The sequence below is a fragment of the Dolichospermum sp. LEGE 00240 genome, from assembly GCF_015207875.1.
Classification (GTDB): domain Bacteria; phylum Cyanobacteriota; class Cyanobacteriia; order Cyanobacteriales; family Nostocaceae; genus Dolichospermum; species Dolichospermum gracile.
Map to the genome: position 1 here is coordinate 1 of NZ_JADEVZ010000033.1, position 52,183 is coordinate 52,183.

Genomic DNA, 52,183 nt, shown 5'->3' on the forward strand with positions numbered 1-52,183 from the left:
CCTCTGCCTCTTTACCCCTGTATCCATCCGTGCATGGGTGCGATCGCTTTCGTGACTGACTCAATTATTTCTGGAGGTGCTTCTGAAAGCATGACACTGGGATAAACAGCAGTTCCCCATTGAGGATGGACAAGGACATGGCATTTATTTTTAATGGCGGGATATTTAAGTAAGGCTTGGGCCACGGCTGTATCATCATGGGGAACTAGACCAGAATGAGATAGTAATGGATAACCTGTACGGGGATCTATCAGGTCTGTTAAATATCCGCGATCGCGCAAATTAAATGCCACATCGCAACCAAAACGCATAAATTTTTCTCGCAGTTTCTCTTTTTCTTGTTCTGTTTCTATAGTCATTTCCTCTAAAGGATATTTTGATTGCTGCAAGACAACCACCACCCACAAAAACTGTTGCTGTTTCCAATCAGGTAATATCTGTTCGCAGTTGGCACAGATATATGGACTGGGAGTATGAATAGAAATCTCTACAGCTTGTCCTGTTTTGCCAACTAAATGAATCGGACAGCTAGGCTCAGAAATACAAACTTGGGGATAATACACCACATTAATTTGGTTTATGAAAGTTATTATTTTATCTGTGTTAAAAATAATAACTCTTAAATCTGCAAATAAATCATCAAATTTTGCAAATAGTTAGGTAATGACAATTATTCACTGAAATATGTTTTTTGTTAAAACCGCACATCTATCAGTATTTTCTGCCATTCTGAACTATTGTGGGGATTTTCTGCATCATCCTCCCAATTTTGAGGATTATTCCTGATATATTCTTTAATATTAATTAAATGTGTTTCGTCCCTAATTATAGATTCATAATAATTACGTTGCCAAAAAGGCAGATCAGAATGATAACGAATTAAATTAACGCGCCGAGTCACAGAGGATTTAAACCCATTAACAAAAGAACCGAGCGAACCAGACTGTAGGGGCTTACGGTTTAACATCACCAAACCAACATTGTTTTTTATAAGTACATATCGTTACAAAATAAGCGCCAGCTTGACCATAATTGTAATGAGGAAGCCGAATTGAACGCCGGTGATGCTTTTCGGGATCAAACTTCATAACCAAACCAATAATTGTTAATTTCGTAGGGGCTTACGGTGTAAGCCCTCTTAATTTAAGATTATATACATATATGAGAAGAGGGCGCGATATGATAAGAGGGCGCAGTCCCTGCGCCCCTACGGGTATTATGGGTTAACCACTGGTTAGTTGTTTAATATAAGCCGGAAATCTGCCATTTTGTAAAGCTTGGACTGCTGTTCCCGAATCTTGTACCCAAAACTGTCTTCCAAAGCGGACAATTTCTCGGTGATCTCCAGCTTGAACAACACCAATGACAGGTATTCTGGATTTATCTTTATCCCCTGCTTGTGCTTTGAGAATTGTATTCAAACGATGTTGTTCTTCAATTGTTCCTGCTTGTTGTGGACTCAGTTCCACTAAAATCATTTTGACAGTTTCGACAGTTTCTGCGTCTTCAAGAATAAATTGCACTTGATCATCACGGCGATCTATCTTACCCCAGATAATCAATCTGGCATCAACTTCGAGGAGAGAACTAATGCGTTCATAGGTTTTGGGAAAAACCACCGCTTCCGAGGCAGCAGATAAATCTTCAACTTGGAGAATTGCCATAGAATCACCTTTTTTGGTGACAACCTTTTTAACATTATTCAACATTACTACCGCACAAAGGATAGCATCATCTTTTTGTTCTGCTAATTGTGCTAAATTAATAGGTGCGAGGACTGAGGATGATTGTCTGATAGATTTAAGAGGATGATCTGAGAGATAAAATCCTAATAATTCCTTTTCCATTCTCAATTTTTCTTGAGGTGGTAAATCATTGACAGGGGGAGCTTTTGGTGCAGATTCATGAGCATTTTTTTGAGGTTGATTATTCCCTGCCAATCCCCCTCCTAATAAATCAAATATATTACCCTGTCCACTAGCTTTGTCTCTAGCGCGGGATTGCGCCCACTCATAAACTAATTCTAAATCATGAATTAATTGGTTGCGATTAGGTTCAATTTTGTCAAAAGCACCGCAATTAATGAGTGATTCTAATGTGCGGCGATTCATGGCCCGTAAATCCACGCGATCGCAAAAATCCGCCAAAGATGTAAATGGGACTAATTCTCCTGATTCTTCCCTAGCTTCTAAAATTGAGGCGATCGCATTTTGTCCCACATTCCGCACCGCTGAAAATCCAAATAAAATTTTCCCATCTACCGGGGTAAAATCTAATCCAGAGCGATTCACATCCGGTGCATCAATCACAATCCCCATATTAGAGCAATTATCAAGATACTTCCGCACCTTGTCTGTATCCCCACTATTAGCGGTTAACAACGCCGCCATATATTCCAATGGGTAATTTGCCTTTAAATATGATGTTTGATAAGTTACATAAGCGTAAGCTGTAGAGTGGGATTTATTGAAACAATTGGCAGCAATAAAACCATTTTTAATCACAAAGTTATGGTCATTTTCGACACCAATATCATAAACATTAGCTTGACCCACATAAGTACGAGAAATTATTTTAACCATATTACTTATTTTTGCAAAACTTGTTTATTTACAGCTTAATAATCATTATCAGCTACACAGATACCCTTACATTTAATACCATTTGTTGCAGTGCGTTGACAATGGGGACAGAGAACCTCTTCCTTTTCTGTTTCTGGACTTATCTCTATATTAGTGCTTGTCTGGATCTGATCTTTGTCTGTTTGGAGTTTGTCATTCATAGTAAAATAACCAAAATGTGTAACGCATTCAACATTTCCGCCTTATAATTAACAATTATGTCCCTAACTGAAGAAATTCTTTCCCAACTTCCAGGCGATGTTTTAGACGGTTTACGAATTGCTGACAGTATATTAGCATCTCTAAGAAGAGATAACACACCCATACCCAACGTAGTTACAGAAAATCCCGAAAATTTAGACTGTGTAGAATTCGATGTCATTATCTGCGGTGGAACTTTGGGAATTTTAATCGCTTCTGCTTTAGCTGTGGGAGGTGTGCGCGTAGCGTTGTTAGAAAGGGGAATTTTACGGGGAAGAGAACAGGAATGGAATATTTCTCGCCAAGAGTTAGAAGTGTTTCGGGAATTGGAATTACTGACAGCAGCCGAATTAACACAAGTTATCGTCACAGAATATAATCCCGCACGAGTTAAATTTCACGGTGGTACAGAAGTATGGGTAGAAGACGTTTTGAATATTGGTGTTAATCCTATTTATCTTCTGGAAACCTTGAAAAACCGCTTTCTTAATATGGGAGGAAAGTTATTTGAAAATACACCATTTAGGGATATTGTAGTTCACCCAAATGGAGTCATCGTCAATAATCAATTGACTGCAAAATTGTTACTAGATGCTATGGGAAATCTTTCTCCAATTAGCCAACAAGCGCGTCAAGGAAAAAAACCAGATGCACTTTGTTTAGTTGTGGGAACTTGTGCGAAAGGATTTGCGGAAAATAATTCCGGTGACTTGTTGTTATCTTTCACAGCTTTGGAAAATCAATGTCAATATTTTTGGGAAGCTTTTCCAGCCAAGGATGGTAGAACCACATATTTATTCACCTATATGGATGCAGATGCACAACGATTGAGTTTGGAGACTTTATTTGACGAATATTTACGCTTGTTACCCGAATATCAAGGTGTGGAAATTAATCGCCTAAATTTTCAACGGGCGTTATTTGGTTTCTTTCCTAGTTATCGTCAAAGTCCCCTGCAAACTCCTTGGAATCGGATTTTACCTGTGGGAGATAGTAGCGGTAATCAATCACCTCTAAGCTTTGGTGGTTTTGGGGCTATGGTACGTCATTTGCAGCGGCTAACTTTAGGAATTGAAGAAGCACTAAAAGTAGATCAATTATCTCTCGAATCTTTAGCAATTCTCCAACCTTATCAACCAAGTTTAAGTGTAACTTGGTTATTTCAAAAAGCCATGAGTGTAGGTGTAAATCAGAAAATTGATCCAAATCAAATTAACGAATTACTCTCCGCTGTATTTTTGCAAATGCAGCAGTTAGGAACACCTGTGTTAAAACCATTTTTACAAGATATTGTCCAATTTAGTGCATTAACAAAAACTTTGTTAAAAACTGGGTTATCCCAACCTTTGTTGGTTGCAAAAATCATTCCCCAAGTTGGTTTATTGAGTTTGTTGGATTGGATGTTACATTATGTTAATTTATGTGTTTATAATGGGTTATTTTTTGTGACTCCAGTGATAAAATTATTAGTTAATAATTTATCTATTCAACAACAATATTACTGGCATCGGTTAATAGATAAATGGCAATTTGGGTCTGGCAATGATTATCATGAATAATATGGGACTCCTATAGGACTCCGGTTTGATTCCTGAATTTTCCTGCTTAGGAAGGCAAGAGGCAAGAGGATTTGAGAATATGAAGGTGTACGGAGTTTTGTTCAAAAATAATATAGGACTCCTATTTGATTTTTGATAGCTTGCGTGGCGTAGCCATACAAAACTCGGTTTTTACTTTTGCACTTTATTTAATTCACATTCCTAAGTTTACTACGCGATGGTTAGCGATCGCCGAAGGCATATTTAAGGACTATTTCGTTATTCCAATAGGGGGAAATACTTATGAACCGTTCTCAGATAGTTGCGATTATTACAGGGGCAATTTCTATTCTACTAGCGATCGCCTACCTAATTGTTGTCCAGATTATTGACTACCGGGATATGAAACCAGCACCCATTAGCCAAGTCAGCCCACCAGTGATAATTGCGGAAACTAATTTCCCTAATTTGCAGCTTGACATAATTGCTAAAGTGTGAATTTAACGGGGGGGGGTGGAAAATGCCGCCCCCATGTTAGGAGTTCGGAGTTTCTCCTTCGGAGACGCTACGCGAACGGAGTTATGATTTTTTCAACGAGATCATCAGGGTTTGAGACTCATATTTGGGGCAGTTTTCCAAAAATTATCTTATGTCGAACTCAGGTTATAGAAAAATACAATCCATAGATTAAAGATAATAGTTACTATTTAATAATTCAATGCTTGGAAATATAAGAATTATTTACAGAAAGTATCGCGGATTTATCTAATTAAATAATTTATTTTTGGCACAGATAACGGTAAGCTATTTTTAACAATATTAAATAAAGATAAATTTCCCTTATCTGTAATCACTAGACTAATAGGGATCAGTGCTAGTTGGTGTGTTTCCTTTAAATTTTGCTGCAAACTATAGAGGTAATTGAATGGCTCAGTATTTGCTAGACACCATTTGGCTAATTCCAGTTTATGCTTTAATAGGTGGACTTTTAGCCATACCCTGGTCTCCGGGGATCATTCGCAAAACAGGTCCTCGACCAGCGGGATATGTCAACGTAGTCATGACCTTTTTCTCCTTTTTCCATGCTGTCTTTGCTTTCTTTGCTATTTGGAATCATCCAGCTAAAGAAGTATTTATTCCTTGGTTATCTACAGCAGGTTTACACCTAACCATTAACTTAGAAATTTCTGCGGTCAACCTAGGGGCGTTAATTGTTATTACCGGCTTGAACTTGCTGGCGCAGATATATGCCATTGGTTATATGGAAATGGACTGGGGTTGGGGACGCTTCTTTTCCCTATTGGGATTATTTGAAGCTGGTCTTTGTTCCTTAGTTTTGTGTAACGATTTATTTTTCAGTTATGTAATTCTGGAAATTCTCACCCTGGGAACTTACCTATTAGTAGGTTTGTGGTTTAGTCAACCCTTGGTAGTCACCGGGGCGCGAGATGCTTTTTTGACCAAACGGGTGGGAGACTTGTTTTTGTTAATGGGTGTCTTGGGACTTTGGACACTTTCGGGAACTTGGAATTATACAGAATTAACGGCATGGGCGGCCACAGCCAATGTTAATCCCACAATTATCACCTTAGTATGTTTGGGGTTAATTGCCGGACCTATGGGTAAATGCGCCCAGTTTCCCTTGCATTTATGGTTAGATGAGGCAATGGAGGGACCTGTTCCCAGTACAATTTTGCGGAGTTCGGTGGTGGTTGCCAGTGGTGCATGGGTATTAATTAAATTGCAACCTGTGTTTAGTTTATCCCCTGTGGCATCTGCGGTGATAGTGGCGATTGGGGCAGTGACAGCCATTGGTGGGGCATTAATTGCGATCGCTCAAATTGATATTAAACGCTGTTTATCCTATTCTGTCAGTGTGTACATGGGCTTAGTATTTATTGCCGTAGGCACACAGCAAAATGAAGCAGCATTACTATTAGTCATCACCCATGCCCTCGCCGCCGCATTATTAGTCATGAGTACCGGGGGAATCGTTTGGAACAGTGTTACCCAAGATGTTACCCAATTAGGTGGATTATGGTCACGTCGTCCCATGTCCGGGATAGCCTTTATTATTGGCACATTGGGTTTAATCGGTTTTCCCCCTTTAGGTAGTTTTTGGGCATTATTCAAATTAGCTGATGGTTTATGGGCAACACACCCAATTTTAGTCGCCATAGTAATTGTTGTTAATGCCCTAACTGCATTTAGTTTAACTAGAGAATTTGGTTTAATTTTTGGTGGTAAACCCAAACAAATGAGTGAACGTTCTCCTGAAGCTATTTGGTTAATGGTTTTACCAATGATGATTTTATGCGGCTTTGTTTTACATCTACCATTAGTTTTACAAAGTTTATCATTACTTCCCGATTGGGCAACTTTAAATAAAGATGTGGCACTGCTATTAATTTGGTCAAGCATTTTTGGTTGTAGTATTAGCAGCATCATCTACTTGGGCAACATTCCTAAACCAATTCGTTTACCCTGGCAAGGTTTACAAGACTTATTTGCTTACGACTTTTACACCCCTAAACTTTACAAAATTACCATTATTTTCGGCGTTGCCCAACTTTCTAAATTTGCCGATATGCTGGACAGATTTGTAGTAGATGGTATCGTCAACTTTGTGGGTTTATTCTCTCTTTTAGGTGGTGAAGGCTTGAAATATAGCAACACTGGACAAACTCAATCCTATGCCTTAACAGTGCTTTTAGGAGTTGGTGTTTTAGGTGCTTGGGTAACATGGCCTTTTTGGGGAATTCAACTCATGGATTTAATTTTCTAAATATCACTGCCAAATCACCATTTAGTCCTTGTAAATCAATTGGTAAAGGGGAATAATTTATTACCGATTACCAATTAAAAATTACAAATTACCAATTAATAAAATATGTTGAGTGTTTTAATTTGGCTACCAATTATAGCCGCTATAATCATCGGTTTTTATCCAGCAAAAGATGTTCCCGCAAGTCAGATTCGGTTAGTATCTTTAATCGTGACAGGTGTAGTTTTGCTGTGGAATATTTCCATTTTGTTAAAATTTGATATCAGCAATCCAGGGATGCAATTTACAGAATATCTACCTTGGAATGAAACATTGGGTTTAAATTATCAACTAGGAGTTGATGGATTATCAATATTAATGTTGATGTTAAATAGCTTCCTCACTTGGATTGCTATTTACAGCAGCGGTAAAGATACAGAACGCCCTCGGTTATTCTATTCCCTGATTTTGTTTATTAGTGGTGGCGTTGCTGGTGCATTCTTATCAGAAAATTTGCTTCTGTTCTTCCTATTCTATGAATTGGAATTAATTCCCTTTTATTTACTAATCTCCATTTGGGGAGGAGAAAAAAGAGCCTATGCGGGCATGAAATTCCTAATTTACACAGCCATTTCCGGGGCTTTAATTTTAGCCACATTTTTAGGAATGGTGTGGTTAACAGGTTCTCATAGTTTTGCCTTTGATGCTGTGGCGACTCAAAACATTTCTGCGGGAATGCAATTAGTATTATTAGCAGGAATAGTTTTAGGTTTTGGTATCAAGATTCCGTTAATTCCTTTCCATACTTGGCTACCAGATGCTTACGTTGAAGCTTCCACACCTATCGCTATTTTGCTAGGGGGAATATTAGCCAAATTGGGAACTTATGGACTATTGCGATTTGGCTTGGGAATGTTTCCTCAGGCTTGGCAGATTATCGCCCCAACTTTAGCCATTTGGGGGGCAATTAGCGCGATTTATGGGGCAGTAGTTGCGATCGCTCAAAAAGACATCAAACGCATGGTAGCATATAGTTCCATCGGTCACATGGGCTATATTTTACTAGCAGCCGCCGCCGCTACACCCTTAGCATTAGTTGGCGCAGTTGCTCAAATGTTTAGTCATGGAATTATTCTTGCTATTCTCTTCCATTTAGTCGGCGTTATTGAAACCAAAGTTGGTACAAGAGAATTAGACAAACTGAATGGTTTAATGAGTCCTATTCGCGGTTTACCATTAATTAGTGCTTTACTGGTTTTAGGTGGCATGGCTAGTGCTGGTATCCCCGGTTTAACAGGTTTCATTGCGGAATTTATTTCCTTTCAAGGCAGTTTTTCCAGCTTTCCAATTTCCACAATTTTATGTGTAGTAGCATCTGGTTTAACCGCAGTTTATTTTGTTATTCTTCTCAACCGTACCTGTTTTGGCAAACTGCAAAATAACCTAGCTTACTATCCCAGAGTATTATGGAATGAAAAAGTCCCCGCCCTAATTTTGGCATCCTTAATCATCTTTTTAGGAGTACAACCAGTTTGGTTAGTGCGTTGGAGTGAAACCACAACTACCGCTATGGTAGCGGCAGTTCCCACCACCGCAAAAACCGTAATTGCCTTGAAGTAGTTATCTCGTTCCCAGTCTCCGACTGGGAATGCTATCACAGAGGTTCTACCTCTAATCCTAATATTGTTGAAGGCAGAGTCTTCTGGAATTCATTCCCACACAGAGAAAAACGGCGGTTAGAAACCGCATCTATACAGGCAAAACCCACCTACGTGGGTTGGAAGCACCGGATTTTTTCTTAGTCCGCGTAGGCGGACTTCGTTTGTGTAGCCGCGAATTATATTCGCCTTTTATAAATAAACCAACCCAAAAATATTATGGTACAAACTCCAGCTAAACCAAATACAAAAATCCCACCTTCAAAACACGAATTTGCAGAAATTATTCATCGTTTAGAAGCTGGCGGTTCAATGTTGCCAGATACTCCAGAAAACCTCATGCAAATTATCGGTATTTATAAAGCTTATGCTGTACCAATGGATTTCTATTGGCGAGACTTACTTTATATTGCCGAAAGAGTATTTTTAGATCCTTTACCAGCTTTTAAATATTTCTTACCCCCAGAATATTTAGACTTACATAATCACTATGCAGGTGATGACGCTGATTTAAGAATTTGGCGAGGTATAGCTACTGCACACCCAGAACTTTTGGCATTTATGGAAAAAGGTGAAACCATGAAAATGCCAAAGATACTCCATCATTTATTCCATGACAGAATCAACATGGAATTTGCGGAAGCTTGTATGCAAGCTATGTTATGGCATCGTAAAATGTATGCACCAGTTAACCAATTTGATGCCTATTTAGATTCCGAAGAATATAAAACTAATGCTGATCAAGCCATTAAAGCTTATTTTCGGAAAAATCCCCTGATGTTAGGACTTTATAAACTGTTTCCCGATATGTTTTTGGAACAGTGCCGGATGATGTCCTATTATTCTAATCTCGGACTTTTCTGGGAAGTCATGGCACCAGTATTTTTTGAAATGTCAGACATTTATGATGAAGGTGGTTTCCAAGGTGTACCCGATGCTATGAATTTCCTTGTTAATGGCATATTTGCGATCGCCGGTCGTCCCATTTATCATCATGTTTATATTGATGGTGAATGTTATGAAATCATCCCCAAATCTAAAGGTTTTACCTGGTTATACGAAGCCGCATTACCTTATGTGGAAGCTGTTTTTTATCGCACAGCCCCATTTAGAGGTACAAAGTCTTATAATGCTCAAGCAGGACAAGTTCCCGAAGATCAAAAAGACTTCCATTATGGCATTCTTTACGCTGATGTCTTTCCCGTTGGTACAGCAGGCATTCCCCCCACATTATTAATGCAAGATATGTTACACTTTTTGCCTCAATATCTTGTTGATTATTATCAAGAATATTGTCGAGGAGAAGAGGATATTTTGATTCAATTGGGGATTACTTTTCAACGTTCCATGTATAATGTCACATCGGCGGTAATTCAAGCTTTAAGAACTGCCCTTTTGTATCCTTTAGATGATGAAAACCCCAAGCATTTACAAGCAAATCGGGAATTTTTTGAAATGCAGCTAAATCGCTTTACTCGCACTGATTATGGTATGCGTGATGCAGCGAGGTTACGGAACATTCAAACACAAGATTATAGATAAATGGCGTTGCTGATAGCCTGCGTGGCGTAGCCATATTGAATGGAGGTATGAAACTCCCAAATTTAACCTTTAAAACTCAAACCTCAGTGCGCCTTTGCGCCTTTGCGTGAGACTAAAATTCATACCCTGAATCAGCAACGCCTTTTTTTAATACCTCATGTCCTTATCAGTGATTTTTGCAACCACCTTTACCATGATCGTGGTCGTGATTATGTCCATGAGAACAGCCTTGGAGGTTCTGCTGCATGAGGTTTTCACTCATTGGTTTTAAAGACTCATCTACGGCTTTTAAGCCTATCCATGCGTCAATTTTCTCAACATCAAAGCCGACTTCTCTTTTATCCCCTACTTGAATCAAGGGACGACGGATTAATAAGGGATCTCTTAGCATCATGACTAAAGCATTTTCAGCGGTGATGTTTTCAGGATTCACCTCTCCTGATTTTACACTAGGTGCGGCTTTATTGAACCATTCACTGACCGGGCGATCGCCAAAAAATGACCGTAATTTTTCCACTGTCCAAGGTTCTGTTAATAGATTATATGTTACTACTTCATGACCTGCGGCTGTGAGCAAAACTTTTTGCTTTATACCACCTTTACAGCCTGGTTTTTCATAGAAAATTACTCTGGCCATTGCTGTTTCTCCTATGAGGTTATGGTTGGATATTTGGATAGTAAATAATTAACCGCAGATAAATTTATATCCCCGACTTCTAAGATTAATTATCCATTTCTCGACAATATCTAAAAAGAAGTCTGGGATCTTAATCTCTATAATATTCATTAGCATAATCTGTTATTTAGTTTTTTGCCACTACTTTTAAAAGTTTTTAGCACTGTGGTTAATTACGTCAAATTCAAATCTCTGTTTTGGGTTGGTTTCTCCATAAATATTAAATGTTACTGTTGGTTCTTCACCAATGGCTTGCACTTGATGTATTGTTTGCGGTGTAAAACTCACAATATCACCAGGAGATAAATTTATTTCGCCTGTTTTTTCAATTTGGTCAGGAAAATCTGGGTGAGAACTACGTCGCCAAAATGTATTTTTTTCTTGACCTTTTAAGATTGCAACTACTCCCCATGTGCCATGATTATGAATATTAGAACTTGTCCCCGGTACAAATGTTACTGTTTGCACAGTTAGGGGAAATCCTAATTCATCATATAATAGTAAAACAGAGACTCCTGTTTTGGCATCAGGTTGTAAAGATTGACTTTGTACCCAATAGGAATTAATAATTAATCGTCTTACCAACTTTCTAATTTCTGGTAGTCGCGTTGATTCATCTTCGACATTTTTAAGAACATCTTCGACTTGCGTTAAAAAGTGATAGAGACGATAATTATCACGCAATAAATCCCATGATCTTGCTGATTGACAAACTTGATATTCTCCGGTTTCAGCAACAAATAAATCCCGACCGTGCATAATTTTTAAAATATTGACTGTGGAGAACTAGGTAAAAAAATTATAGGAGGAGAGGTTTGAGGCATTTTAGTTACAGGAGTTAGGGGAGATGTAGGCATTCCCGGTAGAATCACAGTATCCTGGGTAGACAATGAGGATATTAGATGGGAATTTGAGTTGAAAGATAACCAATTATTCATGATTCGTAATTTGTTGATTGCTTTGTCATTTGTAGAGGTTGTTCCCTATCCCCAGATTTAATCTTCTTCTGGTGGACGAGTTAAAATATCAAGAAGAATACCAGCACCAAAATCATTTTTATCATCAATACCTTTGATTCTGGCACTGATTTCTTTCCCTTGTTCTATCTTTCCTAGTTTAGCTAATACCAAACCAGAAGCAGCATAAGCAGTGAGGTACAATCTGATTTGAGATTCTTCACGACGGTTAACTAGAATGGGTTTAAGTTCTTGCCAATCATCAGGTAGACTTTCCGCTTTTTTTATTTTAGCGGTTATTTTCTCTGCTGTTGTCAGTGCTAAGACATAATTATTTTTGTAGTAAAAATATCTATAGGCTGCAACTAAAACATCTGTGTTATCTCCTGTTTTAGCTAACGCTTGCTGCATATATTTTGTAGATTCTTCGGTATTTTCCCAAGTCTTTGCCGCTAAGATCAATAATTCTTTGACATCATCTGCTACATCAAACCATGAAAAGCCATTTGTATGAATTTGCATAATAGGTAATTAATTCCATTTGTTCTGGAATATCTGGAATTTATCATATCTACTATTTAACAGGTAAAATTATATTTAGTTAGATAAATTTAATTATTTTATCACTTTGGTAAAATCAGAGAAAATGAAGTTTTTCCACAATGTGTAGTATTTGTATGGTGCTTTACGGCTTTGCCTAACGACCATAGAAGCTGAGAATAATTGTTTGACATTAATTTACGAATTAGGCGATGATAGATGGGAGAATTATGTTATACTAAATAAACGTATCAACGGATTCATCTTTTTAGTTGATTGTGTTTATCATAGGTGTAGCTGGAAATATCAAGACAGGAGTTTTAGATATTGTTTTTTGGATAGCGGACACCATTTGAGTGCTATCGCTGCTTTTGCATATCTTCACGAAAACAACATACAACTATGTTTTGATTTTGATAAACTTATTCTCAATGCAGATTTGGGATTTGAGAATAAGGAGTTTATTACTAGTTGTGTGATATCGGCAAAAGGTGCAAAAAAATCAGTTAGATATAGAAATTTACTCAGTGGTTCATGATATCGAGGGAATTTCACCAGGGTTATATAAAAATACACATCTGATTACAGCGGGTAATTTTAGGGGAAAAATAGGTTTTTTGTGCATTAATCAGCCTCTAGCTAGAGATTGTGCTGTAACGGGAGTTTTTCGTGTCCGATTAGTTAGGTTATCAAACCGCTATGCAATTAGCCGGATTTGTCGGACAGAGAGTGTATTTATTGAGAAATTATTGGGGAATAGATTTTAGTGGTATTGGTGCTTTCTATGATGACGAAACCCAAGCCTTTCTAGAAACCAATAAGGACGTATTGTATGCAATGGTAATTGGTAATCAATAGGAAAATAACCGGACATGGCGAGAACAAAAAATGAATTCCATGCTGATGATAAGCACCCTATACAGCCAACATCAGCAGATATTATGCTTAGACAACAGTTAGAGCATTCAATTAGCAAATACTTTTATGAAGGATGCGATCGCATTATTCATAGTTTGTTGTCTAATTGTCGTTGGTATGCCACAACTCATGCCAGTATTTTGACCTTAGTAATTGAATGTCCTGACCAAGTTACTAACTGGCAAATTTTGCAACAAATTGTCCCTATGGCTAATGTTCTCTATGGCATTGTTAGCAGTGCCAAAATCCGGGTGTGTCCTCCAGATAGTCAAACTGTACCTTTTGAAATGAGAGTAGATGAGTTGCCAGTTTATCGTGATTGGATTTGATGCAATTAGGGATCTAAGATATGTTGATTAGGTCATAACATTCTGTTGGATAATTATGATTAGTTCGGCAAAAACTAAATCAGCAGAACGTTGGACAACAGGACTTAATTCCAGCCCCAAATCCAGATTTTTAGCTTCAATTAAATAGACTATCACCTCTTGGGGAAAATCATCGCCAAAGATTTTTTTTCCAGCGGACAGAGCATGATCCCAACGAAAATCATGTAAGTTGTAACTAGGTTCGGGTAGTGCCTCTAATTCCTTCCCTGGGACTTTAAATATAGCACCTGCTTCTGAACCTGTGCAACTAGCATCAAGAATAATTAATTTTTGACTTCCTCTCGCTTGAAACATCACCTCCATTCCCGCAGTTCCACTATCGAAAACGCGGATGTTGGGGTGGGGATTTTGGGCGAGATATTGCTGTAAACGTTGGGCAATAATTACGCCAACAGCATCATCATTCCGATTGAGATTGCCACAACCAATGATAGTTAGCATGGGATATTTATAATAACATGAATATTATCAACTTGGCACAAAAAATTAAAATTTACGGAAATTCTGACTACATCTTTGATCATTAACTTTATAGTAGCTATAGCAGCCGTAAGTCAGTGACAAAAATTTGTCTTTATTCTCTCTGCGTTTATCTGTAGTGGTTAGTCAAAAATCATTCTTACCCATCAGATAGAATTGCTATATGCTAGTATTTCGTGAAACAGAGACTAAAGGTAGAGGGATATTTGCCAGACAAGATTTTGCTAGAGGAGATCTAATTGAAACATCCCCTGTGATTGTAATTCCTAAACAGCAGGTTAAGTTAATTGCTAAAACTGTGTTATTAAATTATTATTTTGGTTGGCATGGAGAAAGCGGGGCAATAGGTTTAGGTTTTGCTTCTCTTTTTAATCATTCTTATCATCCTAATGCGGTTTATATTAAGAACTTTGCGAAAAATATCATTGATATTGTTGCTTATAAATATATTCGGGAAGGGCAGGAAATCACGATTAATTATAATGGGCAGGTTGATGATATTTCTCCTGTGTGGTTTGATGTGGAGGAATAAGGCACAGACAACTTATTCAGCCAACCCTAAGTAATGGTGGGTTACACTGTTGTTAACCCACCCGACAATGAAAACCTATTTATTAGGTTGAGGAGTCATCCGTAAATAAGGTTTAATTTCTGCATAACCTTTAGGAAACTTGGCTTTGAGAACTTCAGGATCTTTCAAAGATGGGACAATCACCACATCTTGACCATCTTTCCAGTCTGCGGGGGTAGCAACACTGTAATTATCAGTTAATTGCAGAGAATCAATGACGCGCAAAATTTCATCAAAGTTGCGGCCAGTGCTAGGAGGATAGGTAAAAGAAAGACGGAGTTTTTTGTTGTTGTCAATGACAAACACAGAACGCACGGTGACAGTAGCCGCTGCGTTGGGGTGAATCATATCATAAAGTTCAGAAACCTGACGATCTGGATCTGCCAAAATTGGGTAATTGAGGGTGGTGTTTTGGGTTTCTTCAATATCCCCTACCCAACCTTTATGAGATTCTACATCATCAACGCTGAGAGCGATCGCTTTGACATTGCGTTTGTCAAATTCTGGTTTAAGTTTGGCAACAGTTCCGAGTTCGGTGGTGCAAACTGGTGTAAAGTCAGCAGGATGAGAAAATAGTACCACCCAGCTATCACCCGCCCAGGCGTAAAAGTCAATTTCCCCGTGAGTAGAGGCTTGAGTAAAGTTAGGTACTGTATCACCAAGACGAAGAGTCATGTCAGATTCCCTGTATTTTAAGAAAACATCTATATTCTACTGTGACAGTATGACACAAAAGACCGATTACCCCATCGGGCTGTCGCGGTTTGCAACAAAATTTTAAGTTTAAGTTAGGTGTTGTTCAACTTTTGCCACTAATTCATTTGTCCAATGGTGGACAAGTTCAGCATTTGCGGCCTCTACCATAACTCTAATTACGGGTTCTGTTCCCGAAGCCCGAACTAAGATTCTACCATGATCACCCATTGCGACTTCAGCTTTAGCGATCGCTTGTTGGACAGGTTGACAACTTTCCCATCCTAACCGTCGTTCCCGATCTAATACTCGCACATTCCGTAAAACTTGCGGATAGGTTTGGAAACTTTGATCTACCATTTCTCCCAAGGAGAGATTAGCCTCTTTCACCACCGCTGCAATATGCAAGGCTGTTAATAACCCATCTCCAGTCATGGCATAATGACTACACAGGATATGTCCTGACTGTTCTCCGCCCAACATTCCCCCAGTTTTTCGCATTTCCGCTTGCACATATTGATCACCGACAGCGGTGCGAATTAATTTACCACCTATTTGTTCCCAAGCCCGTTCAAAGCCTAAATTAGCCATCACAGTAGAAACTATCAGATTATCTGGGAGTTGTTGTTTTTGTTGTAAATGGCGACCCCAAAGGTAAAGAATGTAATCACCATTAACGGTTCTGCCCGTATTATCCACAGCTAAAACCCGATCTGCATCGCCATCAAAAGCAAAACCCATATCGGCTTGATGTTCTATGACTGCGGCTTGGAGAATATCTAAATGTGTAGAACCGCAATTGACATTAATGCGATCGCCATCTGCCTGATTATGTAAACAAATGACCTCCGCACCCATTTCTGTAAATACCGCAGGTGCTAAACCTACAGCCGCACCCCAAGCTAAATCTAAAACAATCTTCATGCCTTGGAGAGTCAGTCCAGATGCCAAAGGTGTTTGGATAGACTGGCTATATGTTTTGATTAACTCAGGGCGGGAATAATGTCTACCACAATGATTTATTCTCACATCTGGGGATAATTGACCTCGTAATCCCGCCTCAATTTCGCTTTGTAGGGCTTTAGATAACTTACCACCCTGGGCATCAAAGATTTTAATTCCGTTGTCTTCTGGAGGATTGTGGCTGGCGGAAATCATGATTCCCCCAATGGCATCGGTGATGCTGGCCAGATAGGCTACACAAGGTGTAGGACATAATCCCAAATACCACACTTCCAAACCAGCCGCAGTTAAACCGGCGCTCAAAGCCATTGCTAACATATCACTGGAATTTCGGGAATCTTGTCCCAGAATAATTGGACCGGGAACAGTGGCATAATTACGGAGGACAACTCCCGCCCAAAAACCCACTTGTAAAGCCAAAGGCGCATTCAGTAAGTCTCCCACCTTGCTACGAATGCCATCTGTACCAAATAAAGTATTAATTGGCAGTGGTATGGAATTAAACACCCCACTATTCTCAATTTCGGAAATACAGCCTTGATTTCGAGCCATTGATGAAACCATAAATTTAAAAACTCCACACAATCACACAGGAGAATAGCACTTTCTTCCATTATTCTTGACGCTAATAAAACGCCAAAGGAACTCATTGCTTAATTATTTTTAATATAAATTCTCATCAAATAGTTCTAATCTTACATTTTAATGGGGTTTTTTCACCATTACGGACAAAAAACTCCCACAGTTAATTTTTTTACAGTTGAGAATTTTAATATGAACAGCAATTTAGCAAACAAACTACGTGTAGGTACAAAAAAAGCACATACTATGGCAGAAAACGTGGGTTTTGTCAAGTGTTTTTTAAAGGGAGTTGTGGAGAAAAACTCTTACCGCAAGTTGGTTGCTAACTTTTACTTCATTTACTCCGCTATGGAAGAGGAAATGGAAAAACACAAGCATCACCCAATTTTAAGCAAAATTTACTTTCCTGAACTGAACCGCAAGCATACCTTAGAGCAAGACCTTCATTACTACTATGGTTACAATTGGCGAGAGCAAATCAAATTATCTGCTGCGGGTGCGGAGTATGTAAACCGGATTCGGGAAATTTCCGCCACTGAACCAGAATTATTAATTGCTCATTCCTATACCCGTTATCTAGGTGATTTATCAGGGGGACAAATCCTCAAAGGTATTGCCCAAACAGCAATGAAGCTGGGTGAAGGTGAAGGAACTGCTTTTTATGAGTTTGCAGATATTACCGATGAAAAGGCATTTAAAGCTAAGTATCGAGCCAATTTAGATGCTATGCCTATTGATGATTCTACAGGCGATCGCATTACTGAAGAAGCAAATGCCGCTTTTGGTGTGAACATGAAAATGTTCCAAGAGTTGGAAGGTAATCTAATTAAAGCGATCGGCATCATGGTTTATAATGCCATGACCCGCAAACGGACAAAAGGTAGCACTGAATTGGTAACTGCGGAATAATGTTAGGAGGAGTCGGGCGTAAAACTAGCTTGGTGTCTGACTTTGAATCTATATTCAATACCTGATTAATCCGCAATTTGCCGTAAGTTGAGAAATATTAACTTTTCTCATAATATTTAGGGGTGATATCCTTGTGATTGTTTTTGTGTAGATGAAAGCAACCAGAAGGAAGTTGCCCCTAAATTTTAAGAAATCCTGACATTCCCAAAACCTATACCGTTACATTATACTATTTAGGCATTGCTGAATAAAGCTAAAACCGTTTATTAATAAGGATTTTACGGATTTTATCACAAAAAAATGCAAGGTTTTGGCTGATGGTGTCTCAAAATAGGTGCATTTTTCTTTGTCGGATTTGGAAAATTAAGGATATCCAGATAGCTGAAACTATTCTCTATTCCCTGTTCCCTGTTCCCTGCTATAGAACAATTATGTTTTTATATTTATCTAAAATCATCCCCCTATTTTTTTACCCGTTAGGATTGGCAAGTGTAAGTTTAATAGCAGCTTTAATCACCTTACGAAAACATCCCCGCATTGCGACTATCGCTATTTCCTTATCCTTAGCGCTGTTGCTAGTTTGTAGCAATACCTGGGTCGCCAAATCCTTAGTCCGCAGTTTAGAATGGCAAAACACCCCCACTGCACAAATCCCCAACGCCGAAGCCATTGTCGTCTTAGGAGGTGCAACTAGATCACCAACTTGGCCCAGGGTAATGGCAGATTTAAACGAAGCAGGCGATCGCGTAATTTATGCAGCCCAACTCTATTTTCAGAAAAAAGCCCCTATAATTATCCTCAGTGGCGGTCGCATTGATTGGCGCGGTAGTGGTTCTCCAGAATCAGCAGATATGGCAACTATTCTCACATCTATTGGTGTTCCGGCTGAAGCAATTATTCAAGAACCCGATTCCCTCAATACCCATGAGAACGCTGTCAATGTTCGGAAAATCCTCGAAGCTCGTCAAATCAAAAAAGTACTATTAATCACTTCAGCCATACATACACCCCGATCCTTGAAAATTTTTCAACGTCAAGGTATTAATGTCATTCCCGCACCCACGGATTTTCTAGTTAGTCAAGGTGAACTTCAAGAACTTACCAACACTCCTAAAGCCGCAATTCTTAATTTATTACCTGATGCCGATAATTTAGATCAATTCACAAGTGCATTAAAAGAATATATTGGTACTTTTATTTATAGCCTGCGAGGTTGGCTATAGGAGTCAGGAGAAAGAAGAAAAAGGTATTTGCAAAGATGAATATCCCTGAATATTAACTCAAAAATCAGAATTAACATAGAATTTTCGGCGTTGGAGAATTGAGGTAAGAAAGTCAAAAATTCCATCTCTCAAACTCTTACTCTCTGCGCCTTTGCGTCTCTGCGTGAAAAAACATCCATCCTTTACACCCAGACCACCATGACACATGACCACCATCATCATCACAGTCACACCCCAGCAACATTTAGTCGGGCTTTTGCTATTGGGACAGCACTGAATATAGGATTTGTTATCGTTGAAGCTACTTATGGCTACCTAGCACATTCCCTGGCTTTGTTTGCTGATGCGGGTCATAACCTGAGTGATGTATTGGGACTTCTCCTGGCGTGGGGTGCAAGTTCCCTTGCCCGTCGTCCTCCCAGTCACCGCTATACCTATGGACTGCGTGCCTCCTCAATTCTAGCAGCTTTAGCCAATGCCGTAGTTTTACTTTTATCTATGGGGGCGATCGCTTGGGAAGCCATTCGTCGTTTTCATGATTCCGCACCAGTATCAGGAGGCACAATTATTGGTGTTGCCCTAGTTGGTATTATCATTAATACTGCTACTGCACTTATGTTTATGTCAGGACGTAAAAGCGACTTAAACATTCGGGGCGCATTTTTACACATGGCTGCTGATGCCCTGGTATCATTGGGAGTTGTGGTAGCCGGAATTGTGATTTTATTCACCCATTGGCTATGGCTTGACCCATTAGTTAGCTTAGTGCTTGTGGGAGTCGTCGTGGTCGGCACGTGGCATTTACTCAGAGACTCTGTAAATTTAGCACTTGATGGCGTACCAGCAGGAATTGAACCCCGTGCCGTGAAAAATTACTTAATTGAATGTCCTGGAGTGGCGAAAATCCACGATCTTCATATCTGGGCTATGAGTACAACCGAAACCGCACTCACAGTTCATTTAGTCATGCCAGGAGGTTATCCTGGTGATGCTTTCTTATGGGAAGTTTCCCAGGAACTCGAACACCATTTCGGGATCAAACACTCTACTATTCAGATAGAAACAGGGGATTCAGCTTATCCCTGCGCCTTAGAACCAGATCACGTTGTGTGACCTGAGTTCGACATAAGATAATTTGTGGAAAACTGCCCCAAGTATGAGTCTCAAACCCTGATGATCTCCTTGAAAAAATCATAACTGCGTTCGCGTAGCGTCTCCGAAGGAGAAACTCCTAACACCGAACTCAGGTTGTGTGACATACTCCACACACTCCCTTATGCCTTGCGCGAACAGATGAGTGTGGGCTTCTCAGTGACTCCTCACAGTTTCAACTATCTGGATATCCTCAATTTTCTCAATCCAACCCAGGAAAATGCACCAATTTTGAGACTCCATTTGCCAAAATCTGGTACTTTCTTGTGATAAAAATCAGCGAAACCTTTATTAATAAACGGTTTTAGCTTTATATGGCTAACGCCACGCTACGCTATCAGCAAGCCCTAAATAAATATTGTTTTTTTTGCAAAAAAATGTTATATTTATTTACATAAGATAACAAAGCTTAGTAAATCCTAATGGGGGTGCTAAACATGACTAATGCAACAAAAACATCTACTGCACCTGTAGCAGTTGATCGTAACGGCTGGCGCTGGGGTTTCACACCCGAAGCAGAAATCTGGAATGGCCGTTTAGCAATGATCGGTTTTTTAGCGGCAGCTTTGATTGAACTATTTTCCGGTCAAGGTTTTCTCCACTTCTGGGGAATTCTGTAATTTTTCCATAACATAATTTTTGATTAATCAAAAGCCTGGTAGTTGATAATAACTGCCAGGTTGTTTACTTTAAAATATACAGCATAGTCTCCTCCTCGCTTGTGAAGAGGGAGTTGGGTGTGGGGTTCTTCTAACTATTATCAAAAAAATTAATCTGATGAATAATCAAATTTTGAAAGAGAAATTACAAGCAACAATCAAGAGAAATCAAGCTAAAAGTGATGGTTCTCCCATTACTAATTTAAAGCTTGATCAAACTTTAGTCGCAGAAATTGAACAATTAACAGCCGAATTAGAAAGTCTCAATCCTCACCCGCAACCTCTCATTTATGCTACAGCTTTATTAGAAGGTGCTTGGCAATTACAATACTCTACAGCCAGAGAAATCCGTTCTTTAGATTCTCTACCATTGGGATTACAAATAGGTAAAGTTTATCAAGTAATTAATATTGCTGATAAACTATTTTTTAATATAGCGCAAGTGCAACATCCGCTGAAAATCATATCAGGATATGTGAAAGTAACAGCTAGTTTTCAACCTGCTTTAGATCCATCAGGGTTAGCAGATAAACGTATCAATGTTGATTTTGATAAACGTTACTTAGCCATTGAAAAAATTTTAGGTATTCACACCCCTAAATTAAATCCATTTAAAGTTGTAGCAGCTAATAATCCTCAAGGGAGAATTGCGACTCTTGATATTACCTACTTAGATGAAACTTTAAGAATTGGTCGTGGAGGAGATGAAAGTTTATTCATTCTCCATAAAGTTAATGATTTAGCTAACTTGGATTTCACAAGGATATAGCTGCGGTTTTTCCCTTACGGGGTATTTCTACCCCATTTAGGTAGGTTTTTTTGGAATTACTTATGGTATTAATTTTCTGATTACTGCGTTGATTATCTACACCTTCAACTTGTTTTTTAGCATTATTGATAATCTCAGCAATATCATTCATGTACGCATCTTGATCACCCGTTGATGATTGACAATAACCACCACATAAAGTTTCTGCTTGTTCGGGATTTATCTCTTCCAGAAGCAACCTGATATCAATCTGATTAATATCGGTATTGATGATTTTATTCATGGTTTTAATGAATTATAAGTACAACTAAACCCCATGCTGACAAAAATCCTCCTAATTCTCATCTACCTATTGGCTAACTTTTTATATACGAATAGACAAACTACTGGATGACTCCGTTCGCATTTTTCTAGTTTCTTCCAATATCTTATCTATATCTTCTTGAGATAGACGTTGAATATAGTTAATTTTAACCTCTTCTAAAAAGTCATTTAGTAAACTTTGAATTTCTACTAAAACTTGTTTTTGCTGGATTTCTGAACTAAATGAAGCTGTGAATTTTTCTATTAGCTGAGTAGAAAGTTTTGCCGCGACAGGATCTTTGATAGTGCTGGATAAAGCAGCATAGATATTATTCGTGATTTGCGTGGCTAGTTGTTCACTAATTTGTGTTTGAGCTTTACCTAATCCTGGTAACAGGAGGATGTTACTATATCCTGGTAATTGTTGACAAGCGATCGCTATGCTGTGGCATAAAATTGCATTTACTTCTGGTTGAATTTTTGGTAATACCTGATTAACCAGAGTTTTAATTAACAATCCAGAAATTGCTTCCACTTCATTGATATTATTAATATCTATATAAGAACGCAGATGATCTGATTCTAATAGCCAACGGGTAATTTCACCTCGTCTAATTGAACCTTGAACCTGGTTAATTACTTGGACTACGACAATTTCTGTAATTTCTTCTGCAAAATTAGCAAGAATACCTTGATGAATTTGCCGTCTAACTACATAAAAATCAATTAACTTTGCTTGATCAAGTCTGATGGTAACTGGGATGATTCGTAAATATCGCCAAATTGGTATTAGTAATAATATATCATACCAACGCCAAAGAATTGCTTCTAACCAACTTAAATGGCTATATCTACGTTTTATTAAGAAAGTACGCCCTAGTAATTCTATGGCAAATAGAACTATAAATGGTAAATCAATTATCCAAAATTTATCTAAAAATTCCCCATTTTCATCAATTTTTCGATAATAGTTTTTGGCAATCCCAGGGCGAATTTTTTGGTTAAAAAAAGCTATTTCCTGATTCCAACCATTTTTAGATAAATATTCCTGACTCCAAAAGGTGTTAAATGCAGATTTAGCAGATTCTTGTCCGATATGTTCTCGCATCCGGGTTTTAATTTTTTCCAGAGTTCCACTTTTTCCTGCACTTGCAAATGGATTCGTTTCAATCATTTCTTTGCTGAGAAGACGAATAGTTTCTAACTTAGCTTTGACTTGCGAGGAAATTAAGCCTGTTTGAGTTACCTGTTCTTCTAATTCAGCTACTATTTCTAGGTATTTTTTCGTATCACGATGGGGTTCAATACCTTTAATAGGATCGTATAGTTGAGTTAGTCCATTAACTTGACGGAAGTAAAAATCCCGCCAAGGTACATAACTTAAATCAAAGAAAACCAATACCAAATTAACAGTGGCTGTAATTGCCATTACTCTTTCAAACCATAGGTTTTTGTGTTGGGAAATTTTTAATTTACTCATGATTTATAGTTATAGTAAATTGCGGGTTTACGAAATACAGTAGCATCAGCTTGAAAACCAGTGTCATGAATGTTATAGCAGAAATCAGGAGTCAGAAGTTAGGAGTCTTCTACTATTAGGCCTTGGTGAACTGGGGTATGAAAGTCGAAAATTCCATTTCTCAAACTCTTACTCTCTGCGCCTGGAGCGCCTCTGCGTGTTCGCGCAGCGTGCCGTGGCATAATAAAATCATACTTTTACTCAGCAACACCCAAAATTATTACCCTTCAGTGCATAATTACTTAGTGATACAATCAATGTCGTCAAGACTCTATTATATCTATATAGATCAGTGTAGTAAGTATTTTTATTCAGTGCGGAGATATTAGGCAGATGGCGAAAACTAATTTTTGTTATATTTAGGGCTGACGCATTGACAAAGTTTTTTAAATATGTTAAGGAAATTTTATCTCCTGTAGGGTGCGTCAGACCCAATAATTTGGTAAAAAACAGATATCCTCTATCTGACGCACCCTACTCAATAAGTTATTACCAAAGCCGAAAACGACACAATTTCCCTTATTTATATGATGGTTGCGTAAGTCCTAATATTCATTAATAATCAATTAGAGTCGAATTAATCAGAATTAATAACTAATTGTTAAGCCATAGGTTAAAAAACTTCAGAATTACCTGCTAGTGTCTTAGTATCAAGGATTTAATCCCAAGGAGTTTTTATGATGTGGTGTAGTTTAAACAAGTCTAGAGTAACTATAGCTTTAACCTGCATTGTAGCAGCAAGTGTTGTGTCCTCAGATATGACTTTTGCCGCTCGTCAACGCAACTATAAGCCCGATGAATTCCGATCCGTATTACGTGGATTGGGTTATAACGTTAAGGTTACAAAAGATCCTCTGACTGATGAGGAAACTAAAAAGGCTATCACTCAATTTCAAACAGGCTACAAGTTAAAGGTGGATGGGAAAGCAGGTCCCCAAACCCAAGATCAAGCTGCTATGATTGTGCAAATTTTGCAAGCTAATTTGAATACTGTACTTAAACCAAAAACTCTACTCCCTCGTGATCAATTCTACAGTCCCCAGTTAGAAGAGTTGGTAAAGGAATACCAGAAAAAACATCAACTCTCAGAAACTGGGATTGCTGATTTACAACTTCGCCAAAAAATAAATGAAGAAGTTAAAACTATCATTACCAAACCAGTAACTAAACCCGAACCAACAGCTAAACCAACAGTTACACCAACAGCTACACCAACAGTTAAACCAACGGCTACAGCTACACCAACGGCTACACCTACACCTACACCGTAAAAGTAAAGTCAAGAATTAGAAATCGGTAGAAAATGACAGGCACAATAGCCTGTCAGATATTTACTCAAAATCAAATAAAACTCACCTTTTCAGCTTTAAAGCTTCCGCTGCTGATATTCCCTCACCTTGAGTACCGAAATACCATAAAGCTGAACTAGCTTCAGCACGAGTTACAGGTTTTTTGGGTTGAAATAAGGTTGTATAGCCAAAAACTCGGCGAATATTTGATTGTTCAGCGTTCTGGAAATCAGCCAAAACTGCTTTTAATGCTTTCGGTTCAATGTTACCTGCATCTTGAAATCCCCAAGTTTGTTTCACGGCTTCTAAATTGGCAGCGGGTAAGGCTTGGCGAGTATCTAAAGGAACTTTCCAGAGGATTAATTGTTCTCGTGTCAAGGGTGCGTCAGGACGAAATAAAACCGCTGTGGCATCTCCAGATAAAGCACTGGGAATTAAACCAGCTTCGGCTAATCCTTGAATGACGGGGAAATCGGGATCTTTGGTTAAGATATCCCTAAAAGCTGGTTGAGTGCTGGAGGATGCTAACCGAATTTGTTTAGCGGGATTGTTAGCATACATGGCATTATTAGCTGCAACTAGCCAGCGAGCATATTCTCGACGGGTAATAATTTTATCAGGGAGAAATTCGTTGGTTTTCGGTTCAATGGATAAAACACCTAATGTAGCTAAGTCTTGAATGTGCGATAGCGAAGCGCTGCTGCCAGCAGTTCGCCATTCTGGAGGTGCTTTTTGAATATCAGTAAATTCCTGAGTTGTTAAGGTTTCCGGTTGGGTGGTTGGCTGTAGGGTTGGCTGGGTGACTACGTTAGTATTATCAGTTTTAGGTAATACTGGACCGATAAATTCTGGATTATCTGAAGGGGTAACTGGGTTAGTAGACGTAATTTGAGAATTAGATGAATATTCAATTAATAATTTAGTGGCTGTTTGCGGTTGATTGGGTTCAGCTTTGGTGACGGTTTGTGGTTTAATTGTCACATTGATGAGTAAATCATTGCGTTTGGCGGAAAAAGTCCCATCTACATCATCTTGAGGCTGTTGGACAATTTGCCAGTTTTTAGCCTGAAATTGCTGGCGGTAAAAGCCGGTGATTATATTACTAGGATCTGCACTTTGCCAACGAATTGATATTTTATTTTCCGAATTAGCTGGTGTAACTTCCTCTAGTTTGGCGTTGGGGTAAATGGGAATATCTGCGGGAAAATCAGCCGGTAATTTAATTGTTGATGTGTTGGGGTTTGGTGTTGTTTGCTGACTCTGAGGTTTGCCAAGGGGAACAGGATTATTTTGCAACTGAGGGTCAGCCGCTAATGATTGTTCTAGGTTTTTGGCAGATGGACTGTTGGTACAGGCTGTTAAGGATAGTAAAACAGCAAAACTCAGGAATACAGCAGGGTAGTTACGGGAAAACACAAAGAAATCACAAATTGATTTTCATCTTCTACATTAGCATTTTTGGGGGTGGGTAGTCAGCCAGGGAATAAATTCCCTGTCTTAAAGTTAAAGTAGTCAGCCAGGGAATAAATTCCCTGTCTTAAAGTTAAAGTCGGTTAAAACCGACTGTTTTTGGTTTATTTTTTCTCTCACTGGCAGAAGGGATGGGTTTTTAGCCTAAACCTTTACACATCTATGTGTTTCATATATCCTAGTTATCAACCCAAGTTGCTAGTCATCTAGTAGGTTGTCAAATTCATTTTGACGGGTAATGATCGGAAAAAACTTCTATTCTTCCCTACCTCCCCTACCTCCCCTACCTGCCTTCACCCGTCATTTTCTGGTTGACAGACTACTAGTTAAGGCTGGTAATTGGTGATAAAATCTCAGTCTTAATCCTGTTCATGCTTAAATCCTGTAAATCCTGATAGCGAAGCGTGGCGTTAGCCATTTTTGACAATTTCCCTAACTAGCAACTTACGTTATTAGACATCTCTATAAATTAAATGTGCATATCCTAGAAGTTTTTTAGAGACTTTTTATGTAACATCTCTACTATTATCCATTGATTATAAAACCATGACTTTCCAAAATTATTAATATCAATTTGGTGGTAGTCTTCCTCCCAATGCACCCACCTACGTCACACGCAAAGCTGATGAGGATTTATATCAAGCTGTGAAAGCGGGAGAGTTTTGTTTTGTGTTGAACTCTCGACAAATGGGTAAATCAAGTTTGCGAGTTCGCACCATGCAAAGATTACAGCTTGAAGAAATTGCTTGTGTGGCTATTGATTTAACTGCTATTGGCACATCAGGGCTAAATTCTGAACAATGGTATAATGGCATTATTAATCATATTTCTGAAAGTTTAAAGTTAGAGAATAAATTTGATTTAGATGTTTTATGGGAAGAAAATAAACGACTTTCTAACGTACAGGTTTTTGGTAAGTTTATTGATCAAGTATTAAAATTAGTTTCTACACAAATAGTAATTTTTATTGATGAAATTGATAGTATCCTCAGTTTAGATTTTCCTGTTGATGATTTCTTTGCTTTAATTCGTGCCTTTTTTAATCTCAGAGTTGATAATTCTGAATATAACCGCATTACCTTTGTATTGTTGGGAGTTGCTACACCATCAGAATTAATTCAAGATAAAAAGCGGACTCCTTTTAATATTGGTAAAGGGATTGAATTAACAGGTTTTGAATTTACTGAAGCTTTACCTTTAATAACCGGATTTTCTCACCAAACTAAAAATCCTGAAATTGTACTCAATGCGGTTTTAGATTGGACGGGAGGACAGCCATTTTTAACCCAGAAAGTTTGTAATTTTATTTGTGAATCTAAAGATGAAATTCCCACCGGAGAAGAAGCTAGTTTTGTAGAGAATTTAGTTAAAAATAAAGTAATTGAAAATTGGGAATCTCAAGATGAACCGGAACATTTTAGAACCATTCGGGATAGAATCTTAAAAAGAGATGAAAATAAGGCAGCGTATTTATTAGATTTATATCAACAAATTTGGCATTCACAAGGAATTGATACTGATAATAGTATTGAACAAAGTGATTTACAGTTAGCGGGAATTGTTGTTAAAAAGAATGGTAAATTAAAAGTTTATAATCAGATTTATCAGACGATTTTTGATGGTTTATGGATTGAAAAAACTTTAGCTAGTTTACGTCCTTATGCAGAGAATTTTCGACAGTGGTTGTTATCAGCAAAACAGGATAAATCTCGCTTATTGCGAGGAGAAGCTTTAGCAGAAGCAGAAACTTGGGTAAAAGATAAAAGTTTAGGTTTTGAAGATAGAGAGTTTTTAGCAGCTAGTCGTACCCAAGAACAAGAAGAAAAAGCGATAAAAATTGAAGCAGAAGCTAAACGGGAAGCAGAAAGAAAATTAGAGATAGTCAGACAAGAAATTACTAAAATTAGAGAGTTAGCAGCCGTTGCTTCTCAACTTCAACAAAAAAACTACGCAAATCCAGCTAATCAATTTTTGAATATTGCAGGTTTAGTTTTACAAGAAAAAATTGAAAATCATGAACTTAAAGAAGCTTTATTAGATAGTTCTTTAGTTTTAGGATATGAATATTTAGAGATAGAAGAAAAATATAGCAAAGCTAAAGTAGATTTTACTAAAAGTTTTGCAAAATTATCACCAGAAAATAAAACTTATAGTGATGATTCTAGCTACTTAGCTATCTTAGTATATATTTATTATGTAAAAGGTAAATTAGAAAAAGAATCAAATAAAGCCTTAGATAATTACAAGATAGCTTTTGAGAAATTTAATCTTTTAAAATCTTGTTTTATATCTAATTTTGATCTATTTACATTAGACCTCAATATTCTCTACAATGGCAATGTTGATATTGTAGCTTCACTTTATCGTCAACTTAATGATTTAGATAGTTCAAATGCAGAATATCATGAATCATTCAAAGTACATTTATTAAATGAATTAGATTACTTAATGCAGCAAAATAGATGGAAGGATGCAGATCAAAAAAATACGACGTTTATTCTGGTTTCAGCAAAAAAAGAAAAACAAGGTTATTTAGAATTAAATGATATTAAAAACTTTAACTGCAAGGATTTAAAAGCAGTAGATGAATTATGGGTAAAAAACTCAAAAGGAAAATTCGGTTTTAGCGTCCAAAAAAGGATATATCTGGACACAGGTAATTCTTTAGATTTTGACTGGGAAAAGAAAAGATTTACAAAATGGAGCAATGAAGGGTATAATAGTTTTGCGGAAAGGGTAGGATGGAAGAAGAAGTATGGCTGGATAACATCTCGTGAATTACCCTTACCCTTGGAATGGGGAGATTTAGATTTAGATGAGGATTTGAAAGAGTGTGGGGGAAATTGGGGAGATGATGAAGATTATGAGATTAGCGTTAAGCGTGGTATGTTACCTTTGGAGATTTACGTCTTATGGGGGGGGTATTGGGGCAAATACAGGAAACGAGATACTCCTCTATTCTTGCAGAGACTTGTAGATTGTAGCAGATAAGGCTTTCTTAGAATTTAGAATTTGGAATTTAGAATTTAGAATTTGGAATTTAGAAATTAGGAAAAACCATTATTAAATATTAAATTTTTCTTTTTTGCTACCAATCATTAACAAATTACCAGTAAATTGTTTAGATTAAATATCATTAAAAATGGCCAATAAAGATATAAAAGAAAGAACTCTAAACTTTAGCATAAGAATAGTTAATCTTTGTAAGTTTCTGAGAGAAAATGGTGGAACAGGATATGATTTAAGTAAACAATTAATACGCTCTGGAACAAGTATTGGTGCTAATGTTGAAGAAGCACAAAATGCAGAAAGTAAAGCTGATTTTATTCATAAAATGAGTATTTCTTTGAAGGAGGCTAGAGAAACAAATTATTGGTTAAAAATCCTAATCGCCACCGAGAAACAACTAGAACCAAGATTACTTCATTTACTAAATGAATCTAATGAATTGATTTCTATTCTTCATGCAATCATTAAAAATAGTAAGGCTAAAAATTAATTCTTCATTCTAAATTCTTCATTCTAAATTCTAAATTTTGTGTTTTCTGGTGTTCAGTTAGTCGAGAGTGTTGAATTTTTTCTACTAAGATTTGATATTCTTCCTGAGAAAGTGAAAGGATAATTTGAGTGAGAGAGTCAAGAAGTCGTGTATTGATTGTAGTAATGGGTTGGTTCATAAGGCAATAATAACCTGATTATCTCCATACTATACTATAAAACCTATAGCAGTAGAACGTCAGAAATATACCCCTTAATTTTCGCAATCGCAGATAAATAATATGTAATACTAAATTAGTGGAAGACTATTGTTAAGTTGATGGACGAGAAAATATGTACACAGCAGTAATTAAATATTCTGGTGATTGGTGGTTAGGTTGGATTGAAGAAATTCCTGGTATAAATTGTCAAGAAGCAACAAGAGAAGAATTATTAGAAAGTTTACGAATTACACTTTTAGAAGCATTAGAATTTAACCGTCAAGATGCACTAGAAGCTGCGGGTAATGATTATGTTGAGGAAGCTATCACAATATGAAACGTGGTGATTTATTACGCCATTTACAAGAGCATGGGTGTGAGTTTATACGTGAGGGTTCTCGACACTCTTGGTGGTGGAATCCTGAAAAAAATAGGAGGTCAGCTATTCCTCGACATCAAGAAATTGATGATATTCTAGCGAAAAAGATTTGTAAAGATTTAGGCGTACCTTTTACTAGGTAAAATTTGCCTATCAACTATTTGAACCTAGCTTAGTTTAGTAATGATGGTAAATACAATGTTGGGTTTTGTTTGTTGTATACCAAAAGTAAGATATAATTTATCACTGATAAACTAATTCTCCCTCTAATATGGTTTTCAACTTTCTTGGTAAATTTTTAGGTAAAACCCCACAACCCAAACCCACACAAATCACAGGTTTAATCAAAATCTCAGGATGTGAAAATCCTAAACGCTGTGGTGATATAATTTTTGTTCACGGTTTAGGTGGTCACGCCAGGTCAACTTGGCACCCTCAAGAATTAGCAAATGATGATAACTTCTGGTTAACATGGCTGGCACAAGAAAGACCAGATTTAGGAATTTGGTCTTTTGGTTATAATGCTGCACCCTTTGAATGGAAAGGTGCAACAATGCCACTTTTTGATCGTGCTAGTAATTTATTAGAATATTTGGCAGTTAATGATATTGGCAAATATCCAATTATATTTATCACTCATAGTATGGGTGGTTTATTAGTCAAAGAAATGCTGCGAAATGCTCAAACTTTTAACAAAACAGCAGTTATTCAACAAACTAAAGGTATTGTATTTTTATCCACTCCTCATACTGGTTCTCATTTAGCTAATTTAATTAATAATATTGGTACTCTGGCACGAACTACTGTTAGTGTTGATGAACTGAAATCCCATCTTCCTCAATTACGTCAACTCAATGAATGGTATCGGCAAAATGTTGACGCAATGGCAATTACTACAAAAGTTTATTATGAAACAAAACCGACTAAAATAGTTTTAGTTGTAGATCCAGATAGTGCTAATCCAGGCATTAAAGATGTGCAACCTACCGCAACAGATGATGATCATATTTCTATCACTAAGCCAAAATCATCAGATAATTTAGTTTATAAAGGTGTGAGTCGGTTTATTGAAGAACAGTTGTTAAATATTCCTAAACCACCAGAAAATCAATCACCTCATATTTCTTCTTTTTATATTCAACGTCCAGAAATTGAAAATAACTGTTATCAAAATATTGTACAACCAGGGGCATTAATACGCATTAAATCTCCGCGCAAAATGGGTAAGACATATTTGATGAGTCGCATTTTTGATTATGTTAAACAAAAAGGATATCGGACAGTTTCTATTAATTTATGGAGTCAGGAAAATCTCAATGATCTGAATAATTTTTTACAGAGTTTTTGTACGATTCTGAGTTTGGAATTAGGACTAGAGGAACAAATAGATCAATATTGGAATAAACGTTTAAGTAGTCAAACAAACTGCACTAATTATTTAAAAAAATATATTTTACCAGTTATTGATAGCCCTTTAGTATTAGGTTTAGATAATATTGATGAAATCTTTCCTTATGCTGAAATTACTCAACAATTTTCGGCTTTATTAAGAGCTTGGCACGAAAAGGCGAAAACTGAAGAAATTTGGCAAAATTTACGGTTAGTAATTGCCTATTCTCAAGAAGTTGATATTTCTATAAATCTTAATCAATCTCCTTTTAATGTGGGTTTGTCTGTGGAAATCGGGGAATTTAACACTACACAAATAAAGGAATTAGTTGAAAAATATGGTTTAAATTTTTCCGATTCAGAAATAACCCAAGTGAGAGACATGATTGATGGTCATCCTTATTTGTTAACAACTGCACTTGGTGAAATTGCTAAGGGTAATTTCACTTTATCAAATTTTCTGGAAATTGCTCCTACTAATGAAAGTCCTTATGGCAAGTTTTTAAATTTCTATGTTTCTGAATTAGCAGAAGATAAGTTGTTAAAAGCGGCAATGCAGCAAGTAATTAATAGTGATATTCCTATTAAAATAGATTCTACTCAAGCTTTAAAATTACGCAGTTTGGGTTTAATTAAATTTAAAGGAAATGATGTGCAATGTCTTTGTAATTTATATCGTTTTTATTTTCAAGAACGTATATAGCAGTTGTCGCGCTTGATGCAATACAACTGTAGGGTGCGTCAGATATCAATAATTTGTTTATTTGCAGGATTTATGCGGTCTGACGCACCCTACCAATATGCCAGTTACGTAAATCATAATACAGTCTAAATTTATACTTTTATTGGTTAATAGAATATTGATTGGTAACGCCAATAGTGGCGGTTATGGGTGTTGAGGAATTGATAGAAAGTTTTCGCCCATGGTTTGAAGTGGTAAGCTGGGAATAAGGCAACTCTGCGGCTGTTTGTAAGAATTGATGGATGGCTTAGGGATGATTTAATGCTTCTATTGGGGAAGCGATCGCAAGTTGCATCGGTGTTACATAATTAGCTAGAGGTTGGTATGCACTTGAATGAGTTACAGAATATATGGCAAAAGCCTACATTAAGGGACTCTTGACTTCTACTAGGGCTATTTTTTGGGTTCTGTAAATAATTGCTAAAGGAGGTGACCATAGGTTCAACAATTCCTGACTAGAAGCCTAGTAACTGTAAAAGTAAGAGCAAATGGCAGCAAAATTCCGAAAAAAATCCGCTTTCACCCAAAAATATAGATCGGATTGCAGTAGGAAAAATCTAAAATAGATATTAAATTAGAAAAACAACGGCCATTAAGCAACGTCAGTTCATTTCACCGTCTGTAAAGCGTCCCCAGGTTGTTACCAGTGCTGAAACAAGATGTCATGCAAGTTTCCCAGGATCAGCCTATTTATTCTGAGGCTCCACTCCAACTACTGCTGTTTATTGATGGGCGACCTCAGTCCCGTCAACAAGTACAGCGAATTCGTGCTTACTTAAAAGAATTAGAGGCTGGGTATAGTTTTGAACTCCAAATTATTGATGTTGGCGAACAACCCTATTTAGCGGAACATTTTAAGTTAGTAGCAACTCCTGCTTTGGTTAAAATTCATCCCGAACCTCAACAAACTATTGCTGGTACTAATATTATTCCGCAATTAAAAATCTGCTGGCCGCGTTGGCAAGCTGCTGTCACCACTTTTTTGAAATCACAGGAAGATTCCCAAGAATGTTTGGATGAGAAGAGTCAGGTGATTGCGCCTAAGTCTACCATTCATTCTGTTGCTACCTCGGCGGAGGCCATTCAACTAGGGGATGAAATTTTTCGTCTGAAGCAGGAAAAGGAGAGACTGCAAGAACAGCTACTGTTTAAAGACCGAGTGATTGCCATTTTAGCCCATGATCTTCGCAATCCTCTGACGGCGGCGGCGATCGCTATTGAAACTCTTCAATCTAATTACAATCCAGATACGGGGGAATTTCCACGCCTCAAACCAGGACTGGCTATACATTTATTAAAACAAGCCCGGACACAAACACGGATCATTGATCGGATGATTGCGGATTTGTTACAGGTCGGGCGAGGTGACGATATAGAATTGCCCATTGTACCACAAAGGTTGCAATTGGGGGAATTGTGTTTACAAGTATTAGAGGAATTGAGCGATCGCTACACAGCTAAATCCCAAACGGTAGAAACAGATATTCCCCAAGATTTACCCTATGTATATGCTGATCCTGAACGCATTCGGCAAGTCCTAGTTAATCTTTTAGATAACGCCATCAAATATACGCCTGTTGGTGGTATTATCACTGTAGCCGGATTACATCGGACTACCCAAAAAGTTCAATTTAGTGTTGGTGACACAGGACCGGGGATTCCCGAAGAAAACCGCGATCGCATTTTTGAGAATCTTTTCCGTCTCCAGCGCGATCGAGGCACGGATGGATATGGAATTGGTCTTTGTTTATGTCAACGCATTATCCGCGCCCATTACGGTCAAATTTGGGTAGATTCATCTCCCCACGGTGGTGCATGGTTTCATTTTACAATGCCAGTATATCCATCGTGAATTAGGGAACAGGGAACAGGGAACAGGGAACAGGTTACAGGGAACAGGGAACAGGGAACAGGTTACAGGGAACAGGGAACAGGTTACAGGGAACAGGGAACAGGTTACAGGTTACAGGTTACAGGTTACAGGTTACAGGTTACAGGTTACAGGTTACAGGTTACAGGTTACAGGTTACAGGTTACAGGTTACAGGTTACAGGTTACAGGTTACAGGTTACAGGGAACAGGTTACAGGTTACAGGGAACAGGTTACAGGTTACAGGTTACAGGTTACAGGTTACAGGTTACAGGGAACAGGTTACAGGGAACAGGATAAGAAATTATTACCAATTACCAATTACCAATTACCAATTACCAATTACCAAGTATCAAAAATGCCAAATCAATTAATGTATCAACAGGATGATTTTGTTGTTTTAGAGACAAATCAACCAGAACAATTTCTCACCGTAGCTGAATTACTACTCAAGCTGGAAACAACCCTATTGCAAATCTCACAGGAGGATTTACCACTGGATTTGCAAAAATTTAATTCAATCAGCCAACAAGCACAATATTTACTGGATACTAGTTGTAATTTAGATTTAGGTCCAGGAAAATATTTACAATGGTATGCAGTCAGGTTGGAAAAATAAAACCCACAATATTCTTCCCAGGACGATGCCATAATATACTCAATATGATCGGCAAATGCTATATCCCTACTCCCTATCCCTGATCTAAAAAATATTCTGACTCCTGAATTCTTGTCTTTATCTATGTTCGGTTTCAAAAGTTATGCTCTCAGACTGATATGCAGGTGGTTCAACATGAATGAGAATCCTCACAGGATGAAAACGTTGTTCTAGTTGTTTTTCGACTTCTTCCGTGATGTTGTGGGCTGTCTCTACATCTGGTGCATCTACAATGAGGTGCATTTCTATAAAAACTTGACGACCAATGACACCACGAGAAGCGATATCATGACAGTTGAGGACACCGGGGACGGAAACGGCGATCGCATGAATAGTTTCGGGGGCGATCGCCATTTGATCTACCAACCAAGGTAAATTTTCGGTTAACACTGACCAACCACTCCAAAACACCAGTAAAGCCACCGGGAAAGCTAGTAATACATCTAACAATTGATAACCCAGCCACACACCAATTAAACCACCAATAACCGAAATTGTCACCCAAACATCGCTCATAGTATGGGTAGCATCAGCAATTAGAATCGAACTACCTACCCTTTTTCCCACATTCCGTTCATAAAAAGCGACAAAAATATTTACTCCTAAAACAATTAATAATAACCACAATTCTGGAGGTGATATTCTCACAGGTTCACCACCTTTAAGAATCCTTTCCACTGTACCTTGGACAATTTCAAAACAGGCTATTCCTAAAAATGCAGCAATACCTAAAGCGCCCACAGCTTCAAATTTATTATGTCCGTAAGGGTGCTCCCGATCTGGTAATGGTGAAGAAAACTTAATCGCCACTAGTCCTAAGATATTATTGGCACTATCCGTCACACTATGTAAGGCATCAGCCAGTAAGCTTAAAGAACCTGTCCAATTGCCCACTAGAGCTTTTAACCCCATCACGAATATGTTTAGCAATAGTGTAATAATTAGAACTCTTCTAACTTCAGTGCGGTTATCGTAAGTCATATATTTATAATTGTGATTTGTGAAAAAAAGGAATAGAGAATGTGTTTTCTTTAACTCTTACTGTACAGCAATAAGTATTTGTTGCTAAGAATAAATATATAGAAAATAGGTCAAAACTTGCTAATTAAGAATTTATCTCTTTATTGCCCAAAAAGATCCCCGAATTCTTAAAGAATTCGGGGATCTGGATATATCTGGATATTGGATATTATAAATATTATAGAGAGCATATTCCGGTAATATAGATAATTACGAATTATTGTTAATAAGTAGCTTATGTCTTCTGTACCTCTCACACTGAATCTAGTAGAAGGTTCTGTTTCCGTCAGTTTTTCACCCCAAGCAGCACAGGAATTAAAAGCAGCAATAGATGAATTAATGAAAAGCCTCAAAGCTGTTGCTAATAAAACTCCAGGAACAGGTAAAGTCAGTCCCCAACCCTCGTTAGAGTATCGTTACACTGGGGATGTATTTATAGAACTATTCTGCAATCCTAATATCTGGCCGACTCCCTTTGCAGCTAAAGTTTTGTTAACAATTCGCAATCTAGGGATTCGGTTAACGACAGAAGCGGAACTTACCCGTGTGATTGAGGATCTTAATCAGTATTTAGAGCAGTTTTAAATTAACGTCTAAACTATGATTTTTGTGATTTTGATGATTTTTATGATCAATCCCTCATCTTCATCAAAATAATTCTAAAAATCATAGTTCAGACTTTTTTCTCATCTTCATCAAAATAATCCTGAAAATCATAGTTTGGACAATTATGATCAAGAGACTGAAAAAGGGACTTTGCAATTTATTGATGACATAAGCTGTTACGCAGCTAAATTTGATAACCATAATTTACTTGAACTTTGTGGTGCGGGCATCTTGCCCGCTAGAATTATACGAACTAAATGCACAACAGCTTAATTCAAGGCAAAATTCAAGTCAAAGCACATCCAGAAAAAAAGATTCACGCGAAAGTTTATATTTTACGTCCTGAACCATTTAATCAACATACACCTGCTACAGCAATAACTGGTTCTTCTAATCTAACAGAAGCAGGTTTGGGTGGGGGAAATTTTTATAATTATATTAATAAGTTATTAGATAAAGGTTGGAGTCAGCAAGAAATTGAAAAAGACATTGAAAGACTAAGCGAAGAAAATCCTAAAAATCAAACTTTCAAAAGTACGGATTTTCAGCCTAGTTTTATGGAAAGTTTAGATGAAGTTAAACTTTTTAGCGGAACTTATCAAGAAGAACAGGACGAAAGATTGAAATTTCTGTACTTTTTACGCAACTTTAGAAAAAAACATAAAGCTTGGTTTGATAAAATAACAAAAATGCCCTTAAAATCAAGAGTAGGAAGAAATTCTACCACGATTAAAAAACCTGATTTGCAAAATGGCACAGTTGCATTTTTAAAGACAGACAAAAAGTTTGAATTTTATTGGATAGATAGTCATAACCAACCCAAAGAAATTACACCTTTAGCAGCATTTAAAATATTTGAAGCTGAGGAAAATGAAAAAAATGGCGAATTAATTCCTAATCATCATGATCATGTGAATAAAGCTATTGAATATTTTGAAAATCTTGAACATAAGTTGGTACAATCACAAATAGATCCAGAAGCGTTAGGAGGGGTAGCGCAAAATGCTAAGAAGTTCCTGTTTTAAATTATCAATCATCCCAAAATTACGGAAAACCAAAAGGGAAATATTAAGAAAATTATCATTTTGATTGATATAGGAAAATACACTAATTTACCTGCTGATGTTGACAAGTTGCAAAGGAAAAAGTTAAAATTAGATACTGCTATTTTAGAAATTGATAGAATTGCCCAAAAATATAGTGTAGATTCATCCAATTTCCAAAAAGGAGACAAAAGAAAAGTTGAGACACCAGTATTAATTATTTCTGAATCTTTTATGTAAAACAATATTTATTGTAGGTTGGGTTGAGGAACGAAACCCAACACACTGAATCTTTTATGTAAAACAATATTTATTGTAGATTGGTTGAGGAACGAAACCCAACACACCCTATTATCCTTCCTGGTTGGGTTTCACTTCGTTCTACCCAACCTACAAAGATTCAATCAATATTTTTTTCCATCATTAAAAAAAGTTCAGGGATTTTATTATGAAAAAACAACAAATTCAGGACCTATTTAATCAACGTTACAATCAAGCTAAATGGAAGCAATTTTTAGGACAAGCATTTGCTAATGTTCAGTTATTATCAACTCCTGAAAATTTGACAGGTATTGATGATCATGTTGCTACTAATGCTCAAAAATTAGGCTATATATTTCTGAATGAAGATGGTATTGATAGACAAATTGCCGTTTATGAAGTTACACTTGCACAGGGGATTATTTTAGAACGGAATCGCGTAGGATTAAGAAATTTATTGCGTAAATATTGGAAAAATATTGATGCTGCTTTGATTGTTTATCATCATCCTCAAGATACAAATTGGCGGTTTACTTATGTTTCTGAATTAACAGGTTATGATGCAGAGGGCGAATTTATTCAAATTAAAACCGAACCTAAACGCTATACTTATATATTAGGTGAGGGTGAAAGTATTAGAACTGTGGTAGAACGGTTTGAACGGATTATTAATAAAGGTAATAAAGTTAGTTTAGATGATGTCAAAGAAGTGTTTCCTGTAGAGAAACTTTCTAAAACATTTTTTGAGAAATATAAAGAACATTATAATAATTTCTGTGAATATATCATTTCCCATCCTGGTATTTCTCAAACTGTCTTTCATGGTGATGACAAAGCTATTCGTGATTTTAGTAAAAAGTTATTAGGAAGAATTGTATTTTTATATTTTATTCAGAAAAAAGGCTGGTTGGGTGTACCAGAAAATGAAGATTGGGGAAAAGGTGATCATCATTTTTTAACTAATCAGTTTACAAGTTTTACTGATAAAGAACTTTTTTATCAAGATTTTTTATCTGTGCTGTTTTTTGATACTTTAAATACAAAACGCGCTAATGATTTATTTATTAAAAATCCATCTTATAAAATACCCTATTTGAATGGTGGTTTATTTGAGGAAGATCATCCAAATCATCGGAATTTAATTTTTCCTGATCATTTATTTGCAAATCTCTTTAACTTTTTTGATCAGTATAATTTTACTATTTATGAAGATGATCCTCTTGATCATACCATAGCTGTTGACCCGGAAATGTTGGGACATATTTTTGAGAATTTACTAGAAGATAATAAAGATAAAGGTGCATATTACACTCCGAAAGAAATTGTCCATTATATGTGTCAGGAAAGTTTGATTGAATATCTAAATACCTATTGTCTAAACTGTGATTTTTCTGATTTAGGGATTACTTTGATAGAAGAAACTCAAAAAGAATTGATTACACAATTCATCAAAAAGAAAGAAATCAATATAAATATTCTTGAAAAATCAAGCAAATCAAAGGAATCCTATAAATCATGGTTCAGACACTTGAATATTGCATTGGATAATGTCAAGATTTGTGATCCTGCTATTGGTTCGGGTGCTTTTCCTATGGGTTTTTTACATGAAATATTTACCGCAAAACAAACTTTACATACTTTTGAATTTGGAAATACGACTAATTTTAATGCTTCGGATGTCAAGTTAAATATCATCCAAAATAGTATTTATGGGGTGGATATTGAACGCGGTGCTGTGGATATTGCTAGATTGCGTTTTTGGTTGAGTTTAATAGTAGATGAACCTGAACCCAAAGCGTTACCTAATCTTGATTATAAAATTGTGGTGGGTAATAGTCTGGTGAGTAAGTTTGGTGATGATATTATTGATATTGATTGGGAAATCAAAGATGTTACACAAGGAAGTATTTTAGTTGATGTTTACCAACCTCAAGAAATTTTAAGGAAAATTAGTGATAAACAAAAAGAGTTTTTTAGTCCAGATAGCGATAAGAGAAAGTTAGCTACTGATATCCGTAATTTAAAAATTGATTTGCTGATAAGTCAATTGGAATTGATGATTAAAACTAAAGGTATGGAAAATAAACCCACTAGTACGGATAAAACTTTAACTAAGAACACGGAAATTTATTTACAAACTGTTGGTTGGAAACAAAATATTAAGGAATTGAAAGCACTCAAAAATAAATCTGATGAATCTCTTAATTTCTTTGATTGGAGGTTAGATTTTCCTGAAGTTATGAATCAGCAAGTTGTGGAAAATGTGGGTTTTGATATTGTAATTGGTAATCCTCCCTATGGTGCAAAATTAAGTAGATTAGATATTAAATTTTTTAAAGAAAAGTATCAAATAAAAACTTCTGAAACGGCTATTCTTTTTGTTGAAAGAGGTATTTCGTTGAATAAAAAAAAGGGGATAAAAACATATATTATTCCCAAATCATTCACTTTTGCATCGAATTATTCAGATATAAGACATTTTGTTAAAAAAGAAATTGCTTTGATTGCAGACTGTGGAAAAGCATTTGATAATGTAAAACTTGAGGCTTGCATTATTTCTATCCACAAAGGTAAAATAATAGATAACTATAAATCAATCTTATTTAAAGCTGATAAATCTTTTGATTTTATGGGTAATATAAGTAAAAAATTAAAAACACAATTCGGGCTTTTTCCTAATGGAATTAATCATCTTGAGTTAATAATTGGTAATAACATTTTTCAAAAAAGTATTTTTTTAAATGATATTGCTAACAATAGTAGAGGAGAAATTGGATTACAAAAACATTTAGTTACAGAAGGTAAATATGCAGTTATTGGAGGTAAGGAAATTAATAAATATGGAATTAGAAATATTAAAGGATATATTAATGATGCAAATTTAATTAGTGAAAAAGCAAAAATCAATAAAAATTCTGTACTTGTGCAAAACATTGTAGCGCATATTACTAAACCTTATGAACATATTCAAATTATTAGCTGTATTCCTGAACAAACTGATCTAATTTTAGTAGATACTATTAATCAAATTACCATTACAAAAAATGAGATATCATCTCAATATATTTGGTGCTTATTAAATTCAAAACTTGTAAATTGGTATGCTTATCTTTTTATATTTGGGAAAGCCATTAGAACAATGCATTTTGATAGTCCCGTAACATCTCGTATTCCTATTATGTTAAGTTGTGAAAATACCCAAAATATATTTATTAAGAAAGCAGAAAAAGTTATAACCCTCAAATCTCAAGGTAAAGATACAACCACATTAGAACAACAAATAGACAACATGGTTTATAAACTTTACGAATTAACCTATCAAGAAGTAAAAATAATAGATCCTGAATTTACATTAACAGAAAAAGAATATGCAGACATAAAAATAGATAATTATTTTTAAAATTAGGCGCGAAAGTAGGAATTTTAATCAATCCTGATGAATTAACTGTTACTGTTTATCGTCCTCATGGTAAAATCACATTATTAACAGCAGATGATAAATTAACTGTAGATGAATTATTTCCTGGTTGGGAAATTGCTATTTCTGAATTATGGCCTCCTGTATTTGAATAGGTGTTTAAAGTAGTATCCCGTAATTTTTACCTCCCCTTACTCCCCCCTTGTAAGCTAATACACACAAGGGGGAAGGGAAGAAATTTCCTGATTCTTTCTAAACTCCTGACTCGGTGACTCCTATTCTTTGAGTAATAAATAGAATAGTAAACCGTTACCGCCAGAAATACCAGCGCGATCGCCTGCTAATTGACCAGAACCCATGAAATAATCAACTCTTCCCGGTCCTTTAATCGCACTACCTGTATCCTGATCCAATACAAACCGGTTAACTAGACGAGATTCCAGTTTGCCACGATTAGTAGGATAAGGAAAGGAATTGACAATCAGCGCCAGTGCGCCCGGTGGCATCAGAGACTTATCTGTAGCAATGGAACGTTCGGCAGTGACAGGGACAAGAATACTACCTGTCGCTGGCGTACCGTTAGTTTCTGCAAAGAAAACAAACCTTTCCCAACGTGGTAAATAATTACTTAACTCCTGGGGATTTTGGCGGAAATAAGCAATTAACTTAGGCATGGTTAAACCACTCAGTGGCATTTTCCCATCCTTTGCTAGTTCTCGACCGATAGAAGTCCAAGCATAATCAGTTCCTCCAGCAAAACCAACGGATGTTCTGCGTCCATTAGTTAATCTAATTTGGGCAGAACCTTGGATATGAACCATGTATGCGTCTAGACGATTACGAAACCAGAGAAGTTCTAAACCTCGCAACCTGCTTTTATCCCCCAGTAACCCATCCTTTCCTTCTAAATCAACCCGTTTAGGATGGGGTTTTGGCCATTTCTGGAAATCCGGTGGCAGACGATAAAGAGGATACTTGTATACAGAAGTCCTGACTCGACTGGCAACATACACAGGCTCATAATAAGCTGTAAACTTAACAGTTCCCTTGCCATCGTTACCTACAGACTGGTAAAACACAAACTCCCGTCGTACAGCAGCTTGTAGTTCAGCCGCCGACTGAGAACTCACAACCAATTGCCGAAAGCGTACCAAACTGCGCTGCACCCGATTCAGGGTAATTTCCTTAATTGGGTAATCTTGATAGGCTGTAACAGCTTTATTACTTGCCAAATAGCGCAAACTGTTATCTATGGAGGTCAGCAATGCTTGTTTATCCCCCTGTTTACCCCAAAGTTGTTCATCCAAACCTAAGCAATTCTGGGGGGTGCAAACAGTTTCTAAATCAATAGGTTGGAGTGCTGGTAGTACTACAGGTGGTATTTCCGGAGTTACTGGTATCGTGACTGGCTGTGAATTAGGAGCTTGAGCTATAACTGAGGAAAGTGGATTTATAAAAGCAATTCCCAGACTTAAGGCCAGCAAAGTAAGGTTTTTTCTCATGTTTATCTTTCAATACTAGAATTAAATACAGGTTCTACCCGAATTCCTGCAATCTTAGACGGACGCACCACTAAATATTCGCCTTGAATATTCTTAATCGGTACGTTAATAAACTCATTTGAATCATGCTTTGGAGTTAATACGCCGCTATACCATTTTTGAAATTCTGGAAAGGTGGAAAAACGCACTTCTTCCCGATGTCCATTGTCTAGCAGCAAAAAAACAGCATATTCGTTAGGAGTTCTAGGCATAAATTTACACTACTGAAAATACATCTTCTCCATTGTTAACCACGTCGCACCATTATGAAAAGAATTATCTAGGAGTCAGGAGTCAGGAGTCAGGAGTAAAACTGGCTTGCTGTCTGGTTCGGAATTTAGATTCTGTACTTCATTAATCTGCAATTTGCTGTATCTAGGACTTAGCTAAAATAATTTGAATTTAGCCAACTGGTTTTCAATTATTCCTGTCAGCATTTGCTTGAGTTCCGTACCACTTTGAAATTGTAAAACCTGCTGGGTGGGCAAATCAAAGGGAAATTGCCCTGACAAGTCTGGACGTTGCATTTGCACCAGTAAAATTTGCTCAGTCCGTTTACTGTGGATAGCATAACCCATTTCTACACAGACATGAGGACTGGGAATTAATTGATTTGTTTCCTGACTGTCAATGCTAGTTATGGCAGTGGTATCAGCAATAAATAATAAACTCTTACGGATTTTTCTCATGCTGGCGCGACTTAAACGCAAACAAGCATTTTTGGGACGAGGTGATTCTACTAAGGTCAGGGGAAAATGCGATTTTTCATTTATACTTTTTAAAGTGGTAAGCAATTCTTCTTTGAGAAGATCATTAGCTGTCCCATATTCGGTTTGATAACAGAAATATATTGTCGGATCTAATTGGGCTAATACAGCCTGTTTAGTAAAATAAATTTCATGACTAATCAAGTCAATGTTAGCTACAGAATATCCACCGCTGCCTTCAATATAAAACTCAATATTTTCTCCTTCTAAATATCGCCCAAACCAAGTTGATGTTTTTACTGCGTCGCTATCCTCTAAAAAGTCTGCTCGTAATCCTGATTTTAATAGGCTTTTTTTACTCAGCCGAATATCTGGAGGACGTTTTTCCAGTTCTGTAATCGGTTCATAATCCGGTAGATACCACGCTTTGAGCGCAATAATTGACATAAGGCGCTATTTTCAATGTCTCTTTCTATTTAATTCTAGTCCAAAATTACAAACAACAACACCCAAACATCTACTCGCCTGTTGATTTCCTCTTCTTGTTGATCCTAGCCAGGGATGTACCACCTCCCACCAACTTGACAAACAAGTGATGGAAATCAGTCACAGCGCCCCCTGATCTTCAGTCATGTGAGGAAATATCAGCTTTCGCGTTGGGTGTCGTTGTTTGTTGACGAGACAGATGTAAATTAAACAGCGCTTTTACCTCTTATTTAACTTGTGGTTTCTCTCTTCTTTCTCTCTAGCTGTCGTATCTGCCAGGGAAGCTATACCTGCTTCAACTATTAGGATAACAGCTTTAAATTCGATAGGACATTTTTGCAATTAAACTTTACTAAATAGGGGTTGCTGAATAAGTTGTCTGTGAGGGGAGGTGACAGGTGACAGGTTACAGGTTACAGGTTACAGGTTACAGGTTACAGGTGACAGGTTACAGGTTACAGGTGACAGGTTACAGGTGACAGGTGACAGGTGACAGGTGACAGGTTACAGGTGACAGGTTACAGGTGACAGGTTACAGGTTACAGGTTACAGGTTACAGGTTACAGGTTACAGGTTACAGGTTACAGGTTACAGGGAAGGAATTTTCTTCTTTCTTCTTTCTTCTTTCTCCTGAACTCCTGATAGCGCAGCGTGGCGTTAGCCATACTCCTGAACTTATTGAACTTATTAATAAATGGTTTTAGCTTTATTTAGCAATCCCTAAATAAAAAACTTGACACTCTCCGCGTCTTTAGACGCGGAGATTCGACAGAGAGTATAAGTTTGATGAAAACCTATATTTTTGGGATGGGGCTTCTGTCGGGAAAGCTAACTTTGACATTGAGGACAGAAATGACTAGAACGCCCACCTAACTTAATTCGTTGGATGACACGACCACAAACCTTGCAAAGTTCGCCAGTGCGGTTATAAACCCAGGCTTCACCGCCATAATTACCGTTAACGCCTTTCACACTCAAGAAATTACTAAAAGTCGTTCCACCTACCGCAATACTCGCTGATAAAACTTGAATAATTGCCGTTCGTAAAAGTTCAATTTGGGGAAGTTGTAATTCTGTACAGAGAGTAGTTGGTAAAATCCCACTTTTAAATAAAGCTTCATCTGCATAAATATTACCTAATCCTGCCACCATTGACTGATCTAATAATCCAGTTTTAATAGGACGACGGGATTTTTTTAATTTATCAGCAAAATACGCCACAGTGAACTCTGGGGAAAAGGGGTCAACTGCCAATTTTGCCAAACCTGTAATAATACTTTCTACAGCTACATGACTAGGAACATACCACATTTGCCCGAAGGTGCGCTGGTCAACAAAGCGTAATTCTTGCTTTTCCCCAAAAAATAACCTCACTCTGGTGTGTTTGTGTAAAGGTTGATCTTGGGTTAACCAAAGTAACTGACCGGTCATGCGGAGGTGAACTCCTAAATAACTGGGAGAAGGTGAGGAAAGTTCAGCCAAGAGATATTTACCACGACGATGCCAGGTAGTAATAGTATTCCCTTTAACTTTATCAATAAATTCATCAACGGAAAACGGGTAGGCAATGGTGCGTTGTAGCAACACATCTCCCCCCGTCACTTCTTGACTCAGGGTTAATTGATTCAAACCCCGGCGGACTGTTTCAACTTCAGGCAGTTCAGGCATTCAAGCAAATAATATTTTTAGGGAAAGGTATGGTCAAACAGAGGAAATAGACAAGATTTTTACCTTGACATCTTTTCCTAATTATCCCATTAAACAATCCCCTTGATGCTTGACTATTTATTTGGCTGCGGCTTTGGGTTTAGGTGCTTCCACCTCAATTAATTCATCTACAGCAAAGTTGTTGGTGTTGAGATCAGAGTAGTTAACTTTGTCAAAGCGAACAATTACAGGGTATTTAATCCCGCTTTTGTCAACAGAAACCACTGTACCAAGATCCTGAAACCAGTAGGACTCAGGGCGGAGAACACGTACTTTAGAACCACGTTGAACCATGATGGATCTTCCCTTTTGAAGTATGAATTGCCGTTAAAGTAGGGCTGATTGTTTTCACTCTACAACCTCAAGGTATTTGCTTGTGGTTTTGTTAAGTTATTTGTCAAATTGCTGGGTTTTCATCGGTAATGAGTTGTTAATCTTCCCTGCGACTTCTTGACAAACTACCCATAATAGAGTAAGTTCATTCCCAAACACTCCTGGCAAAATGTTCTATGTCTTACTTAATACAAAAACACTACCTTCGTTCCCCCTACCTATACGGAGATAATTATCTATATAAGTAATATCTAGCCAACCTTGTTGTTGTTCACTTTGAATGGGAAAATCAAAAGCGGTAAATTTTTTGCCTAATTCAATTTGTTGGATGAAGTTTCCCGGTGTTGTATAGCCAATTAGGCTTTGTAAACCAATTATAGAACGTTGGAATTTTACTTGCACACGCTGTTGGGATACTGGTTCAAATTTAGCAGCAACGCTAACTAATCCTGCGAAGAAAGGAATGCCATAAATCTCAGCTATGTTATAAACACTGTTGCTTTCTACCCGAATACATTGGTAAATTTGACCAAGTTTACAAAAGGGTAAACGATCTATGTTTAATAAGGCTTTGCTCGTGGTGTATAGTAGTCGCCAGTCACCTTCTAGTAAATTACTAGCTGCTAATGGTCGTGGCGTGGGATTAAAGTCTTCTAAGTTGGCGATCGCTGCTAAAATAGCTTGTTGTTGTGGCTGACTTGCCAATAAACCGCGATTAGTGCCAACAATTAGATCAATAAGAGTTGATTTGCCTATCATTACCCAATGCCTCAAGAGTTTACATGATGAAATAGCATTAATAAAATATTAATGTTCTTTGTCTATAACCATACAATTCATGAATAATGCCTTTTTGACTACCGTTCGCTCGTTAAATGAAAATTTTCTTTGATTCGGATTCAGCAGTTAAAGACCTGTATGAAGGAATAAATTAACTCGTATCAAGTCAGTATGATAGACTCTTAGTGTCTAGTTATATAAACCCCCGTGTGTGACTGTTAATATGTTAGATTCTCCCCTCCGTGAAGCCCCCCGAAACCAGCGAGCATCAGTTATTCCCTTAAAACAAGAGTCCTCTATGTTGGACTGGCTGCGGCTTAGTGGCCGACTGATAGCCCGTGATATCCATGACACCGAATCGCGGGAAGATGTAGAAGTAATATCCGATTTTCTGGGCGCAGACGACGGAATTGGTGATATTGACTATGATGATGACGATGATACACCTGTTGATGATGACTAGCACCGCAGGGCGGAAGTCAAAAGTCAAAAATCAAACGTCAAAAGTAATATTAAGCAAGCTTTTTGGCGATTGAGAATGGTTAGTTTATTGACGCTGTGCTGTACTAGTTCCCAAAATACTGCGAACTATCAGCTAAAAACAGTCTCTATGGCTTTATTTAGGTTTTTTTAAAGTGTGGAGTGAAGGGAATTTTTTTTGTGGACGCTAAATTATCTCCTAACCAAAGTTTGAATTTTTCGGGAATGGGCTTGGCTTCCTTGCTGGCCTTGGTACTGAGTGCAACAGCCTTGATTTTCGATAGCATGGGGCATAGAACCCCTTGGTATCCGATTTCCCTCACCCTACCTTTTTTATTGACTGCTGTGGGTGTGACAATTCTGGGACAGTGGGTGATTCCTCTGTTACAAAGGCTGAAAACGGGACAGATTATCCGGGAAGATGGCCCCCAGGCACATCTCAAAAAGGCAGGAACACCAACTATGGGAGGTATATTTTTTATCCCTGTAGCGGTGATAATTGCTTGTATATTGGCGGATTTTTCTGAAAATGTCCTGGCGGTTTCGGCTTTAACTCTCAGCTACGGTTTCATTGGTTGGATAGACGACTGGCAAATTTTGCGTCGGAAGTCTAACAAGGGAATTTCTCCGAAGATGAAGTTAGCTTTGCAAGTGATCTTTGGGGCTGTGTTTTGTGTCTGGTTGATGTTTAAAGGTGACTTTAGTATAACTAATATCCATTTACCTTGGGTGGGTTTGTCCTTACCTTTGGGACTGTTGTTCTGGCCTGTAGCCGGGTTTGTCCTGGTGGCAGAGAGCAATGCTACTAATTTAACAGATGGGATTGATGGTTTAGCAGCGGGAACAGTAGCGATCGCTATTTTCGCATTAGGTGTGATCATTGCCCCAACTTCCCCAGACTTAATGGTTTTCTGTGCTGCTGTCAGCGGTAGTTGCTTAGGCTTTTTAGCCTACAATCGTAACCCAGCTAGTGTTTTCATGGGTGATACCGGTTCTTTAGCCTTGGGTGGCGCTTTAGCTGCGGTTGCACTGTTAACAAATAGCTTGGTGGCTCTGTTTATCCTGAGTGGTATCTTCTTTGTGGAAACCCTCTCTGTCATGGCACAAGTCAGCTATTATAAAGCGACAAAGGGACCAGATGGCAAAGGTAAGCGATTATTTAAAATGGCTCCTTTACATCATCATTTAGAATTAACTGGTTGGTCAGAATTGCAAGTAGTGGCTGTATTTTACATTATCGCTGCTTTTCTAGCTTCTGTCTGTATTATGTCCATAAAATAATCAGTTTTGTTTTAAAAATAAAAACCCACAACCTCCAAATTTGGGGGTTGTTTTTGTTTTGAGATTGGGAGTTCTGTGCGGGACGTAAATTACCCCAATTCCCAATACTCAAATTGTCATTTAAGTAAGTAGACGAAAATAAATCAAAGTAGATTAAGTAACGTAAAAAATCTGGAGATGATTTCGTAGTAAGGGCTTCAGCCCTTAAATGAGGAATAAATTCCTCACTACAAACTTTGAATTATTCAAGCCGTTCTACTTACACCCTTGAGGAGTTGAGCAAATTCAGGGGATTATTGGGATATTTTGCCAGATAGAAACAAAATATTTGTTACTTACGTCTAATCACTAGACTGCTGTAACAAGCAATGTTACGCTTTAAGTTTACACGGCAGTAGGTTGGGTGTAAAGTTACCAGGGAATCTAAACCAACATGAAGCATCTATCGTACCGCTATGGTATTTTGACGCTTTTTTATATATGTACCCTCATGGGTATAACTAGAAATAATAGCGTCTTCGCATTAACGGTTGAGGAAGAAGCAAATCGAGTTTGTACTCAAGGGAGTGCTGCCGTTATCACAGTTAAAACTGGTAATGGACATGGTAGCGGTTTTTTGGTCAGTCAGGATGGCTTAATTATTACCAACGCTCATGTTGTAGATGGTAGTCCTAGCGTTGTTACTGTCGTGTTTCGGGATGGTAAACAATTACCCGCAGATGTGATAGGTTTTGCTAGGGGTGGAGTGGATTTAGCAGCTTTAAAAATCCAAAACCGCAGGAACTTACCATACCTAAGTTTAGCTCGTCCTGGAACAGCAAAGGTAGGTTATCGAGCATTTGCGATTGGTAGTCCTCTTGATGCTGATAACCGTGATACCTGCACCCAAGGTAATATTAGCCGGATTCGTCCCGACGGAACTATTCAACATACCGCATTTTTAAATCCTGGAAACTCTGGCGGACCCTTATTAAACAGCCAAGGGGGAGTTATTGGTGTTAATACCAGCGTAGCTTTAGCTCCCATTATTGTTAATGGTATACCAATGGGTGGTGTACCTGGTGGAACTGGAATTAACCTTTCTCAACCAGGAGAGAAAGTCAAATCTTTTCTAGCAGATATCAAACAACAAAAAGTTTCTCCTATCTCCACTGTCCCTACATCAAAAGAACCATCTATAGAAACTATTTCCCTTAATGGTCAAGTAATTAATGGTAGTTTAAATGGCAGTCCTAATGGTTATATATTTTCAGGTAAAGCAGGACAAACAGTTGTAATTGAAATGGATAGTCAGAAGATTAATCCATTCTTAACCTTATCTCAAGTTATCGAATCTGATGCTGGGAAAGAGATTGAAAAAATTGCTGAAAATGACGACAAAGGAGCAGGTAATTTTAATGCTAGGATTGTCGCTACTTTACCAGCAGATGGAATTTATTTAATAGTTGCCAATTCTTCCGAAAGGGGGGAAACTGGTAATTATAGTTTACGCGCTATTTCTAAATATGAGTAGGTTGGGTTGAAGAATGAAACCCAACATTCTTAAACAACAACGTTCTAACTGTGTTGGGTTTCGCTGTTGCTCTACCCAACCTACATTTTCACAATCAACATTAATTTTTTAACTAAGGACTCAAAAATCATGAAATTACAATCACTTTCCACCTTTTTAGGATTAACAACATTGACCTTAACCATGAGCATAAATCCTGGTTTAAGTCAAGATAATGCTTCTGAAAATCAACCCAATCAAGTCACATTTTTCTGTCAAGAAATATTTGATCAAGCCAGTGGTGAAAAAGTTCCCGCTACCATTGCTTGGGTTCCTGAACGTCAAGGTCACGTACGGTTTATTGGTTGGAAATCCGAGTATTTTGCCAAAGGTAGCTGGACTCCCCAAAAACGTTGCCAAGAAGTATCTAAAAAATTCCATAATTTCTATGAAGCAGGTCGTTTAAATCGCTTGACAACGGGTAAAAATAAGGGTTATTCTGTGGTTTGTGCTGTGGCAAGTAATGAACAAACTTGTAATGGTAACAATCAATTATTTACCCTAAAAAATAATAGTAACCCAGGATTAGTTTTAGAGCAACTTGTGAATATAGCCCAGGGTAAAAGTTCAGAACCACTTTGGCAAAATTCAGGAAATAGAAAGTATTTGAATGTGGGTAAGTATTTGCAAAATGCCCCACTTGTCAATATTAAAAAATAGCCATTCTTGACATTGACTGTATTTGAAACAGAACCTCAAACTTCCATTTTCAACCACAGTCTGGAAACAAGTTCAAAATTCCCATAAATTCCCATAGTCGGTTTTAACCGACTTTAGCTATTAGACAGGGAATTTATTCCCTGGCTAAAATCTGGCTAAATCTGGCTAAAATCTGGCTAAATCTGGCTAAAATCTGGCTAAATCTGGCTAAAATCCCTTGTTTATCTTGATTTATCGAACAACAAATTCAAAGAATGGTGCGTTACGCTGTCGCTAACGCACCCTACAAATCATCTACTAATCAACAACTACCATGAACCGTAACATTGCTATTATTTCCTTCTTATTATTCCTATCTTTCCCATCATTGACATTAGCAAATGTTTCCCGTTCCTTAGCTAAAACAATTACCCCGGCTACCTGTAATATAAAACCTGATAACCCCGAAAGTGGAGAATATGATTCACTCCAAAAACTCCAAACCCTTGCTAAACAAATTACAGTCAGAGTCATTGGTGATAATAACGGCGGTTCAGGAACAATATTGGCTAAAAAGGGCAATTCTTATTTAGTTGTTACCAACTCTCATGTTTTACTGGGAGTTAATAAAGTTCAAATTAAAACACCTGATAATCAAATCTATTCAGCCCAAATTTTGCCTAATACTAATTTTGGTAAACTAGATTTAGCTGTCTTGCAATTTACATCTAATCAAAATTATTGTCTACCTAAAGAAATTGCTAGTTTCGATATTAATACAGATACACCAGTTATAGCCGCCGGCTATTCTAGCAGCAAAGGAGAAATGTTATTTAGAAATGGAACAGTAAAACAAATAATTTCTCAACCTAGTTTAAAAGCCGGATATGAAATTGGTTATACCAGCGATATTGAACAGGGAATGAGCGGCGGTCCAATTATTAGTAGTCTAGGGTATCTCCTGGGAATTAATGGCATTAGTTCCTATCCTCTAGTCAATTCTGGTTATGTTTATACCAACGGAAAACGCCCCACAAATACAGAAATTCAAGAATTTAGAAAACTCAGTTGGGGAATACCTATTAAAACCGTTTTAGGTCAGGTAAGACCAGAAGTTCTCACCGCTTATAATTTACCTATACCAGATATTAAACAGCAAATAGCAGAAGTACCATTAACAGGATGGTTAGGAGAATTAGAAGCAAAAG

The 52,183-nt window shown here is 37.3% G+C and carries 51 protein-coding genes and 2 pseudogenes; 32 read left to right on the forward strand and 21 right to left on the reverse strand.

What is annotated here, in order from left to right; all coding sequences use genetic code 11:
* Positions 1-11: 11 nt before the first annotated feature.
* From IQ226_RS12605 to IQ226_RS12620, 4 genes are all read right to left on the reverse strand, one after another.
* Complete coding sequence (locus IQ226_RS12605; protein ID WP_193895847.1) at positions 12-566, reverse strand: methylmalonic aciduria and homocystinuria type D protein; 555 nt, start codon at positions 564-566, stop codon at positions 12-14.
* A gap of 128 nt (positions 567-694) precedes the next feature.
* Entirely contained in the window at positions 695-967 is a 273-nt protein-coding gene (locus IQ226_RS12610; protein WP_228039401.1) for a transposase, read from the reverse strand.
* 256 nt (positions 968-1,223) lie between these two features.
* The gene (locus IQ226_RS12615) at positions 1,224-2,582 is read right to left on the reverse strand and encodes an OB-fold nucleic acid binding domain-containing protein (RefSeq protein ID WP_193895849.1); all 1,359 of its coding nucleotides are present in this window, start codon (positions 2,580-2,582) and stop codon (positions 1,224-1,226) included.
* 35 nt (positions 2,583-2,617) lie between these two features.
* Entirely contained in the window at positions 2,618-2,782 is a 165-nt protein-coding gene (locus IQ226_RS12620) for a hypothetical protein (RefSeq protein WP_193895851.1), read from the reverse strand.
* Between the two features lie 57 nt (positions 2,783-2,839).
* On the opposite strand from IQ226_RS12620, the gene IQ226_RS12625 reads away from it, so the two are divergent.
* The 5 genes from IQ226_RS12625 (at position 2,840) to IQ226_RS12645 (ending at position 10,324) form a co-directional block, all read left to right on the forward strand.
* Positions 2,840-4,381 (forward strand): FAD-binding oxidoreductase, encoded by a 1,542-nt coding sequence (locus tag IQ226_RS12625; RefSeq protein WP_193895853.1) that lies wholly within the window; start codon positions 2,840-2,842, stop codon positions 4,379-4,381.
* Between the two features lie 282 nt (positions 4,382-4,663).
* Positions 4,664-4,858: a hypothetical protein gene (locus IQ226_RS12630; protein WP_193895855.1), complete on the forward strand. Its 195-nt coding sequence runs from the start codon at positions 4,664-4,666 to the stop codon at positions 4,856-4,858.
* 427 nt (positions 4,859-5,285) lie between these two features.
* Positions 5,286-7,145 (forward strand): NAD(P)H-quinone oxidoreductase subunit F, encoded by a 1,860-nt coding sequence (locus tag IQ226_RS12635; RefSeq protein WP_193895856.1) that lies wholly within the window; start codon positions 5,286-5,288, stop codon positions 7,143-7,145.
* Between the two features lie 105 nt (positions 7,146-7,250).
* Positions 7,251-8,744: an NADH-quinone oxidoreductase subunit M gene (locus IQ226_RS12640; protein WP_193895858.1), complete on the forward strand. Its 1,494-nt coding sequence runs from the start codon at positions 7,251-7,253 to the stop codon at positions 8,742-8,744.
* A gap of 257 nt (positions 8,745-9,001) precedes the next feature.
* A complete protein-coding gene (locus tag IQ226_RS12645; RefSeq protein ID WP_193895860.1) occupies positions 9,002-10,324 on the forward strand; it encodes a CO2 hydration protein in 1,323 nt (440 codons plus the stop codon).
* Between the two features lie 166 nt (positions 10,325-10,490).
* Here IQ226_RS12645 and IQ226_RS12650 read toward each other — a convergent pair whose 3' ends face one another.
* The 3 genes from IQ226_RS12650 to IQ226_RS12660 form a co-directional block, all read right to left on the reverse strand.
* Positions 10,491-10,961, reverse strand: coding sequence for an ArsC/Spx/MgsR family protein (locus IQ226_RS12650; RefSeq protein ID WP_193895862.1), 471 nt, complete (start codon positions 10,959-10,961; stop codon positions 10,491-10,493).
* 186 nt (positions 10,962-11,147) lie between these two features.
* The gene (locus IQ226_RS12655; RefSeq protein ID WP_193895864.1) at positions 11,148-11,759 is read right to left on the reverse strand and encodes a cupin; all 612 of its coding nucleotides are present in this window, start codon (positions 11,757-11,759) and stop codon (positions 11,148-11,150) included.
* A gap of 236 nt (positions 11,760-11,995) precedes the next feature.
* On the reverse strand, positions 11,996-12,478 hold the full coding sequence (locus IQ226_RS12660; RefSeq protein ID WP_193895866.1) for a hypothetical protein: 483 nt from the start codon (positions 12,476-12,478) through the stop codon (positions 11,996-11,998).
* A gap of 717 nt (positions 12,479-13,195) precedes the next feature.
* Here IQ226_RS12660 and IQ226_RS25940 point away from each other — a divergent pair.
* Together IQ226_RS25940 and IQ226_RS12670 are read left to right on the forward strand one after the other, a co-directional pair.
* Complete coding sequence (locus tag IQ226_RS25940) at positions 13,196-13,354, forward strand: hypothetical protein (protein WP_370567133.1); 159 nt, start codon at positions 13,196-13,198, stop codon at positions 13,352-13,354.
* Positions 13,355-13,368: 14 nt separating this feature from the next.
* Entirely contained in the window at positions 13,369-13,743 is a 375-nt protein-coding gene (locus IQ226_RS12670) for a hypothetical protein (RefSeq protein ID WP_193895868.1), read from the forward strand.
* Positions 13,744-13,770: 27 nt separating this feature from the next.
* Here the strand turns inward: IQ226_RS12670 and IQ226_RS12675 are convergent, their stop codons facing one another.
* Entirely contained in the window at positions 13,771-14,244 is a 474-nt protein-coding gene (locus IQ226_RS12675) for a hydrogenase maturation protease (protein ID WP_193895870.1), read from the reverse strand.
* A 202-nt stretch (positions 14,245-14,446) separates the two neighbouring features.
* Here IQ226_RS12675 and IQ226_RS12680 point away from each other — a divergent pair, with 202 nt between their 5' ends.
* Positions 14,447-14,815: an SET domain-containing protein gene (locus tag IQ226_RS12680; protein ID WP_193895872.1), complete on the forward strand. Its 369-nt coding sequence runs from the start codon at positions 14,447-14,449 to the stop codon at positions 14,813-14,815.
* A 75-nt stretch (positions 14,816-14,890) separates the two neighbouring features.
* Here the strand turns inward: IQ226_RS12680 and IQ226_RS12685 are convergent, their stop codons facing one another.
* Positions 14,891-15,529, reverse strand: coding sequence for a peroxiredoxin (locus tag IQ226_RS12685; protein ID WP_193895874.1), 639 nt, complete (start codon positions 15,527-15,529; stop codon positions 14,891-14,893).
* 108 nt (positions 15,530-15,637) lie between these two features.
* Positions 15,638-17,074 (reverse strand): phosphoglucosamine mutase, encoded by a 1,437-nt coding sequence (gene glmM / locus IQ226_RS12690; RefSeq protein WP_193895875.1) that lies wholly within the window; start codon positions 17,072-17,074, stop codon positions 15,638-15,640.
* A gap of 210 nt (positions 17,075-17,284) precedes the next feature.
* Here glmM and IQ226_RS12695 point away from each other — a divergent pair, with 210 nt between their 5' ends.
* From IQ226_RS12695 to IQ226_RS12715, 5 genes are all read left to right on the forward strand, one after another.
* Positions 17,285-18,001: a heme oxygenase (biliverdin-producing) gene (locus tag IQ226_RS12695; protein WP_193895877.1), complete on the forward strand. Its 717-nt coding sequence runs from the start codon at positions 17,285-17,287 to the stop codon at positions 17,999-18,001.
* A 431-nt stretch (positions 18,002-18,432) separates the two neighbouring features.
* A complete protein-coding gene (locus tag IQ226_RS12700; RefSeq protein WP_193895879.1) occupies positions 18,433-19,224 on the forward strand; it encodes a YdcF family protein in 792 nt (263 codons plus the stop codon).
* Between the two features lie 198 nt (positions 19,225-19,422).
* On the forward strand, positions 19,423-20,337 hold the full coding sequence (locus IQ226_RS12705) for a cation diffusion facilitator family transporter (protein WP_193895881.1): 915 nt from the start codon (positions 19,423-19,425) through the stop codon (positions 20,335-20,337).
* Positions 20,338-20,813: 476 nt separating this feature from the next.
* Entirely contained in the window at positions 20,814-20,996 is a 183-nt protein-coding gene (locus IQ226_RS12710; RefSeq protein WP_193895883.1) for a chlorophyll a/b-binding protein, read from the forward strand.
* Between the two features lie 157 nt (positions 20,997-21,153).
* Positions 21,154-21,804 (forward strand): PAP/fibrillin family protein, encoded by a 651-nt coding sequence (locus tag IQ226_RS12715; protein ID WP_193895885.1) that lies wholly within the window; start codon positions 21,154-21,156, stop codon positions 21,802-21,804.
* On the opposite strand, the gene IQ226_RS12720 is transcribed toward IQ226_RS12715, so the two are convergent.
* On the reverse strand, positions 21,791-22,087 hold the full coding sequence (locus tag IQ226_RS12720) for a hypothetical protein (protein ID WP_193895887.1): 297 nt from the start codon (positions 22,085-22,087) through the stop codon (positions 21,791-21,793). The genes IQ226_RS12715 and IQ226_RS12720 overlap by 14 nt on opposite strands.
* 81 nt (positions 22,088-22,168) lie before the next feature.
* Positions 22,169-23,587 carry a hypothetical protein gene (locus IQ226_RS12725; RefSeq protein WP_193895889.1) on the reverse strand — a complete coding sequence of 473 codons (1,419 nt, stop codon included), beginning with the start codon at positions 23,585-23,587 and terminating at the stop codon, positions 22,169-22,171.
* Between the two features lie 719 nt (positions 23,588-24,306).
* Here IQ226_RS12725 and IQ226_RS12730 point away from each other — a divergent pair.
* Positions 24,307-24,897 (forward strand): peptidoglycan-binding protein, encoded by a 591-nt coding sequence (locus IQ226_RS12730; protein ID WP_193895921.1) that lies wholly within the window; start codon positions 24,307-24,309, stop codon positions 24,895-24,897.
* A gap of 81 nt (positions 24,898-24,978) precedes the next feature.
* On the opposite strand, the gene IQ226_RS12735 is transcribed toward IQ226_RS12730, so the two are convergent.
* Entirely contained in the window at positions 24,979-26,331 is a 1,353-nt protein-coding gene (locus IQ226_RS12735; protein ID WP_193895890.1) for an S-layer homology domain-containing protein, read from the reverse strand.
* A gap of 645 nt (positions 26,332-26,976) precedes the next feature.
* On the opposite strand from IQ226_RS12735, the pseudogene IQ226_RS25110 reads away from it, so the two are divergent.
* The 3 genes and pseudogenes from IQ226_RS25110 to IQ226_RS12745 all read left to right on the forward strand — a co-directional run.
* Positions 26,977-27,990, forward strand: a pseudogene (locus IQ226_RS25110) (AAA-like domain-containing protein); the annotation flags it as partial.
* Positions 27,991-28,356: 366 nt separating this feature from the next.
* Complete coding sequence (locus IQ226_RS25115) at positions 28,357-29,376, forward strand: GUN4 domain-containing protein (protein ID WP_228039403.1); 1,020 nt, start codon at positions 28,357-28,359, stop codon at positions 29,374-29,376.
* A 151-nt stretch (positions 29,377-29,527) separates the two neighbouring features.
* Entirely contained in the window at positions 29,528-29,884 is a 357-nt protein-coding gene (locus tag IQ226_RS12745; RefSeq protein WP_096666426.1) for a four helix bundle protein, read from the forward strand.
* Between the two features lie 4 nt (positions 29,885-29,888).
* Here the strand turns inward: IQ226_RS12745 and IQ226_RS12750 are convergent, their stop codons facing one another.
* A complete protein-coding gene (locus IQ226_RS12750) occupies positions 29,889-30,062 on the reverse strand; it encodes a hypothetical protein (protein ID WP_157749941.1) in 174 nt (57 codons plus the stop codon).
* Between the two features lie 154 nt (positions 30,063-30,216).
* Between IQ226_RS12750 and IQ226_RS12755 the strand changes: the two genes are divergently transcribed.
* From IQ226_RS12755 to IQ226_RS12775, 5 genes are all read left to right on the forward strand, one after another.
* Complete coding sequence (locus tag IQ226_RS12755; RefSeq protein ID WP_028090673.1) at positions 30,217-30,420, forward strand: type II toxin-antitoxin system HicB family antitoxin; 204 nt, start codon at positions 30,217-30,219, stop codon at positions 30,418-30,420.
* Positions 30,417-30,605, forward strand: a complete 189-nt coding sequence (locus IQ226_RS12760; RefSeq protein WP_028090672.1) for a type II toxin-antitoxin system HicA family toxin — start codon at positions 30,417-30,419, stop codon at positions 30,603-30,605. The genes IQ226_RS12755 and IQ226_RS12760 overlap by 4 nt, the downstream gene beginning before the upstream one ends.
* A gap of 128 nt (positions 30,606-30,733) precedes the next feature.
* A complete protein-coding gene (locus tag IQ226_RS12765) occupies positions 30,734-32,554 on the forward strand; it encodes an AAA-like domain-containing protein (protein ID WP_193895892.1) in 1,821 nt (606 codons plus the stop codon).
* Positions 32,555-33,239: 685 nt separating this feature from the next.
* Complete coding sequence (locus tag IQ226_RS12770) at positions 33,240-34,445, forward strand: histidine kinase (protein ID WP_193895894.1); 1,206 nt, start codon at positions 33,240-33,242, stop codon at positions 34,443-34,445.
* A gap of 376 nt (positions 34,446-34,821) precedes the next feature.
* On the forward strand, positions 34,822-35,082 hold the full coding sequence (locus tag IQ226_RS12775; protein WP_053538487.1) for a chlororespiratory reduction protein 7: 261 nt from the start codon (positions 34,822-34,824) through the stop codon (positions 35,080-35,082).
* Positions 35,083-35,199: 117 nt separating this feature from the next.
* On the opposite strand, the gene IQ226_RS12780 is transcribed toward IQ226_RS12775, so the two are convergent.
* Positions 35,200-36,102, reverse strand: coding sequence for a cation diffusion facilitator family transporter (locus tag IQ226_RS12780; RefSeq protein WP_193895896.1), 903 nt, complete (start codon positions 36,100-36,102; stop codon positions 35,200-35,202).
* Between the two features lie 276 nt (positions 36,103-36,378).
* Between IQ226_RS12780 and IQ226_RS12785 the strand changes: the two genes are divergently transcribed.
* From IQ226_RS12785 to IQ226_RS12805, 5 genes and pseudogenes are all read left to right on the forward strand, one after another.
* Positions 36,379-36,726, forward strand: coding sequence for a hypothetical protein (locus IQ226_RS12785; protein WP_193895898.1), 348 nt, complete (start codon positions 36,379-36,381; stop codon positions 36,724-36,726).
* A gap of 278 nt (positions 36,727-37,004) precedes the next feature.
* A complete protein-coding gene (locus tag IQ226_RS12790) occupies positions 37,005-37,772 on the forward strand; it encodes a hypothetical protein (protein WP_193895900.1) in 768 nt (255 codons plus the stop codon).
* Between the two features lie 60 nt (positions 37,773-37,832).
* Positions 37,833-38,030, forward strand: coding sequence for a hypothetical protein (locus IQ226_RS12795; protein ID WP_193895902.1), 198 nt, complete (start codon positions 37,833-37,835; stop codon positions 38,028-38,030).
* A gap of 2,260 nt (positions 38,031-40,290) precedes the next feature.
* On the forward strand, positions 40,291-41,451 hold the full coding sequence (locus IQ226_RS25120; RefSeq protein WP_228039405.1) for an Eco57I restriction-modification methylase domain-containing protein: 1,161 nt from the start codon (positions 40,291-40,293) through the stop codon (positions 41,449-41,451).
* Positions 41,442-41,624, forward strand: a pseudogene (locus IQ226_RS12805) (Uma2 family endonuclease); the annotation flags it as partial. The gene IQ226_RS25120 and the pseudogene IQ226_RS12805, both read left to right, overlap by 10 nt.
* 120 nt (positions 41,625-41,744) lie before the next feature.
* On the opposite strand, the gene IQ226_RS12810 reads toward IQ226_RS12805, so the two are convergent.
* The 6 genes from IQ226_RS12810 to IQ226_RS12835 form a co-directional block, all read right to left on the reverse strand.
* Complete coding sequence (locus IQ226_RS12810) at positions 41,745-42,971, reverse strand: murein transglycosylase A (RefSeq protein WP_193895906.1); 1,227 nt, start codon at positions 42,969-42,971, stop codon at positions 41,745-41,747.
* 2 nt (positions 42,972-42,973) lie between these two features.
* Positions 42,974-43,222 (reverse strand): hypothetical protein, encoded by a 249-nt coding sequence (locus IQ226_RS12815; protein WP_168643314.1) that lies wholly within the window; start codon positions 43,220-43,222, stop codon positions 42,974-42,976.
* Between the two features lie 174 nt (positions 43,223-43,396).
* A complete protein-coding gene (locus IQ226_RS12820; RefSeq protein WP_193895908.1) occupies positions 43,397-44,164 on the reverse strand; it encodes a hypothetical protein in 768 nt (255 codons plus the stop codon).
* Between the two features lie 867 nt (positions 44,165-45,031).
* Entirely contained in the window at positions 45,032-45,871 is an 840-nt protein-coding gene (locus IQ226_RS12825) for a DNA-formamidopyrimidine glycosylase (protein ID WP_193895909.1), read from the reverse strand.
* A 117-nt stretch (positions 45,872-45,988) separates the two neighbouring features.
* The gene (locus IQ226_RS12830; RefSeq protein ID WP_027400975.1) at positions 45,989-46,204 is read right to left on the reverse strand and encodes a photosystem I reaction center subunit IV; all 216 of its coding nucleotides are present in this window, start codon (positions 46,202-46,204) and stop codon (positions 45,989-45,991) included.
* A 213-nt stretch (positions 46,205-46,417) separates the two neighbouring features.
* Positions 46,418-47,002, reverse strand: coding sequence for a PAP/fibrillin family protein (locus IQ226_RS12835; protein ID WP_193895911.1), 585 nt, complete (start codon positions 47,000-47,002; stop codon positions 46,418-46,420).
* Positions 47,003-47,246: 244 nt separating this feature from the next.
* Between IQ226_RS12835 and IQ226_RS12840 the strand changes: the two genes are divergently transcribed.
* The 5 genes from IQ226_RS12840 to IQ226_RS12860 all read left to right on the forward strand — a co-directional run.
* Complete coding sequence (locus IQ226_RS12840) at positions 47,247-47,486, forward strand: DUF3134 domain-containing protein (protein WP_168465131.1); 240 nt, start codon at positions 47,247-47,249, stop codon at positions 47,484-47,486.
* Between the two features lie 197 nt (positions 47,487-47,683).
* Positions 47,684-48,784 (forward strand): phospho-N-acetylmuramoyl-pentapeptide-transferase, encoded by a 1,101-nt coding sequence (gene mraY / locus IQ226_RS12845; RefSeq protein ID WP_193895913.1) that lies wholly within the window; start codon positions 47,684-47,686, stop codon positions 48,782-48,784.
* Positions 48,785-49,217: 433 nt separating this feature from the next.
* Positions 49,218-50,297 carry a S1C family serine protease gene (locus tag IQ226_RS12850; RefSeq protein ID WP_193895915.1) on the forward strand — a complete coding sequence of 360 codons (1,080 nt, stop codon included), beginning with the start codon at positions 49,218-49,220 and terminating at the stop codon, positions 50,295-50,297.
* Positions 50,298-50,426: 129 nt separating this feature from the next.
* Positions 50,427-50,996 carry a COP23 domain-containing protein gene (locus IQ226_RS12855; protein WP_193895917.1) on the forward strand — a complete coding sequence of 190 codons (570 nt, stop codon included), beginning with the start codon at positions 50,427-50,429 and terminating at the stop codon, positions 50,994-50,996.
* Positions 50,997-51,309: 313 nt separating this feature from the next.
* Positions 51,310-52,183: serine protease (locus IQ226_RS12860; protein ID WP_193895919.1), on the forward strand; the 874-nt coding region annotated here is incomplete at its 3' end.

What these genes read in the sequence shown, in the direction of transcription:
- IQ226_RS12715 (WP_193895885.1), top strand. Translation starts at nt 21,154, where the DNA reads ATGAATAATCAAATTTTGAAAGAGAAATTACAAGCAACAATCAAGAGA.
- IQ226_RS25120 (WP_228039405.1), top strand. Translation starts at nt 40,291, where the DNA reads ATGAATCAGCAAGTTGTGGAAAATGTGGGTTTTGATATTGTAATTGGT.
- IQ226_RS12810 (WP_193895906.1), bottom strand. Translation starts at nt 42,971, where the DNA reads ATGAGAAAAAACCTTACTTTGCTGGCCTTAAGTCTGGGAATTGCTTTT.
- IQ226_RS12855 (WP_193895917.1), top strand. Translation starts at nt 50,427, where the DNA reads ATGAAATTACAATCACTTTCCACCTTTTTAGGATTAACAACATTGACC.
- IQ226_RS12720 (WP_193895887.1), bottom strand. Translation starts at nt 22,087, where the DNA reads ATGAATAAAATCATCAATACCGATATTAATCAGATTGATATCAGGTTG.
- IQ226_RS12790 (WP_193895900.1), top strand. Translation starts at nt 37,005, where the DNA reads ATGCACAACAGCTTAATTCAAGGCAAAATTCAAGTCAAAGCACATCCA.
- IQ226_RS12780 (WP_193895896.1), bottom strand. Translation starts at nt 36,102, where the DNA reads ATGACTTACGATAACCGCACTGAAGTTAGAAGAGTTCTAATTATTACA.
- IQ226_RS12765 (WP_193895892.1), top strand. Translation starts at nt 30,734, where the DNA reads ATGGTTTTCAACTTTCTTGGTAAATTTTTAGGTAAAACCCCACAACCC.
- IQ226_RS12645 (WP_193895860.1), top strand. Translation starts at nt 9,002, where the DNA reads ATGGTACAAACTCCAGCTAAACCAAATACAAAAATCCCACCTTCAAAA.
- glmM (WP_193895875.1), bottom strand. Translation starts at nt 17,074, where the DNA reads ATGGTTTCATCAATGGCTCGAAATCAAGGCTGTATTTCCGAAATTGAG.
- IQ226_RS12640 (WP_193895858.1), top strand. Translation starts at nt 7,251, where the DNA reads ATGTTGAGTGTTTTAATTTGGCTACCAATTATAGCCGCTATAATCATC.
- IQ226_RS12615 (WP_193895849.1), bottom strand. Translation starts at nt 2,582, where the DNA reads ATGGTTAAAATAATTTCTCGTACTTATGTGGGTCAAGCTAATGTTTAT.
- IQ226_RS12620 (WP_193895851.1), bottom strand. Translation starts at nt 2,782, where the DNA reads ATGAATGACAAACTCCAAACAGACAAAGATCAGATCCAGACAAGCACT.
- IQ226_RS12830 (WP_027400975.1), bottom strand. Translation starts at nt 46,204, where the DNA reads ATGGTTCAACGTGGTTCTAAAGTACGTGTTCTCCGCCCTGAGTCCTAC.
- IQ226_RS12750 (WP_157749941.1), bottom strand. Translation starts at nt 30,062, where the DNA reads ATGAACCAACCCATTACTACAATCAATACACGACTTCTTGACTCTCTC.
- IQ226_RS12680 (WP_193895872.1), top strand. Translation starts at nt 14,447, where the DNA reads ATGCTAGTATTTCGTGAAACAGAGACTAAAGGTAGAGGGATATTTGCC.
- IQ226_RS12700 (WP_193895879.1), top strand. Translation starts at nt 18,433, where the DNA reads ATGTTTTTATATTTATCTAAAATCATCCCCCTATTTTTTTACCCGTTA.
- IQ226_RS12610 (WP_228039401.1), bottom strand. Translation starts at nt 967, where the DNA reads ATGTTAAACCGTAAGCCCCTACAGTCTGGTTCGCTCGGTTCTTTTGTT.
- IQ226_RS12835 (WP_193895911.1), bottom strand. Translation starts at nt 47,002, where the DNA reads ATGATAGGCAAATCAACTCTTATTGATCTAATTGTTGGCACTAATCGC.
- IQ226_RS12820 (WP_193895908.1), bottom strand. Translation starts at nt 44,164, where the DNA reads ATGTCAATTATTGCGCTCAAAGCGTGGTATCTACCGGATTATGAACCG.
- IQ226_RS12840 (WP_168465131.1), top strand. Translation starts at nt 47,247, where the DNA reads ATGTTAGATTCTCCCCTCCGTGAAGCCCCCCGAAACCAGCGAGCATCA.
- IQ226_RS12635 (WP_193895856.1), top strand. Translation starts at nt 5,286, where the DNA reads ATGGCTCAGTATTTGCTAGACACCATTTGGCTAATTCCAGTTTATGCT.
- IQ226_RS12670 (WP_193895868.1), top strand. Translation starts at nt 13,369, where the DNA reads ATGGCGAGAACAAAAAATGAATTCCATGCTGATGATAAGCACCCTATA.
- IQ226_RS12775 (WP_053538487.1), top strand. Translation starts at nt 34,822, where the DNA reads ATGCCAAATCAATTAATGTATCAACAGGATGATTTTGTTGTTTTAGAG.
- IQ226_RS12725 (WP_193895889.1), bottom strand. Translation starts at nt 23,587, where the DNA reads ATGAGTAAATTAAAAATTTCCCAACACAAAAACCTATGGTTTGAAAGA.
- IQ226_RS12695 (WP_193895877.1), top strand. Translation starts at nt 17,285, where the DNA reads ATGAACAGCAATTTAGCAAACAAACTACGTGTAGGTACAAAAAAAGCA.
- IQ226_RS12625 (WP_193895853.1), top strand. Translation starts at nt 2,840, where the DNA reads ATGTCCCTAACTGAAGAAATTCTTTCCCAACTTCCAGGCGATGTTTTA.
- IQ226_RS12675 (WP_193895870.1), bottom strand. Translation starts at nt 14,244, where the DNA reads ATGCTAACTATCATTGGTTGTGGCAATCTCAATCGGAATGATGATGCT.
- IQ226_RS12630 (WP_193895855.1), top strand. Translation starts at nt 4,664, where the DNA reads ATGAACCGTTCTCAGATAGTTGCGATTATTACAGGGGCAATTTCTATT.
- IQ226_RS12745 (WP_096666426.1), top strand. Translation starts at nt 29,528, where the DNA reads ATGGCCAATAAAGATATAAAAGAAAGAACTCTAAACTTTAGCATAAGA.
- IQ226_RS12730 (WP_193895921.1), top strand. Translation starts at nt 24,307, where the DNA reads ATGTGGTGTAGTTTAAACAAGTCTAGAGTAACTATAGCTTTAACCTGC.
- IQ226_RS12650 (WP_193895862.1), bottom strand. Translation starts at nt 10,961, where the DNA reads ATGGCCAGAGTAATTTTCTATGAAAAACCAGGCTGTAAAGGTGGTATA.
- IQ226_RS12760 (WP_028090672.1), top strand. Translation starts at nt 30,417, where the DNA reads ATGAAACGTGGTGATTTATTACGCCATTTACAAGAGCATGGGTGTGAG.
- IQ226_RS12825 (WP_193895909.1), bottom strand. Translation starts at nt 45,871, where the DNA reads ATGCCTGAACTGCCTGAAGTTGAAACAGTCCGCCGGGGTTTGAATCAA.
- IQ226_RS12755 (WP_028090673.1), top strand. Translation starts at nt 30,217, where the DNA reads ATGTACACAGCAGTAATTAAATATTCTGGTGATTGGTGGTTAGGTTGG.
- IQ226_RS12660 (WP_193895866.1), bottom strand. Translation starts at nt 12,478, where the DNA reads ATGCAAATTCATACAAATGGCTTTTCATGGTTTGATGTAGCAGATGAT.
- IQ226_RS12815 (WP_168643314.1), bottom strand. Translation starts at nt 43,222, where the DNA reads ATGCCTAGAACTCCTAACGAATATGCTGTTTTTTTGCTGCTAGACAAT.
- IQ226_RS12785 (WP_193895898.1), top strand. Translation starts at nt 36,379, where the DNA reads ATGTCTTCTGTACCTCTCACACTGAATCTAGTAGAAGGTTCTGTTTCC.
- IQ226_RS12655 (WP_193895864.1), bottom strand. Translation starts at nt 11,759, where the DNA reads ATGCACGGTCGGGATTTATTTGTTGCTGAAACCGGAGAATATCAAGTT.
- IQ226_RS12850 (WP_193895915.1), top strand. Translation starts at nt 49,218, where the DNA reads ATGAAGCATCTATCGTACCGCTATGGTATTTTGACGCTTTTTTATATA.
- IQ226_RS12705 (WP_193895881.1), top strand. Translation starts at nt 19,423, where the DNA reads ATGACACATGACCACCATCATCATCACAGTCACACCCCAGCAACATTT.
- IQ226_RS12710 (WP_193895883.1), top strand. Translation starts at nt 20,814, where the DNA reads ATGACTAATGCAACAAAAACATCTACTGCACCTGTAGCAGTTGATCGT.
- IQ226_RS12685 (WP_193895874.1), bottom strand. Translation starts at nt 15,529, where the DNA reads ATGACTCTTCGTCTTGGTGATACAGTACCTAACTTTACTCAAGCCTCT.
- IQ226_RS25940 (WP_370567133.1), top strand. Translation starts at nt 13,196, where the DNA reads ATGCAATTAGCCGGATTTGTCGGACAGAGAGTGTATTTATTGAGAAAT.